The following is a 57671-nucleotide window of genomic DNA, read 5'->3' as shown; positions in this document are numbered from 1 at the left end:
CCATGAAAGATGTGGAGATAGAAGACGATGCATTCAAACATATTGAAGCAATTATTCATTCGATGACTCCAATTGAAAGAAGCAAGCCAGCTTTAATTGATGTAAAAAGAAAAGCCAGAATTGCAAAAGGTTCCGGAACCAAAATCGAGCAGGTCAATCAATTGATGAAACAGTTCGAACAAATGAGCAAGATGATGAAAATGATGCAGGGCCCAGGAGGGAAAAACCTCATGAAGATGATGGGTGGTATGAAAGGTGGAATGCCAGGAATGAAATAAAAATGAGTCAAAAGTCGAAAGTCTTAAGGTTGTAATGACTTTAAGACTTTCGACTTTAAGACATTAAACTAAATTAAAATGCAACTACTAGACGGAAAAAAAACAGCGGAAGATATTAAGAGTGAAATCGCTGCAGAAGTACAAAAAATGAAAGACAATGGGGAGAAAGTCCCTCATTTAGCAGCCTTGATTGTTGGTAACGACGGCGCTAGTTTAACTTATGTAGGAAGTAAAGTAAAAGCCTGTGAAAGAGTAGGTTTTGAGTCTACTTTAGTAAAAATGCCAAGTACAACTACTGAAGTTGAATTGTTGAAAAAGATTAAGGAATTGAATGAGAATGATGCTATTGATGGATTTATCGTTCAATTGCCGCTTCCGGAACAAATCGATGAGCAAAAAGTGTTAATGGCGGTAGATCCAAGTAAAGATGTTGATGGATTTCATCCTGAGAATTTTGGAAAAATGGCATTAGACATGACTACTTTTATTCCTGCAACACCTTTCGGAATTTTAGAATTGTTAGAAAGATATGGAGTAGAAACAAAAGGAAAACATACTGTAGTAATAGGGCGCAGTCATATTGTGGGAAGACCAATGAGTATTTTGATGGGAAGAAAAGGTTTTCCTGGAAATTCAACAGTGACCCTAACACACAGTTACACTAAAAATATTGAAGAAATTACCATTCAGGCGGATATTATTATTACGGCTCTTGGCGTACCTAATTACCTGAAAGCGAATATGGTAAAAGAGGGTGTTGTGGTTATTGATGTTGGTATTACTCGTGTTCCTGACGAAACAAACGAAAAAGGATATGTAATCACCGGTGATGTTGATTTTGAGCAGGTGAGTAAGAAATCATCGTTTATTACTCCGGTTCCAGGTGGAGTAGGGCCTATGACAATTGCAATGTTGTTGAAAAATACGCTTTTGGCAAGAGAAATGAAAAGAAATAAATAAAGAGAAAAATAGTTTTGATGAAAGCCTTAAATGTAAGTTTAAGGTTTTTTTTATCTTAAAAAACGCATAAAATTCTGATAATTGATATTAAAACGGAATTTAAAGAATACTTTTGCACCACTTAAAAAAAAGACCTTTAAAATGGACGATTATTATTCGGAAATGTTGAACTAATGTAGCTCTTGAACTATTTTCAAGATGCTGTAAATAAACCTATAGAATTTTGAAATGAGAACTTTTTACAAAAACAATAACGGATTAATTGCCATTGCTGAATGGACTCCAAACTGCTGGATAAATATTGAATGTCCTACCGAAGCAGAAAAAAAATATTTACTCGAAGACTTACAAATTCCCGAAGCATTTTATAATGACATTGAAGATATTGACGAAAGACCAAGGATAGAAATTGAAAATGGTTGGACTTTGATTATCATGCGAATACCTGTAAAGAGTAACGACGTGAAGTTGCCTTTCCATACAATTCCTGTCGGGGTTGTTTTTAAGGGAGAAGTTTGTATCACCATCAGTTTTCATAAAACGGAAATGCTTACGGATTTTGTAACTTATACCAAACGCAAGAATATCAACATTAAAGACAACTTCGATTTAGTGCTGAAATTATTGCTTTCCTCCAGTGTTTGGTTTTTGAAATACTTAAAGCAAGTCAATCAAAAAATAAAATTAGCCGAAGACAATTTAGAAAAGTCAATTAAGAATGAAGAATTACAGGCGTTGCTTCAAATTGAAAAATGTTTGGTATTCTTTATGACTTCCTTGAAAGGGAATGATATTTTGTTGCATCGAATCAAGAATATAAAGTCCCAAAAAGAACATTTTGATTTGGAGTTACTGGAAGATGTTGAAATTGAATTGCGTCAGGCGCAAGAAACTACTAATATTTACAGCGACATCTTAACGGGAACTATGGATGCGTATGCTTCTGTGATTTCTAATAATATGAATACGATTATGAAGCAGATGACTTCGATTTCGATTATTTTGATGATTCCAACATTGATTGCGAGTTTGTATGGAATGAATGTTCCTAATGATTTAGAAGATAACCGCTATGGAATATGGATTGTTATTTCGGTATCCGTATTGTTATCTGCTTTTGGAGTATTCTTGTTCAAAAGAAAAAGATGGTTTTGATAATTCTCACTTTGGATAAATAATATTTTTGACTCATAGGGTGCAATTGATTTTTACCATATAGAAATTATAGTATTTAAAAAGAGTTTGATAGATGTTTTACTTTTCATGTAGTCAAGCTATGCAAAAAATAATGCTGTTTTCTATTATTTCTTTAATCAGAAGTTTTATTTTTCTAGGGGGTAAAAAAAATGTCTTTTTAATTACACCAACAGGTTATTTTATAATATTTATTGAAATTAAATCGTTTTCTATTTTGAAATCAAAAAATAATAAATAACTTTGTACTTCAAAGTACTTTATTTATGAGTCAAAAGCTTCAAGAAGATTTATCACATATTCGTTCCATGATGGAACGCTCTTCAAGATTTATTTCGTTAAGTGGCCTTTCAGGAGTATTTGCCGGGTTATTTGCATTAGCTGGGTCAATTTATGCGTATCAATTGTTTAAAAATAATGATATTGAATATTTTGATGGTAGGCAAAAGATGTATAGCTATGATTTAATAATAGAATTAGCATTCATTGCTTTGGCAATTTTGATTTTGGCTTTGGGATCCGGTATATTTTTTACTTTGAGAAAAAGTAAAAAGTTTGATTTGCCTATTTGGACTAATACTACTAAAAAAATGTTGCTGAATTTAGCGATTCCTCTATTTGTTGGAGGCGTATTTTGTATGGCACTTTTATACCATCAGTTATTTGCACTGATTGCTCCCGTTACTTTATTGTTTTATGGCTTAGCACTTATTAATGCTGGAAAATATACTTTTTCGGATATCAGATATTTGGGTGCATGTGAAATTATTTTAGGATGTATTTCCCTTTTTTATCTTGGTTTTGGGCTTGTTTTTTGGGCAATAGGATTTGGAATTTTGCACATCCTTTACGGAATAATTGTGTTCAAAAAATACAAATAGAAATGAGTATTATTGATAAATTAAATAAAGATTTCGAAAGCCGAGTCAGATTAGGCATTATGTCTGTTTTGATGGTAAACGATTGGATTGATTTTACCGAAATGAAATCTTTATTGAATATTACTGATGGGAATTTAGCAAGTCATACTTCGGCATTGGAAAAATCGGAATACATAGAAGTAAAAAAAGAGTTTGTTGGTAAAAAACCGAAAACTTCATATCGAGTTACTAATATGGGTAGGGCAGCTTTTGTTTCCCACTTAAATAGCCTTGAAAAACTAATCAAATCTAATAGCTGAAAATTTTTTATTTAATTACTTTGAAATGCAAAGTACTTTAAAATATATGATTATGAAATCACCACTAATAAAAAGAATGTGTAACAAATACCGATAATAAATAAATTCAACAAATATGAAAAAACTACATTTTATTTTAGTCAGCAGTTTGGTTTTTACACTGCTTTTTTACAACGAGGATTTAGGTCTCAATTGGGCCATTTTCGGGATGATGCAAACCGCCTTAATATGTTATTTCTTTCAAGAGAAATTCACCAGTAGGTTACATTTGATTTTAGTGGTAACATCGGTTTTGTCTTGTTTTGCGTTTGCCTGGTACAGAGATTTTCCATCATTTTTTGCCATGGCTTTGTCGATTATCTTTTTACAATTCAAAACCCAGGAACCAAAACTTAAATTGTTGCAGGCTTTTCCTTTGGTGTTAATCAACGGAATCGCTTCGTTAGGTCGCATATTTATGTTCAGTCAATATCTTCCTAAGCGAAAAGTTAATAACGGTTTTGCTAAAAAACTGATTGCTTATTTTGTTATTCCAATCCTATTTCTTGGGTTGTTTTTAATCGTATATTCTTTTGGAAGCGATCATTTTTCGTCTTTGTTTACCGGTTATTACTTAGATATTGATGCTTGGCAAGTATTTGTACTTACCGCTTTAGGATTTTTTATTTCGTTCACTTTCTGGAATTATTGGATTCCTGAGGTTTGTTATGAAAAGAATGATTTATTGGACAATGATTTTAAGGAAGAAGCCAAAACGCAAAATCAAAATTCATTTTCGTTTCTGGATATTGATTTTGAAAGAAGAAGCGGCGAGATTACGTTGTTTCTTTTAAATGTGCTTCTTTTGGTTTTCATTGCGACTTATAATTACGAACAATTTTTTGAAGTGGTCAAAAAATCTAACTTAAGTTCTGATACACACGAAAGAGTAAATGCCGTTATTTTTTCAATCATAATGGCAGTTGGCGTTATTTTATTCTATTTTAAAGGAGGGTTTAATTTTGATGGAAAAGCTAAAAAGCTAAAAAAACTAGCTAAGATTTGGATTCTTTTAAACGGAATTTTAATAGTATGTGCCATTATCAAAAACTCAGAATACGTTTCGTTTTTCGGATTGACTTATAAAAGGTTAGGTGTATATGCTTTCTTGATTCTAGCCATAATTGGATTGGTTATTTCTTTTATAAAAATCACCAAGCAAAAAACAAATGCTTTTCTTTTCAATCAAATGATTTGGTATTTCTACGGAACTATTTTGCTATGCAGTTTTGTCAACTGGGGAAATCTGATTACCAATTATAATATTTCGGTAAACAAAGGTGTTGAACAACGTTTTCTGAGAAGTTTGAATTTTAATCATAAAGCTTATTATGATTATTTTAAACTTCATCCTGAAGAGATGGAAGACAAATATGATTATAAAGAGGGTAATGTAGCGCGTGTTCAAAATGAAACTATTTTGTCTAAATCGCTCTATTTCGAATTTTTAGATACTAATAAATAAAAAAAAATCCCATCGGCCGTAGACTGCCCCCAAAAAGTTAGACACTATTTGGGGGTATTTTTTTAGGTTTAATAATCGTTTTTTCCTTTAAACCTGGGATCATCTCTTTTGATGAATTCGGTTCTTCTTTTTGGCGCTTCCGTTTTGGGTAAACTGGCTTCTTCGGTTTTACTTGAAGGTTCAATCAATTCGTTTAATTCTTTGATTTCGGCATCTGTCAAATCACGGTAACGTCCTACAGGAATATCCAGCGAAATATTGATGATTCGAATGCGTTTTAGCGCCGTAACATCATATCCTAAATATTCTGTCATTCTACGGATCTGACGGTTTAAGCCTTGTGTCAAGATGATTTTGAAAGTGAACTTACTGATTTGTTCCACTTTACATTTTCGGGTAACAGTGTCCAAAATAGGAACTCCATTGCCCATTCTTTCGATGAAACGATCAGTGATGGGTTTATTTACTGTTACCGTATATTCTTTTTCGTGATTGTTTCGGGCGCGTAATATTTTATTGACGATGTCACCGTCATTGGTCATGAAAATCAAGCCTTCACTGGCTTTGTCCAATCGTCCGATAGGGAAGATACGTTTGGGATAATTGATGTAATCTACAATATTATTGCGAACATCAAGGTTTGTGGTACATTCGATTCCTACGGGTTTGTAGAAAGCAAGATAAACAGGTTTTTCATTTTTCTCACGGATTAATTTACCGTCAATACGCACTTCGTCATTTGGGGAAACTTTTGTCCCTAATTCTGGAACGACTCCATTGATGGTCACACGACCTTCTTCAATGATTTTATCAGCTTCGCGGCGGGAGCAATACCCAGTTTCTCCTATGAATTTATTGAGGCGTTTTAGATTTTCTTCCATACTGCAAAAGTAGTCAATTTGTTTGTTAGATTTTTAGACTTCTTAGATTTTTGGATTGTTTGAAAGTTTAGTTTCGATGGATTGTGCTAAGTCTTCTTAGATTTAATACACAGGTTCTTATCATCTAAGATGTCTAAGAATCTAATAAGTCTATTTTTGTTCTTCAAATAAAAAGCGGGACACTTTTTCATACAATTCGGCGTCGTGCATACTGTGTCCTAAACCTTTGGTTTCGATAAAAATTGCATTTTCCCATGCTCCGGCAATTTTCTTTCCCTCTTCGAATAAAACTACCGTGTCGTCAATATCATGGGCGATTAGTCCTTTTATGCTCAGTTTTGAGGCGAATAATTTTCCTGAAAATTGTTCCAGATTGAGTTTGAAATGATTTAAATAATGATCTTCTAAAGCTTTAGAAATTTTAGCATTCAAGCTCAATAATGTAATATAATTGTGGAGTATAATGTTGAAATCACTTGGTGCTCCCAGAATCACCATTTTTTTTAGCGCGTCATTTTGATAAACGGATTGATAATACAAACAGGTTTTCCCGCCAATGGAATGCCCAATCAGGTATTGAGGCTTGAATTTTTCAACAGCAATATGAATAAATTCGGCATATTTAGGAATGCTAAATTCTTTCCCGCTGGATAATCCATGAGCCGGACCGTCAATCGCAATAATAGTGCTTCCTGATTTTTTTAAATAGGGTAGTAAGTTTTCCCAGCGAGAAGCGTTGCTTTCCCAGCCATGAACCAAAAGAATAATGGTGTCATTTCCTTTCCATGTATAGGTGTTAAAGGAATGTTTCCCATGTTGAAATGTCTCGGATTGTGCTTCTTGTAGAATTCTGGGAAGATTTGTTTTTGATAATTTACCTTCTCGAGGTTCACTAAAAAAGGCATACGCCAGCTGTGATGCTTTTTTTGGAAATACAAAACTCAAAAGATTAATGTATACCCCAATAGATTTAGTGAATATAAAAAATAGTGTTTTTTTCATAAAAAAAAAGTCCCGATGTGTATCGGGACTTAAATGTAATTAGAATTTAGAAAACAACTGTTCCATTTTCTCTTTTTCTTCGTCAGCCAATACACTGTCGACTAATATTCTTCCTGAATGTTCATCAGTAATGATTTTTTTTCTAGAAGCAATTTCTACTTGTGTCTGTGGTGGAATCGTAAAGAACGATCCTGCAGATGCACCTCTTTCAATAGAAACAACAGCCAAACCATTACGAACACTAGTTCTGATTCTAGTGTAAGCTTTCAATAATCTTTCTTCGATTAAAGCTTGGTATTCTCCTGATTTTTCAGATAAGAATGCTTCTTCTTTAGCAGTTTCAGCCATGATAGCGTCTAACTCTGATTTTTTGTGCTTCAAGTGATTAGATTTTGCTTCTAATCTTTCTTTAGAACTTGAAATTACTTCTTTCTTATGTTCTATTGAAGCTTTCATTTCTTTAATTTGTTTTTCAGACAATTGAATTTCTAATTCTTGAAATTCAACTTCTTTAGTCAACGAATTAAATTCTCTGTTGTTACGAACAGTTTCTTGTTGCTTCGTATATTTTTTGATAGCCTCTTTGTGCTCATCAATTGCATTCTTTTTTACCTTGATAAGATCTTCGATAACTTCAAGTTCACTTTTCAATTTTTCTGAACGTGTGCTTAAACCAGCCACTTCATCTTCTAAATCTTCAACTTCTAAAGGAAGTTCTCCTCTTACGTTTCTGATTTCGTCAATTCTAGAGTCAATAAGTTGTAAATCGTAAATTGCTCTTAACTTGTCCTCAACACTTAATTCTTTCGTATTCGCCATATTCTATAAGTACTTAACTGGATTTGAATTTTCTTCTGATAAAATAACTGCAAAATTAAGGATTTTTTTCCGAAGATACTCAACAATATAATTTTTTGTATAGCGTTCGCTTTCAAAATGTCCGATATCTGCCAATAAAAGTTTATTTTCGGCTTCATAAAACTGATGATACTTCAAATCGGCAGTTAAATAGGCATCAGCTCCTGCTTGAATCGCATTTTTTATCGCAAAACTTCCTGCTCCGCCAAGAACCGCTACTTTTTTTATTTCCTTTCCTATAAAGTTGGAATGTCGAATCCCACCGCACTGCATTTTTTCTTTTGCAAAAAGAAGAAACTCTTTTTCACTCATGGGATTTTTCAATTCGCCAATCATTCCCAAGCCAATATTTTGATGCTTGTTTTGTAAATCATAAATCTCATATGCGACTTCTTCATAGGCGTGGCTTTTGAATAACGCTTTTAGAATTTTGTTTTCTAAATGTTTTTCGAAAGTCATTTCGATTTTGATTTCGTCGCCTTGCACAAACTCAAATCGCTCTCCAACTTGTGGGTTGCTGTGCTCATTCCCCATATAGGTTCCAATTCCTTTAGAATTAAAACTGCAATTTTCATAATTTCCAATCGTTCCGGCTCCTGCATCAAATAGTGCATTTCGCACTTCTTCCGCATTTTCAGGAATCGTATAGGTTACTAATTTACGAATGAAATTTTCCTTCGGAATCAGGATTTTAGTATTTACCAATCCTAATGCGTCACTGAATATTTTATTTACGCCTTCTTGATGATTGTCTAAAGCGGTGTGGACTGCATAAATGGCAATATCATTCTTTATGGCTTTAATTACGGCTCGTTCCACGTAGTTTTTTCCTGTAATTTTTTTTAAACCTGAAAATAAGATGGGATGAAAACAAACCACCAGATTACAATTTTTTGCAATCGCTTCGTCAATTATATTTTCTAAGGCATCATGGCAAACTAAAATTCCTGTTGCTTCGGATTCTTGATTTCCAACCAATAATCCCACATTGTCAAAATCTTCAGCATAGGCGAGTGGCGCCATTTCTTCAAGTACGGAAATGATTTCTTTGATTTTACTCATCGTTTAGTTTTTTTGGTATTCGTGAATCTTTGATTTCATAACATCAGATTTTTGATTGTTTAATTCTGGATTTTCGAATAAACAAATTAACGAATAAACAAATCAACTTTAAAATAAAATATTCTACTTTCGTATAATGAATTTACTGCGAAAAATACTGTTCCCATTTGCCATTTTGTATGGTCTGATAACGAGTATTCGGAATTTTCTTTTCGACAAAGGCATTTTAAAATCCTATTCTTTTGATTTGCCTATTATTGCTGTTGGAAATTTAAGTGTTGGCGGAACCGGTAAAACGCCCCAAGTCGAATATCTGATTCGGTTGCTTTCTCAAAATTATAAAATTGCGACGTTAAGCCGTGGCTATAAAAGAGAATCTAAAGGCTTTATTTTGGCGGAAGCCAGCTCAAATGCTGCTATTCTGGGAGACGAGCCTTTTCAGTTTTATAAAAAATTTGCAGCTATCCAAGTTGCCGTTGATGCCGACAGGAAAAATGGAATTGAACAATTGCTTTCGCAACAAGAAAAACCAGAAGTGATTCTGCTTGATGATGCTTTTCAACATCGAAAAGTAATAGCGGGATTTTATATTCTACTCACTTCTTATGGTGATTTGTATTCGGATGATTTTATGTTGCCAACAGGGAATTTGCGTGAAGGTAGAACTGGAGCAAAAAGAGCCAATGTGATTATTGTGACCAAATGTCCTTTTAATCTTTTGCCTGACGAACAAAATGATATTAAAAACAGGTTAAAAGTTTCTGAAAATCAGGAATTGTACTTTACTTTTATAGCATACGAAGAATTTATTTATGCAGAGAACCGAAAGATAAATGTAAATGAAATTCAATCGGCTTCTAAATTACTGGTGGCAGGAATTGCAAAACCGGAACCGTTTTTTGCTTATTTGCAGGATACCAATGATGTCTGTTTGTCTTTTCCGGATCATCATAATTTTACTGATAAAGACATTTTGGAAATTAAAAATTTAGCTCAAAATAACATTATTATCACTACCGAAAAAGATTATGTACGATTAAGAGGAAGTTTACCAAGCGAACAACTTTTCTATTTACCTATACAAAGTTCTTTCGTTTCGGGAAGTGAAAATTTTGATAAAACAATTATAGATTATGTGGGAAAAAGTACAAGAAACGGTAAGTCAGATTAAAGGAAAAATCAATTTCACACCGGAATATGGCGTAATTTTAGGTTCAGGATTAGGGAGTTTTACGGATGAAATGAAAGTAGAATATACGTTGCCATACAATGAAATTCTAAATTTTCCTGTTTCGACAGTTCAAGGTCATAAAGGTGCATTAGTTTTTGGAACAATAGGAGATAAGAAAGTCGTTGCCATGCAGGGAAGATTTCATTTCTATGAAGGCTATTCGATGACAGAAGTTACTTTTCCGGTGCGAGTGATGAAATTTTTAGGCGTTGAGAAATTAATAGTTTCGAATGCTTCCGGTGGGGTAAATCCAAGTTACAAAGTAGGTTCTGTTGTGATGATTACAGATCATATTAATATGACACCGGAACATCCTTTGCGTGGGAAAAATGACGAACGTTTCGGACCTCGTTTTGTAAATATGAGTGAGCCGTATTCGAGAAAAATGATTGCGAAAGCTACTGAACTGGCAAAGAAACTAAATATTGAAGTTCATGAAGGAATTTATCTGGGTTTGCAAGGGCCAACTTTTGAAACCTTGGCTGAATACAAAATGGTAAAAATTCTTGGTGCAGATTGTGTAGGAATGTCAACCGTTCCCGAAGTAATTGTGGCACGTCATATGGATTTGGAAACATTTGGCATTTCAGTAATTACCGACATGGGAAATGAAGAAAGTATTGGAACTATTTCACATGACGAAGTATTGGAAGCTGCAAAAAATGCAGAACCAAAAGTGAGAAGTCTTATTAAAGAATTGATTTTAAACTATTAGGAATCTAAATATATTCAGCGATTATACTATAAAATTCCTCTGGGACAAATGGTTTGGTGATTACTTCATTCATTCCAAACGATAAAAGCATTTCGCGGTTTTCATGCAATGAAATTGCGGTAAGAGCAATGATAGGTGTAGTGGTATCAAATGTTCGTATCGTTTCTGTTGCAATTGTTCCGTTTATGCCGGGTAAGTGAACATCCATAAGAACTAAGTCAAATGTATTCGTTTTTAATAAATCGATTGCCTCCTCACCGTTGTCAATTATTTCGCAGATTATTCCTTTATTATCCAGCATTTTTTTGGTAATCATTTGATTGATTTTATTATCCTCAACCAATAGTATTTTTTTGTTTACTAATTTAGAATCGTAGTTTATTTTTGGTTTTTTCTCCATTTGTGTTTCCTGCTGTGCACTTATTTTGAATTCTAGGTTAAATGAAAATGAGGAGCCTTCTCCCACGACACTTTTAAGCTTTATATGTCCGCCAAGAATTTTAATTAGTTTTTTTACAATAGTCAATCCTAACCCGGTTCCGCCATATTTGCGATTCACTTCTATGGAGCCTTGGGAGAAACTATCAAAAATGGTTTTTAATTTGTCTTCAGGAATTCCAATCCCTGTATCGGTTACTTCAAAATATAAAGTAGCTTTTTCATCCGTAATTGAAGCTAGTTTAGTGATTACATTTACAGAACCATTTTTTGTGAACTTTAGCGCATTGTTAATTAAATTCAACATTATCTGCGACAATTTTGTAGGATCACCAAGCAAATAATCAGGAATACCAGCATCAATTTCAAGTTCAAAGGTGTTGTTGTTTACTGAAGCCAATTCTTTTAAAGAGTTCTGTATGTTCTCTAATAATTGTTTAAGGTTGAAATTAATGTATTCGATTTCAACTTTATTTGAATCAATTTTATTTATTTCCAGAATTTCATTTATAAATTTTGTCAGATAATCTCCTGAAAATTTCAATGACGACAAATAGTTCATTTGCGATTTTTTTGGTTTTTCTTCCAATAATAAATGAGTGATGCCATTGATGGCATTCAAAGGTGTGCGAAGCTCATGGCTTACGGTTGATAAAAATTCGGATCTTGCATTAGAAGCTTTTTCTGCTTTATTTTTGGCAATTTCTAATTCTTTATTTTTTTCTTTTAACAGTAAATTAGATTGATTTCTAATGATATTGTTTTTGTACAAGGATAGACTTAATAAAGATAAAATTGAAATTAAGGCAATTGCAAAAATACTGATCAGTTTCGAAAATTTATTAGCTTTTTCCTGCTCTTTGTTTTCATAATTGGTTTGTGCAATTTCTTTTAATTTTTCAGATTCTTTGAATTTATCATAATCATCAATTCCTAGCCTTTCGTTGTTAAAAATTGCTATCCGCTCTTCCAAATTAAGATGTTGTTTCAAATAGGAATAGGCGTTATTTTTGTCTAATGTTTTTTCATGAACATCACTTAAGGCAAGTAAAATATCTGATCTTTGTTCTAGATTTTCGGTTTTACTGTTTAATTCTAATGCTTTATTGAGATAGTTTAACGCCAGATTATTTCTATTTCTGCTGGCTTCAATTCCACCTATTTGATACAAGGCTTCTGCTTTAGTATTTAACAAAGCTGGACTGTCAGGTTTTGCAATTATAATTTTAAAAACGGATAATGCTAAATCTAATTTATTCTTTGATTTGTAAATTTGCCCTCTTTGGAGGTTAAACAATTCAGCAGAATCAGGAATTCTTAATTTATCATTAATGGATTTGGCTCTCTCGAAATATATTGAAGCTCTATTATAATTTTCCTTTTGCATGTAGCATAAGCCAATATAATAGTACGTTGTAGAACGTTCTGAGTTTAGCTCAAAATTCGAAAATAATGCAGCACTTTTCAATAAAGTTTCTATGGCATCATCGTATTTTTTTAAGTCAAAATAAATTTTACCAAGGTTGAAAGTCTGTTGCGCCTGGTCTTTAGTGTTTTTGTTTTTTGTAGCATAACGTATTGCTTTTTGACTATACAATAACGCTTCTTTATAATTATTAGTTTGAATATTGGAGTTACTCAAACGGCTGTAATAGGCAGTGCTATCTATATCCTCATTAGGTTGAGAATAGAGTGAGGAGTAAAAAAAAACAATAAAAACAAAAAAATATTTCATTTGTAACTGAATTTTTTCTGTGGGTTATTTTTATTTTTTTGTTAAATTAATCAAATCAATTATTCTAGAGGAATAACCAATTTCATTGTCATACCATCCTACCACTTTTACCATTTTATCAATAACAGAAGTGAGTTGAGCATCAAATATACATGAATTTTTATTGCCAATCACATCTACAGATACAATCGGGTCTTCGGTATAATCCAAAATGCCTTTCAAAGTAGTTTGTGCGGCAACTTTGAAGGCAGCGTTGATCTCATTTATGGTAACCGCACGTTTTACATTGAAAGTAATATCAGTCAAAGAGCCATCAGGAACGGGTACTCGTATGCCACAACCGCCAATTTTACCTTCAAACTCAGGGAATATTTTTGTCAATGCTTTTGCCGCTCCAGTTGTTGTAGGTACAATAGATTGACTCGCCCCGCGAGCGCGACGTAAATCTTTATGGGGTTGATCGTGTAAACTTTGGTCCGTCGTATAGGAGTGAATGGTGGTGATGTAGGCTTGCTCTATGCCACAAAGGTCATTGATTACTTTAATCATCGGTGCAGCATTATTTGTAGTGCAGCTAGCATTCGAAATAATGGTTTCTGTACCATCAAGAATAAAATCATTTACACCCAAAACTACCGTTTTTATAGTGTCAACTTCTGATGGTGCAGAAAGAATCACTTTTTTGGCGCCAGCAATAATATGGGAATTTAGTTCTTCAAAAGTCTTGTACTTGCCAGTTGATTCCACAACGTAATCAATGTCTATACTTTTCCAATCCAGGTTTGAAATGCTTTTTTCGTGAAAAAATAAAAAATGCTTTCCATCTACCAGAATTCCTTTTTCATCATCACTGACCACAAATGGTAAAACACCGTGAATACTGTCGTATTTCACTAAATGTGCCATTGTTTTTTTATCAGCAATATCATTTATGGCTACAACTTCTATTGAAGGATGGTTCAAAAGTAATCGGAATAAATTCCTGCCGATTCTTCCAAAACCATTTATGGCAATTCTGATCATAAGTCTTAAAGTCTTAAAGTCTTAAAGTCTTAAAGTCTTAAAGTCAAGATATCAAGCCTTTCGGCTTTCTGACTTTACGACATTCGACTATAATATATGTTTTTGTGCTTTGTAAGAGGAACGAACCAACGGTCCGCTTTCTACGTGACGAAACCCTAATTCCAAACCAAACTGCTCGTATTTTGCAAATTGTTCCGGCGTTATAAATTCCTTCACTGGCAAGTGTTTTTTACTCGGTTGCAAGTATTGACCTATCGTAACAATATCAACATTGGCTTCACGCAAATCTCGCATCGTTTGATACACTTCCTCTTCTTGCTCGCCAAGACCCAACATAATTCCCGACTTTGTTCTGTTAATTCCTTTTTCTTTCAAGTAGCGTAATACTTCCAGACTTCGGTCGTATTTTGCCTGAATACGTACTTCACGTGTCAATCTGCGAACCGTTTCCACATTATGCGAAACCACTTCAGGATTCGCTTCCACGATACGGTCAATATTTCTTTCGATACCTTGAAAATCCGGAATCAACGTTTCCAGTGTTGTGTTTGGGTTCATTCTGCGAATGGCTTTCACGGTTTCAATCCAAATAATTGACCCACCATCTTTCAAATCATCTCTGTCAACACTAGTCACAACGGCATGTTTGATTTTCATAATTTTGATAGAACGCGCGACTTTTTCCGGCTCATCCCAATCTACAGTTTCTGGTCTTCCAGTTTTTACACCACAAAAACCACAAGAACGCGTACACACATTTCCTAAAATCATAAATGTAGCCGTCCCTTCGCCCCAGCATTCACCCATATTTGGGCAACTTCCCGAAGTACAAATCGTGTTCAAACTATATTTGTCTACTAAGCTGCGAAGCTCCGTATATTTTTGGCCTATTGGGAGTTTTACCTTCAACCATTTCGGTTTTCCTGTAGGTAAAGTATTTTCTAAAACAGTTTCCATATATCAATTTTCAAAGCACAAAGATAAGGAATGTAGTTTATTTGTGGATTTCTTTATTTGTTTATTTGAAGAAAGTGAAACGGATGCTTTAGGAGCACAATATTTATTTGTTTTTAGGGAATAGTCGTCCTGCTTTTCGTTATATCCACGCAAAAAAATGCGTGAGATACCACTGCAATCAGGGCTAGGTTAGCGCTTTTTGTTGGTTTGAAATAAAAAAGCTTCAAAATTAATTGAAGCTTTTCTTTTTATATTTAATTCATCTGTACTGTAATGGGAAGATTATAAGCGGTTCGCACTGCTTTTCCGTTAATCATTCCCGGAGACCATTTTGTTTTCAAGGATTTCAATACTCGAACGGCTTCTTTCCCCAAGCCATAGCCAGGATCTCTTTTTACCTGAATGTCAGTCATGCTTCCGTCTCTTTCAATTACAAAAGAAACATATACGCGAATCGAACCGTTACCTTCTATTTCTTGTTTTTCAAAATTATTTCCCACATAATTATAGAACTTATTGATTCCACCGGGGAATTCAGGAAGTTTATCCAGAGCAACGCTATTTACAATAGTGTTTCCCAGATCAACAGGTGTTACGGTTTCAGTTCCAGTTCCTGAAGTAGAAGTTGGGTTTATACCAACAGTTCCGGTTCCTTCTGAAGAGGTATTTGTAATATTTGTATTGTCGGTGTTTTTTGCAATGTCCTGATTTGCTTGTGAAGCCTGAACAATTATAGGATTAACAAGTTGAGCGCTTTTGATGGGGACATCAACATCTTTGGTTTTTATCTGAGGAAGAGTCTTTTTTTCTTCAAGCTGATTCGGAATTATGTCTGTAAGTTGGACGACAGTATTTGTAAGTTCAGGAATATCTATTGTGATACTTTTATTGGGATTAAAATAGTTAATGATTACCGGAATACTTAAAGCTGCGGATAAAAATAATACACCCATAAAAAGTGCCATTAATGAAGTTTTAGTACTTTCCTTGCGCAATTGATACGCTCCATATTCTTTATTTCGGTCTTGGAAAACAAGGTTAATCCAGCCGGTATCGTAAATGCTTAGTTTTGACATAATTTATGGATTTAATGGTTAAGTAGTAATTAAATCATAAGCAGAGTTGTTTTTATTTTATAACGTGTAAAATAAGAATTTTAGTATATAAATTTAATAATTATTTTTGATTTTATTAGTTTTATGTTTATTTATTTAACTATAACGTTAATTAATTTACGCTGTTAATTCTTAAATTTGAATTAATACAATAGCAAAGCGCATTCAAATCAATGAATGCGCTTTGCTATTGTATTAAATGATTTATTTAATAGGATTTAAAAAGCATATTTAAATCCTATTTGTATTTGAAACGGATTTCCTGAAAGCGAAGGAAGTCCGGCATTGTTTACTCTGTAATTAAATTGTTGTCTAGTACTGTCAAATCCCGGAACTGCAGCTGTTGTTCCTGATGCGGGTGTGCCTAAAGCATACAATGATTGACTACCAAGGGATTTGTTTACACCCCATTCTTTATTTAATAAATTGGCAACATTAAATATGTCAGCCGTAAATTCTAGGAATTGTTTTTTGTCTATTGCAATTTTTTTACTGATTCTAACATCAACAAGACCATAAAACTCATTTATTCCCCCGTTTCTTTCGGCTAATTTGCCAGAGTATTTATTGATATAATCCTTCAAACTTTGGCTGGCAGCAGGGTTATTAAGTATGGTTTGTAATCCCGTTTTTATATTTTGAGCAACAGCAGGGTTATTGATGTCAAAAATATAAGCTAAGTCATTTGAAGCTGAGACAAAATCGGCATTTGTATTTCCTCCTGAAAGCAAGCTGTAGCGTGTACCACCGATGCCAGAATAACGAACACCAACACTGATACCATAAAAAGTAGGCAATGTTCCATAAAACACCACTTTATGACGGAAATGATTGTCAGAATAACTCATTTTGCTCAAGTCTCTCGGGTCATCTTCTACCGGTAAAACTAAAGTTGCTGTGTTGGCAACGTTTCCATTAAATGAAGTATTGTCCTTTGTGTCATTCAAGGTATAGCTGGCAGATATTTCACCATCTTTAAAATAACGATACGTAACATCTACCACCATTGCAAATTGATTGACTTTTCCCTCACTATTTAATTCTAATACACGTCCTAATTTATTGCTAATACGTCCTTGCATCCAATCTCCAGCGCCATTTGCAGGCATTGAACTAGCGGGAACATACACTCCACGATTTCCTTCATTGGCCAAAGTAAAAAATGGATTAGCTACCATATTTCGATCTACATAAACATAGTTGTTACGTCCTAGAGTTGCATAACCCGCTATTCCTGCTTTCAATTTATCAGTGAAGAAATGGGAGTAAGATAGGTTGGCTTTATAGACTACCGGTACTTTAGCATCTGTTCCTGTGAAATTAATAGTAGGTAATTGAAACGCATCCAAAGTTGGAATACTGGCATAATTATTTCGATAATCAATGAAATTTGGCATAGGAACATTTGGTGATCTTACATCCACTGTAGCCGTATGATTTCCATCAAAATATAAATTATTGATAACCGCATAGTTATTTAAATCGGATGCAAAAATTCCAGCACCTAAGCGAATATAATCTTTGTGGTCTTCATTTACATCCCAAGACAATTGTACTCTCGGTTGAAGAATAGCTGACTGAAGTTTATTGTCCGTACGAATGGCTAATTCATCAAAAACTAATTGATTGAATGTTGCTGTCGGATATTTAGCATAATCAAATCGTAACCCTAAAGTCAGGTCTAATCCCAATGCAATTTTGGTTTGTAACTGACCATAAATTCCAGCGTTTAATATATTTGAAGTTACGGTAGGATCCGCTACCAAAGGTACTTCCCTGTAATAACGATAAGGCGTTAAGTTGTCAAAATTAGCAACATTATTGAAATGGAAACGACCATTTACTTCGCTGCCATATAAAGATTTTGAATTGGTTTGCATTAAATCAAAACCAAAAGTATATTTAACTTTATCCGTGTTAAAGTATAAATTATCTACAATTTGAAAAACATTATTGGTGAATTTTTCTTGTGCAAATCGATGTCCGCCAATTTGGATATTCGTAGTTCTTACTGCCCCATTAATAGTTGAAGCAACATTTTCTACAATAGCGCGTGGAATATTATAGGAAGGCAATTGGTCTCCCGGATTACTGTCCTGAAAGGTATATAAATGCTGTACTTTCAATTCATTCGTAACTCTTGCATTTACTTTAGTTCGTAAAGAAGCCAAAATACTGTTGTCAACATTTAAATCGTCACCAAATGATTCATATAAATTGATGGTCGTGTTATCCTGTAGCCCTAATTTATTATTGTCATAAGTAAAATTATTACGAACAGTCAATAAATTATTACTGTTAATTTGCCAATCGATACGAGCGAAAGCGGCATCCGAATTACGCTTTTTATCAAAAGTTCCGTATTGTGGAGAATTGGAAACTCCATATTTATTTCGGGCTATAGTCACAAAATTGTCTAATGTAGCTCTTGTAACATTAAAACGTAATTCGTCTTCCGCCGATTGAACATCAGCGATGATTAATGGACGCGAATCTTGTTGGTGATCCCAAGCTACAAAAAAATGTAATTTATCTTTAATGATTGGTCCACCAAAAGTGAAACCATATTGGGACGTAGAAAAATCATTTTGACGTCTATTTCCTCTAATATCGTAAGGGCTGGATAACCAGTCTGCTCGATTATAGGCAAACATACTTCCTGTAAAATCATTTGTTCCTGATTTAGTCACGGCACTTACTGTTCCGCCACCACTTCGACCGTAGCCTACATCATATTGATTGGTAACAACTTTAAACTCTCTTACTGCTTCTATAGATATCGAGTATGGAGCTCCGCTTCGGCTGGTTGTTGATCCTGCCGAAGTTGGATTTTTGGCATTCATTCCGTCCAGTGTGTAATTAGTGGATGAGGCTAATTGTCCTGAAATATTTCCTCCTCTGCTCAAAGGCGATAAATCCATTAAGCTGGTAAAATTTCTTCCGTTTACCGGCAACGCATTGATAAGTTTTGCAGTCACAGCTGTTGCAGCTCCTAAGTTCCCTGTTTTGTTCTTTAAACCTCGACCTACTACTTCGACAACTTCTAAATTTTGAATGTCGTCCTGCATTAGTATTTCGATATTTATTAAATCACCTTGATTTAAAGTGTAGCCGGAGCGCTGTTGTTCTCCGAAACCTGAAGCCTTAACGCTAATGGTGTAAGGTCCGCCTAACGGGAGTTCTTTGAAAGTAAAAACACCTTTAAAATTAGACAATGAATTGGTTTTAAATCCAGTTGATTCATTTCGAATTTGAACCATCGCATCTTTAATAGGTTCTGAATTATTGCCTAAAACGATACCTGAGATGGATGCTTGAGTAGTTTGGGCAAAATTTTTATTGCCGACAAAAACAGTCAGTACAATCGTAAATAAAAATAATTTGAGTCGTTTCATGAATACTTTTTTTTGTTTTTTAGTGTCGACAAAGGAATTGACTAATTAAAAAATGGCTGTTATTTTAATAATAACACTAGAATACTTTTGTGTTAATGAAAGCCTAAAAAGGAAGACTGAAACAAACATTTTTTTAAGAGATTGTTAACCGATTCATCATAAAATCATCTCATTTAGATAGGTGAAATGTTCTTAATTTAATCCTTACTTAATCTTTGAGCCTGTCAGATAATCTATTTTTACCTCAAAAACTTAAATGAAAATTATGAAATTCACTACACTATTACTGGCTTCATCATTAGCCTTATTATTTTCAAATTGTACTTCAAATAAATTTGTGGTTTGTGGGCACAGAGGAGCAATGGGGCATGCCACAGAAAATACTCTAGCATCAATAGAAAAAGGACTCGAATTAAAAGCAGATATGTTAGAAATAGATGTTTTTAAAATCAAAACGGGTGAAATGGTTGTTTTTCATGATGATGATTTGGATCGAATCACAAACGCAAAAGGGAAAATTGAAGAATATACTTTTGAAGAATTGAGAAAAGTTCTGGTTGCCGGGAAACATCAAATCCCAACTTTGCAAGAAGTTATTGAGACTATAGATAAAAAAGTAGTACTTAATATTGAATTGAAAGGCGCAAACACAGCAACGGATACGTATAGAATAATAGAAGAATACAAGAAAAAAGGATGGAGAAATAAAGATTTCTTTATTTCTAGTTTTCGAATAGGAGAATTGCAAAAAATGAGGTCTTTGAGTAATGAAATAACTATTGGGTTGCTTACCTATAAAGATCCTATTGAGACTATTATTAAAACTGGAAAAGAGCTTAATGCGCAGGCAATAAACCCGTATTATAAAACCTTAACTGCTGAAAATGTTGCAGTAATGAAAGCTAATAATTTCAGAATCTATCCTTGGACTGTGAATGAACCTGTGGATATTAAGAATATACAAGAACTTAAAGTTAGCGGAATTATTACTGATTATCCGGAAAGAATAATACGATAATTTTTAGGTATCAGGAATTACTTTTGATATAGGAAAGTGGTCTAAAATTAATTTAGATCACTTTTTTGTTTTTAGATGATTAAGAATGTAAGCTGATTTATTAAAATGAAAGTTACCTTTTATTCTGAATGATTTCTGCCAATAATTTCTTGGCGCGAAGCAATTTAATTTTCACATTACTCAAAGGTTCATCTATTTTATTGGCAATTTCCTGGTAACTCATTTCCTGAAAATAGCGTAATTGGATGACTTCTTGGTAATGTGGTTTTAATTCTTTGATGAATTGTAGTAATCGAGAAAGGTTTTGTTCGGTAATCAATTCATCTTCCGCAGATGGAGTAGTGTCGGCAATATTGTAGGCTTGCTGGTCTTGTTCATCGGTAATTTCAACAAAAAGACTTGATTTTTTTTTTCGTAATAAATCGATGTGTACATTTTTTGCAATTGCAATAAGCCACGTGTTAAACTGGAATTCCGAGTTGTAAGTGGCTATTTTATCGAACGCTTTCGAGAACGTTTCGATGGTAATATCCTCTGCATTGGTTTCGTTTTCGGTACGTTTTAGCATAAAACCATACACTTCATTCCAATAATAATTCAATAGAAAAGTAAAGGCAACCTGATCGCCTTGTTTTGCTTTTTCTATTTGTTTGTTTATTTCCAATGTACCGGTTTTGAGAATATATTTGTTATAAAGATATTGATTTGTGTGAAGATAAGTACTATCTCAACGATAGGGAACCAGAATTTAATATCATTTTCTTTAAGTTTTGCTGCCGAAAATCCTACCACAATCCATGCCACAAGATAGCGTAATGCTATTAAACTTAAAACTAATATCCATTGGAATTGAAAAGCTAATAACAGAATGGGCAATAAAATAAACAGAAATTGTGAACAATAGAACGCGCCTAATTGTAATTTATCGAGAGATTTATAATAGTTTGCCGTAGCAACATGCCTTCTTTTTTGTATCAGCCAGTCTTTATATGTCGTTTTTGGTTTAGAAAGTGTAAAACTTTCCGGTGTGTAGGCGATAGTTGTATTTTTAGCTTTTGCAGCTTGGTTTACAAATAAATCATCGTCTCCAGAACGAATTTGCATGTGCTCGATGAAACCATTTACATTAAAAAATTCTTCCTTTTTATACGCTAGATTTCTTCCTACACCCATATACGGATGTCCAATTTTTGCCCATGAAAAATATTGAATTGCCGTCAGTAAAGTTTCAAAACGGATTATTTTATTCAGAAATGAATTAGCAATTTTTTCATACTTACCATAACCCAAAACAATTGTTTTTTGCATCGTAAATTGAGAGCTCATAGCCGTTATCCATTCTTTTGAAGTTGGGTAACAATCCGCATCCGTGAATAATAAATACTCTTTTTTAGCGGCTTTTATTCCTAAAGTCAATGCATATTTTTTGTTTCCCCAAAAAGCTTCGTTGTTCTCCACTTTTACCAAGCGAACATTTGGATATTGCTTTTCAAAACCTTCAAAAATAGCCAGAGTAGTATCACTTGAAGCATCGTCAATCAGAACAATTTCAAAATCAGGATAGTTTTGTTCCGCAAGTAGAGGAATAAAATTAACAACATTTTCTTCTTCGTTTTTGGCACAAACAATAACCGAAATTGGAATTCTTTTCGGGGTTATTTTCTGCGCTTTAGCGAAAGCAAATTTTCCAAAAACACCTAGATAATACGAAATTTGAACTACAACAATAAAAATAAAAAAGTAAAGAATTAGTATAAGCATCTGAGTTTAATGAGTTTTTAAATCGAGTGCAAAGGTATGAATAGAATTATGAATTGTTAAACACAATCTGTGAATTTTGAAAGAATTTATATTGGACATTTCTTCATCTCATTTGCAATAGCAATGGACTGATTTGAATTGGTTTTTTCTAACTCGGAAATGATGTTTAGATAATTTTTTTCGTCCCTGTTTTGAGATATTTTTTTCGTGGCTTGGATTTCGGTTATTTCAATTTCAAATGCTACAATACCACGAGATTGCATCATAGTTTTTTTAGATAAATCTTCTATGCGAACAGGATTTTCAGAGTTTTGTTCGTACTTATCGACTAGTTTTCTTAACGATTCGATGACGGCTTCTCCTTCGATAATTTTTATTTTTCCGTACACATGAACAGCAATATAGTTCCATGTTGGGACATTTTCATGGTCGTACCAAGAGGAAGAAATATAACTGTGAGGTCCTGAAAACACTGCTAAAATTTGGTCGTCATCTATAAAACCATTCCATTGTGGGTTTTCTTTTGAAATGTGCCCGTATAAAATGTCTTTGCCTTCTTCATTGGTTTCCAGTTCCAAAGGAATATGTGTTGCGCACAATTTTCCTTTGGTTTGATTGATTAGAATACCAAAACTATTCTCTTGCAGAAATTTTTTGATTTCTTCTTTATTTTCGTTTTTGTAGATTTCTGGAGTATACATGTTTTGCTGTTTATTATTTCCAAATAGTGTAACCTGATTATATCACATTTACTTCGGCTTCAATATGAATACCAAACGTTTTAAAAATTGTCTCCTGAATATCCTTTGAAACATTCAAAATTTCCTGACCGGTTGCGTTACCATAATTCACTAAAACCAAAGCTTGATTTTTATGAATTCCGGCATCACCAAAACGTTTTCCTTTAAAACCAGCCTGTTCAATTAACCAGCCTGCAGGAACTTTTACTTCGGTTTCAGAAATATTGAAATATTTCATTTCAGGAAATTGCTGATGAATTTTTTCGAAATCCGATTTCAGTAGAATTGGATTTTTAAAGAAACTACCACTGTTTCCCAGTTCTTTGGGATCGGGCAATTTGCTTTGTCGAATGGCAATAACGGCATTACTAACGTCCTTTAAAGTAGGATTAGTGATGTTATTTTTGGCTAATTCAGCCGAAATATCTCCGTATGAAGTGTTGATTTTATGATTCGTTTTTGTCAATTTAAAAACCACCGATGTAATAATGTATTGATTTTTCACTTCGTTTTTGAAAACGCTTTCTCGGTATCCAAAATGACATTCTTCCTTTGTAAAGGTTTTTACTTCCTGACTTTCTATCGTCATTGCTTCACAAGAAATAAAAGTGTCTTTGATTTCGGTTCCATAAGCACCAATATTTTGAACCGGCGTAGTTCCTACATTTCCCGGAATAAGGGACATGTTTTCTAAACCACCAAAATCTTGGTCGATGGTCCAAAGCACAAATTCATGCCAGTTTTCACCAGCCTGACTTTCGACCCAAACAAAATCATTATTTTCTTTAATAATTTTCTTGCCTTTCAAATCGATATGAATAACGAGGGCGTCAATATCTTTTGTCAAAAGCATATTACTTCCGCCACCCAAAATAAATTTTTTCTGTGCTTTATTCTCTTGTAAAATAGTTGACAAATCCTGTACAGAATGCACGGCAACGAACTGTTTTGCTTTAGCTTCAATGCCAAAAGTATTGTGTTTTTTTAAAGAGAAATTAGGTACTATTTCCATAAAAGAAAGTGCTTTTTGAATTGTTTTATTCCGCACCAAAAGTAAGGATTAAAATTTAGTTGCATACGTTTTCATCCAGATATGCATCATAAACAATGGCATAATATAAGGAGTCATTCTGGTGTCGCCTTTTTGTAAATTCTGAACGAGTTTTTGAATGTTTATATGTTGAAAATAAGACATTTGAAATAAATCACTTTTCGAAAATGATTCTAATTCATCTTTAAAAGCGGGACTCTTTGTGATGTAATCACCCCAAGGCGCACTCAGTCCTACTTTTCTGAATTTTAGAATTTCATCTGGTAAACGATTTTCCATAGCCTTTTTTAGAATGAATTTCCATTTTTTACCTGCAAATAACCATTTGTCTTCCAATGATCCTAATCCAACAATTAATCTTGGATCTAAAAATGGTTCCCTGCATTCAATGGATGCGCCCATTGTGCAACGGTCGTTTCTGTCAAGAAGCGAGCATAAATAGGTATGTTGATCAAAATAAAGTGCTTGTCTGCGTAAATTATTCGGATACAATGACTTTGCTTCTTTATAGATTTGTTTCCTGTATTCGTTTTTTGGGGGCGTATTAATTCCAAAAATTTCCGCAATATCATTGGGATAAATATTGGAGCCGTTGAAAATAACCAAATTAGATTTTTTATTGATTTGGGCATAACGCGTTAACTTTTCATATCGCGGTTGTTTTGTAAAAACATCCAGATTTCCAATGGTGGCAATAGAATTCAATAAAGACGGATATTGTAAGGCTTTGTATCGTACATAACCACCCATTAATTCATCTGCCCCTTCACCGGAAAGGAACACTTTTACGGATGGTTTTGCCATTTGTGAAACAGCTAAAAGGTGAGGCTCACTTAAATGCATGATCGGTTCGTCCTGAAAGTATGTAGAACTGATTAATTTATCATAAAGGTTTTTGTGCTCTAATTGCATGGTTTGAAAACCATAATCGAACTTCTCTGCCATCATTTTAGCCAAATGTGCTTCGTTATGTTCTTTCTCTTTGAAACCAATATTAAAGGTTTGTATGTCTTTGTAAGTTTGGTGGTGTAATGAAGCCAAAATCGAGGAAGAATCCAGTCCGCCGCTCAATAGAACACCCACTGGAACGTCACTTACCATCCTCAGTTTTACAGAGTCATCAAAAGTTTCCCGAAACCATTCTACAGGGTTTTTGATTTTTGGCTGGTTTTGAATTTCCTTTTTTAAGTCCCACCACTTTTCAATGGTTACTTTTCCACTTTCATGAATGGTCATGATATGTCCGGGTAATACTTTTTTTATGTTTTGATATAAGGTGTTTTCACCGGCAACAAATCGGTTAAAAATGTATTCTTCCAGTCCGTCTTGTGCAATTTTGAGAGGGACTCCAGCCGTGAAAAGCGCTTTTTGCTCGGATGCGAAATAAAAAGTTTCATTGTAAAAAGAATAATATAAAGGCTTAACGCCCATTCTATCCCGAACAACGGTTAGCTTTTTTTCTAATTTATCCCAAATAGCAAATGCAAACATTCCGTTGAGGCGATTGAGCATTTTTAAGCCATGCAATTGGAATAGTTTCATCAAAACCTCGGTATCTGAAGTAGTTCTGATGTCAAATCCATTGTTTTTTAACTCTGGATAAAATTCTTTGAAATTGTAGATTTCACCATTATAAACCAGCACATATCTTCCGTCTTCAGACAGGAAAGGTTGGTGTCCGGACATGGAAACATCCAGAATTGAAAGTCTTCTGTGTCCAAAACCAATATTGTTTTCTATGAACAATCCTTTATCATCAGGACCGCGATGCTCGAGCGAATCGCGCATCTTAGTAAGAACGCGTTCGTCAACTTTTTTTTGTAATTGTAAATGCAAGATTCCATTAATTCCACACATAGTTAATTGGGGCTATTTGTGTTGATTAATTCGTGGTATTTATTGGCAATGATTTTCATATTTATGTTGTAATCTGCATTTTTTTCTACAAATATTCTATTTTTTAAAACGGCTTCGTTTCGAAGTTTATTGTTTTCAAATGCCCAGATTAATTCGTCTGCAAGCATTTCAAAATCATCAGCAGTAATCAATTGTCCGTTTTTGCGGTGTTTAATCCAACTTTTATTTCCTGCAATATCGGTTACAATTGGATAACAATTAGTAGCCATTGCTTCAAATAATGAGGCCGAAACACCTTCGGTTATTGGCATACTAATGTAAATGTTAGATTCTTGCAATAGTTTTGGTAATGCTGTATTTGGAATTCTTCCGGTAAAGTTGACTTTGTTTTCAATGCCTAATTCTTTTGCTAAATCTTTCAGTTTAGAAAGTTGAATTCCGTCTCCTATAATGGTAAGTACGAAATCTAGTCCTTTTTGGTTTAAAACGGAAAATGCTTTTAAAATAACATTATGACGGTATTCCGGTAATAAAGAACGAGTGACTATGGCGCAAATTTTTTCAGGATTGGCGTTGTTTTTATTTTCAAATTTTGCCAAATCAATTCCTTTTGGTAAAACCAAAACTTTATTCATATCAACATTAGCTTCCATCATAGAAAGAGTCATCACTGGTCCCCAAGAATGAATTAAATCTGCTTTTTTGAAAGCATAACTCTGAATGATTTTTTTTAATGGTAATGAAATCGATTTTTCTGGCCATAAATCAGTTCTACCCTGTTGTGCAATTGCAATAGGTTTTGCACCGGATAATGCAGCAAGAAAACCGTAACTTGTTGTTCTCTCTGCAATTACCATGTCTGGTTGTTGGGCTTTTATTATTTTTCGGATTTTAAAAATGGCCAATTCAAATTCGAAAATCCTTAGAATTCGGTTATAAATACCAGTACTGGGTGTTTTTAATTCCCAAGTAATAATTTCAAAATCACCAAATTCCTTTAGGCCGTTCATCCAAGTGATGGCGTCGGCTCTGTAAGACTCCCCTAGAAATAGAATTTTCTTTTTTTTCATCAACGTAAATTATAATTACTCAGAAGTTAAAGCGCGATTTATAAAATCGTTCAATGGTTTTAGTGCAATCAGTTTTTTACTCATTGTAGCAACAAAATCTTTTTTTGTCACTTCTGAAATATCAATTCTTTGAGAAGATTCAAAGCTTTTCAGTTTGAGAAATTCAATAGCCGGATGTTCTTTTTCGTACCCTCTTGGTGGGTTTTTCAACATGCTTTTTTCATTACGATCAAAATCTTTAAATTCCCTTTTGAAATCTTTTTCGTTAAGAATGGCTTCTAAATCATCATGGAAGTAGGCAATTTCTTTGCGCATTTTTTTCAAATCTTCCGCTTCGGGGCAATACAATCCTCCGGCAATAAAACTGGCTCCTTTTTCTAAATGAATGTAATAACCGGAACGATTCAAACCTTTTGCTCCAGACGAAAGCCAAACACCTAAATGCGATTTATAAGGAGTCTTGTCTTTAGAAAACCGAATGTCACGATTGATTCTAAAGGTGCAATTTTTGACTTCCAGCATTTCCAGCGATGGATCAAGCGGTTTCATGGCGTCAAGTAAATCGGCAACTAATTGTTGGTAGTTTTTCTTGAAAGCTTCGTAGCGTTTTTTATTTTCCAAAAACCAATCTCGATTGTTGTTGGCTTTTAAATCATCCAGAAATTGCAGTGTGTCTTTTGAAAGCATCTTGAATTATTGTATTTGTTTTCTTAATTCCTCTTCACTTATAAAACCAGAATGTTTCCATTTTACTACTGCATTGTCATACAATAATACCGTAGGAAGTTCACTTATTTTCATTTCGGCCATTAAGGTTTTATTTTTATCGGCATCCAATCGGATGATAACCACTTTGTCCGCCAATTCTTTTTCCATTTGCAAAAGATACGGTTTCATTTTTTTGCATGGAGCGCACCATTCTGCATAAAAATCAATCAATACTTTTTTATCCGAATTTAATAATTTATTGTATTGCTGAATTGACAAGCCAATTATTTTATTGCTTGGTTTAGATAATCCGGTGGCATCCCATTTTAGAATTCCTCCTTCTAATTGATAAATAGTTTTAAAACCTAATTCGTTTAGTTTTTCAGCAGCTTTTTGGCTTCTTCCACCACTTTTACAATACACAAAAACGGGTTTTGATTTGTCAAGCTTTTCGGCATTTATAACAAAGTCATTACTAAGCCAATTTATATTTTTAGCATTGTCAATACGTTCTGATGCAAACTCTTCAGGAGTTCTTACGTCGAGAATTTGTGGATTTGGAGTTGCTGCAATTTTTTCTGCAAAGATTTTGGCTTCAATAGTCTTTACATTTTTTGAAGTTTGACCGGTGCAGGATAATACTACGAAGCCTATGATAGCCAAGAATATGGAATGAAATTTCATGTAATCGAGTTTAAAATTGAATATGCTAAAATAGGTAATTTTTCAATTTTCAAACGGTATAAATTACTAAATAAAAGTTATAAGTTGAAAATTTTATACGTCTGATGTGTCGATTTTACAATGGCTTCGGTACGTTCCGGATGTGTATCTGATATAAAAAGCTGCCCAAAAGTATCGCTGTTGACCATTTCTATGATTTTGGCTACGCGACTTTCGTCTAATTTATCAAAGATGTCATCAAAAAGTAAAATTGGTTTTACACCGCTTTGCTTTTTTAGGAACTCAAATTGAGCTAGTTTCAAGGCGATTAGAAACGATTTTTGTTGGCCTTGTGAGCCAAATTTTTTAATTGGATGTTGGTCTATTTCAAACGCTAAATCGTCTTTGTGAATTCCTACACTTGTATAGTGTAAAGCTCTGTCTTTATTGATGTTTTCCTGTAATAAAGTCAATAAGTCTTTTTCGAATAAATGACTTTCATACACCAGTTGAACCGTTTCTTGAGAACCGGTTATGGCTTGGTGATGTGTGTTGAAAATAGGAATAAACTGGTCGATAAATTCTTTTCTTTTTTCGAAAATATAATCTCCAAAACTAGTAAGTTGCTCATTATATATAGAGAGCGTATCGGTGTCAAAAACATGATTTAATGCAAAATATTTCAATAAAGCATTGCGCTGACTCATTACTTTTTGATATTGAATGAGTTGCTGTAAATAATAGGAATCCAGTTGCGAAATCACGCTGTCCATGAATTTTCTTCTGGTTTCGCTGCCTTCTACAATCAAATCCCTGTCGGCAGGAGAAATGATAACCAAAGGAATAAAGCCAATATGATCTGAGAATTTATCGTATGCTTTTCCGTTGCGTTTCAATATCTTTTTTTGTCCTTTTTTTAAACTACAAAGAATTTGTTCATTTCTTTCGTTTTTTTCAAATTCAGCATCAATCACAAAGAATTCTTCTCCATGTTTAATATTCTGAACGGCTAATGGATTGAAATAGCTTTTTCCATACGATAAATGATAGATTGCATCAAGCACATTTGTCTTTCCAATACCATTCTTACCTACAAAACAATTTATTTTGTTGTCAAAATCGAAATTTGCTTCCGAAAAATTCTTATAATTGAATAATGAAATCTTTTTTAAATACATTTTTGTGTGAGGTACAAAGTTACGAAGTGGCAAAGGTACTAAGTTTTTAAGTTAGCAAAGTGGCAAAGTTTTAGTTCAAGGCTTTCAATCTTTTTAAGGCTTTCAGTCTTTGAGAAACTTCCGAGTTTTAATGTTTGCGGCTAGATTTCCCTTGGAGCTAAGGGGTTAATTCTTTGCGACTTTGAGCCTTTGTAGCTTTTCTTCTTAATTTTGAAATATAAAAGCATATTTTTTATGTCGGTTTGAATAAAAATTTTATTTTTGCGACTCACTAAATTAAAAATAAATGGCTACTTACAGTAAAAGAGGATATAAAGCACCAAAAGAAAAAGAAGTAAATGACGCGGTTGAAGCAGTGCAAATTGATGAAAAAGACAGCACTACAGCTGGTGTTTTTTCAACATTAGACGAAACAGCTTCGAAAACTGAGGATTGGGTAGCTAAAAACCAAAAAGTTATTATTGGTTTAGTTGCCGCTGCTGCTATTTTTACAATTGGTTATTTAGGATACCAAAGATTCGTTGCTGCGCCACAACAAAATGAAGCGGCTAACGAAATGTTTGTAGCACAACAAAATTTCCAAAAAGCAACTGATGGAGTAGCAAGTGACTCATTATATAAATTATCTTTGAATGGTTCAGAAGGTAAATTTGGATTCTTAAAAATTGCTGATGAATATTCTGGAACTGATGCAGGAAATTTAGCTAATTATTATGCTGGAATTGCTTATTTAAACACAGGAAAATATACTGAAGCGATTGATTATTTAAGTAAATTTAAATCGGATGATATTGTTCTGGGAGCTTTAGCAAAAGGAGCAATTGGAGATGCTTATTCTCAAAAAAATCAACCGAAAGAAGCTTTAGAAAATTACGTAAAAGCGGCTGAGTCAAATAAAAATGATTTCACTACGCCACGCTTCTTGTTGAAAGCTGGAAAAACAGCTTTAACATTAGGAAATAAAGCAGACGCTTTGAAATATTTTACAGACATTAAAGACAATTTTGAAGGAGCTCCAGAGGCTGCTTCAGTTGACGTTTTGATAGGATTAGCACAATAGTAAAAAATGATATAAGATTGGTGATTTAAGATTAGAGAATTTTGATTTCAAAATGCTATCTTTAATATCTGAAATCAAAATTCTAAAATCAAAATTCTAAAATCAAATGGCTACCGTAAATAAAAACTTATCCGAGTACGATAAAAATGCAGTCCCAAACGCGAAAGATTTTCGCTTTGGGATTGTTGTTTCAGAATGGAATGATTCTATAACTGAAGGACTTTATAGAGGCGCTATTGAAGCCCTTTTGGAAAACCAAGTTCCAGCCCAGCATATTATTCGCTGGAATGTTCCTGGTAGTTTCGAGCTTATTTATGGATCAAAGAAAATGTTGCAAACACAGAATGTTGATGCTGTTATTGCTATTGGATGTGTAATTCAAGGGCAAACCAAGCATTTTGATTTTGTATGTGAAGGAGTAACGCAAGGCATTAAAGACCTGAATGTTCAAACGGATATTCCTGTTATTTTTTGTGTTTTGACTGATAATACCATGCAACAATCCATTGATAGAAGTGGAGGAATTCACGGTAATAAAGGTACAGAAGCGGCTATTGCAGCTATCAAAATGGCCTATATCCGTCAACAGGCTTCGTTGTCACATCAAATAGATAATCAACATTTATTGTCTTCCGGAGCTATTCAACTGGAAGAAGGAACGCCTTTAGAGTTGAAGGAATAAATAATAAAAAGCACTAATTATTAAACCTATACTGTCTCATAAATAGTATAGGTTTTTTTGTTTTTTTTATGATTAAATAAGCTGCCATTCCCAATAGAATTTCATTAAATTTGTGCATCCTGGTTTTATAATAAACTATTGTCACCCTGAGCGCAGTCGAAGGGTTAAACTTTAAACCTAAATTTTTTAATGTCGAGTATAATTCAATTACTTCCTGATCATGTTGCCAATCAAATTGCTGCTGGAGAAGTCGTTCAAAGACCAGCTTCAGTTGTCAAAGAATTGCTTGAAAACGCTGTTGATGCCAGAGCAACGGACATTAAACTAATTATTAAAGATGCGGGAAAAGCTTTGGTGCAAGTTATCGATAATGGTTTAGGAATGAGTGTTACCGATGCGCGTTTGTGTTTTGAACGTCACGCCACTTCCAAAATTCGTCAAGCAGAAGATTTATTTTCGTTACATACTAAAGGGTTTCGTGGGGAAGCATTAGCTTCTATTGCGGCTATAGCCCATGTAGAAATGAAAACCAAACAAGATCAAGAAGAACTTGGCACGCACATCATTATTGAAGGCAGTAAATTTGTTTCGCAAGATGTTGCAGTTTTGCCAAAAGGCACTTCATTTGCAGTCAAAAATTTATTTTTTAATATTCCAGCGCGACGTAATTTCTTAAAATCGGATACGGTGGAATACCGTCATATTATTGATGAGTTTCAACGTGTGGCTTTGGCTCATCCAAAAATACATTTTACGTTTTATCACAACGGTAGTGAAATGTTCAATTTACCGCCATCTACTTTGCGACAGCGAATTGTCAATATTTTTTCGGGGAAAACCAATGAAAAATTAGTGCCGGTTCAGGAAGAAACTGAAATAGTGGCCATTCAAGGATTTGTGAGCAAACCAGAATTTGCCAAAAAAAATCGTGGGGAACAGTTTTTCTTTGTCAATGATCGTTTTATAAAAAGCGGTTATTTGCACCATGCGGTTATGGCTGCCTATGACGGAATCCTAAAAGACGGTGCACAGCCTAGTTATTTTTTATATTTATCGGTGCCACCAAACACAATTGATATCAATATTCATCCTACTAAAACGGAGATTAAGTTTGACGATGAACATGCGTTATATGCTATTTTAAGAGCTTCCATAAAACATAGTTTGGGTCAGTTTAATGTAGCGCCAGTTTTGGATTTTGACAGGGATTCTAATTTAGATACGCCGTATCATTACAAAGATTTAGAAGGTGCAACGCCGACGATTCAGGTGGATGGCAACTTCAATCCGTTTTCTGATGATAAGCCCAATAAGCATTTTTCTAATTATAAGAAACCGGAACCAACGGCTAATTGGGAAAGTTTGTACGTAGGTTTAAAACAAGATACGGATGAAATAGGACACATGACTTTCGAAAATGAAGAAGTGACTTCTTCCTTATTTAATGATGAAGAAGTAGAGCATTCTGTTCATAAAACCTATCAAATTCATAAAAAATACATTGTTTCATCGATCAAATCAGGAATGGTAATTGTCGATCAGCAACGGGCACATCAACGTGTTTTGTATGAGCAGTTTTTAGTAAATATGACAGTGAATCAGGCATCAAGCCAGCAGTTATTATTTCCTTTGAACTTGTTTTTTTCGTCGAGCGAAATGAATCTTATCGCTGAGTTGCAACTTTCGTTGATGAATACGGGATTTGTTTTTGAAGAAAATAATAGTGACCATATAGTCATTTCAGGAATTCCGGTAAATGTAACAGAGAGTGAAGTTTCACTGGTTTTGGAACAATTATTAAGTGATTTGCAGGACGGAATTCCAGAAAGTAGTTTCAGTCAGAACGATACGATTGCCAAATCCATGGCCAAAAGTTTAGCGGTGAAAACTGGAACGCACCTTACAGAAAAAGAGCAGGAAAATTTGGTAAACGGACTTTTTGCCTGTAAAGACCCAAATGTTTCCCCATTTCATAAACCCACTTTCATCACGATGCGTGTGGAAGATTTAGATAAAAAATTTGCATTATGAGAAACGTAACTGAGACAGTAAAACAATTAATAATTATTAATGTATTGTTTTTTGTAGGGACTCTGGTAATAGGTGATGCTGCCTATAAAATATTGGCTTTGTATTTTCCAGAAAACCCAAGTTTTCAATTGTGGCAACCGTTGACGCACATGTTTATGCATGGAGGTTTTATGCATATTTTTTTCAATATGTTTGCGTTGTATTCTTTTGGATCTGCTTTAGAGCAAATGTGGGGAAGTAAGAAATTCCTATTTTTCTATATTTCCTGTGGATTAGGTGCTGCGTTGTTGCATACCGGAGTCAATTATTACTATTTTCAAGAGAGTTTGAATACGTTAATCGCTAACGGATTTCCCAAACAAGAAATTTTACAACTTTTAAATGAGGGTAAAATCGATACAAGATGGCAACAATTTATATCCGTTTCTGATTTTCAAAATTTTACAAGTGCTTATATTGGTACTGCAGTGGGTGCATCCGGAGCTATTTATGGAACGATAGTGGCATTTGCTTTTATGTTTCCTAATGCTGAATTGGCTTTGATGTTTATTCCTGTGCCAATAAAAGCAAAATATTTTGTTCCAGGTTTAGTATTAGTCGATTTGTATTTAGGTATTTCTGGAAAATCTATTTTTGGAGGTGGAGGAATTGCCCATTTTGCACACGTTGGTGGCGCTTTATTTGGTTTTATTATTATGTGGTATTGGAAAAAAAATCAGTTCAATAAAAACCGTTGGAATTAAAATTGTAACACCTTTTAAAGTAGTAAGACCTAAATATCAGATCTTAAATCCCAATTAAATTATGAATATTATTGACGACCTGAAATTACAATACAAAATGGGAGGAATAGTGACTAAGCTAATCTTTTGGAATGCAGCTTTGTTTGTTCTTCCGTGGTTGTTTTTTGCTCTTTTATCTTTGTTGGGTGTCAATATTGATTATATTCATTATGTGAGTTTATCTTCTAATCCGGCACATTTGCTTTGGAAACCTTGGTCGTTGCTTTCGTATGCTTTTTTTCACAGTGGAATCATGCATATTATTTTTAACATGATTGTTTTGAACTTTTCGGGCAACTTATTTATGACGTATTTTACGTCTAAACAATTGCTGGGATTGTATGTGTTAGGTTCCGTTTTTGCTGGAATTAGTTATATTCTTGTATTCTATGTTTTAAATATTAGCGCTCCAATTGTAGGTGCCTCTGCCGCTATTATGGCTATTTTAGTCGCAACTACTACGTATTATCCTTTGATGGATCTTCGATTATTGATTATTGGAAATGTCAAGTTATGGCATATAACCGCCGTAATTATTATTATTGATTTGATGCAACTGCGCTCAGAAAATATGGGTGGACATATTTCTCATCTTTCCGGAGCATTTTTTGGTTTTATTTTTATTAAATTGCTCCAAAATGGAACGGATTTAAGTACTGTTGTTTCTCGTTTTTTAGATTTTTTTGCAAATTTATTCAAAAAAAATACGGCGACACCATTCAAGAAAGTGCATAAAAACTACAGTAAGCCTCTGGAAAAAAGTGTTTCAAAAATAGTAGCGAAAGATAAATCGCAGCAACAGATAGATGAAATTTTAGATAAAATTAGTCAGTCAGGTTATGATAGTTTGACAAAAGAAGAGAAAGAATTCTTGTTCAAAGTAGGGAAATAAGTAGCAATGAGATTTTAGCTATTGTCTTAATAAAAAATGTAGAAAATGAAAAATCTTTCATGGTTTAATAAAGGAATGTTTTTTTTGAATATAGTCCTTACTATTGTGACTTTTATTGCCTATGTTTTGCCCTTTTTGGCGCCAAAATCATTTCCTCTTTTGTCTGTTTTGACACTTTTTATGCCACTCTTTTTTATCTTGAATGGCTTGTTTTTTGTGTATTGGGCATTGCAATTCAAAAAACAAGTGATAGTTTCAGGTTTGGTTTTGTTGATAGGAATTACTTTTATAAATAAATTTTATAAATTTTCTTCTCCTGAATTTTCTAAAGAAGAAAAGGATTTTACCGTAATGAGTTATAATGTTCGTCTGTTTAATGTTTTTAAATGGATTGACAGAGACGATGTTCCTTCTGATATTCTCACCTTTATAAATGATAAAAACCCTGATATATTGTGTGTTCAGGAATACTCTTCATCTGCTGACATTGATTTGAAAGTGTATCCGCACCGATATATTTTTACTGATGGAAACCAAATTAAAACGGGGCAGGCTATTTTTTCTAAATTCCCGATTATTGACCAAGGAAATATTATTTTTCCAAATTCCAGTAATAACGTTGTTTTTGCGGATATAAAAAAAGGGAAAGATATTATCAGAGTGTATAATATGCACATACAGTCCATTAAAATTTCTCCTGATGTTAATGAAATTGATGAAAATATCGACGCTATTAATCAGCAAAAATCACAAATGCTATTTATTAGGATAAGTAAAGCGTTCAAGCAACAGCAACAGCAAGCGGAGATTTTCAAGGAGCATAAAATGAAATGTACGTATCCAATTATCATTTGCGGAGACATGAACAATAGTGCGTTTTCGTATGTGTACCGAAGTATCAAAGGAAAGTTGAAAGACAGCTTTGAAGAAGCAGGAAAAGGTTTTGGAGAGACGTATAAATTCAGGTATTATCCCGCCAGAATTGATTATATTTTTGCTGACGAAAAAATGAAAGTAAAGAAGTTTGAAAATTTCCCGAAATTTATAAACTCAGATCATTTTCCTATTATGGCAAGATTGTCTTTTGAATAAAAATCTAATTAAGAATTTTATTTTAAAATCAGTTCTTGTTTTTTTAGATAATCCATCGCATATTTCCCTTCATTAAACAGCAAATCCAGAACGCTAAGATTGTTGATAAAACCATGTTTATCATCAAAAACCTGTGTGTAACTCTCGAATAGAGAAAGATCTTTTTTCCCGTTTACCAAAGCCCTGAAATCTGTGATTGTTGTTGTATCAACATCATGAAAGTATTCAGTTGTTGTTGTGTAATCTAATTTTAGACGGAAACATTTTGATAGAATGGCTAAAACCTCAAAATTTAAATCCAATAAAAAAGTATATTTTTTTTCGAAAATTGGTCTGATATCATCTTCGAAAAATTCAAAAAAAGGAGAACTTCGGTATCCTGCTTCTAATGATTTGAAGTGTTGTTTTTGCCAGTCAAAATCAGTTTCAATTTTGATGTCTTTTGTTTTTTGATGATTTTCTTTCGAATGTTTTACCGGGATATTCAATAACTGAATTCCGTTTGGACTATAAATATAAGCGCGGTTGCGGTTGGTTTGTTTCTGAAAATTATCTTCTATTTCAAAAGTGATATTTTCCGATTGTACCATGGCTGCAAAATGGCTAATTGATGGAAAATAGGTAGGATGGATGAGAGTGTTCATATTTGTCTAAAGTTTTTAAAGTTATAAAGTCAAAAGTCATAAAGCTAGATTAAATAGAAACTTTATGACTTTAGACCTTGAAGCTTTTGACTAATTTTTTGTCTCTTTTCTTTTTTTCCAAAAATAATCTCCAATAAAAAATGCTGCTAAAGCGATTAGGAAATATTTAAAATAAGATTGAGGTTGACCTTCACCGCTAACAGTTGTAAAAACTCTGTCCCAACGTATTTTATTCAAACCTTTACCGTTAGTATCCCAGCTTAACCAGATAAAAATAGGTTTCCCTACAATGTGATTTTCAGGAACAAATCCCCAAAAACGACTGTCTTCAGAGTTATGACGGTTGTCACCCATCATCCAGTAATAATTTTGTTGGAAAGTATAATCTTTAACCACTTTTCCGTTTAGTCTTATTTCGTTTCCTGTTACTTTAAGGTCGTTTTTATCTCCATTTTCATTTGTTTCATAATCAGTAATTATGGTTTTGTAAAATGGTAATGATTCTGTTGTTAAAGCGACAGTTTTTCCTTTTTCAGGGACATAGATGGGACCATAGTTATCACTGTTCCATTTATTGATGTGAGGAAAAACACCTTTCCCATGATTAGATTCATCAACAACTCTGGATATTTGTCTTGTAACAGCTGTTATACCGGGTACATTTTTCAATCTTTCCGCCCCTGCTGCTGTCAATGCACTAAAGAATAATGTATCTCTTCGAGTTTCATCAGTAACCATCACAGGGTCAGTTACGTCCATCTCTTTAAGTAAATATTCAAAATCGATTGGCGTTTTTCCGTCTAATGCTACTTTGTATGAGAATTGTGGTTTTGCTCTTTCGGGCATTTCCAATAGTTTGCCATCAATATAAATCATACCGTCTTTTATAGACAAGTTGTCTCCAGGAATTCCAACACATCTTTTTACATAATTGGATTTTTTGTCTACCGGTTTGAAAGCGCGTCTTTTTGAAGTGTCAAAAAATCTATAAACAGTATCAACCGGCCAGTTAAATACAACGATGTCTGTTCTATTAATATTTTGTATTCCTGGTAATCTTAAATAAGGCAATTGTGGCCAAGTTAAGTATGATTTTTTTTGAACTAAAGGTATCGAATCGTGAACCATTGGCAATGCCACAGTTGTCATTGGAATTCGGGCACCATAATTCATTTTGCTTACAAATAAAAAATCACCTACCAATAAGGATTTTTCTAATGAAGAGGTAGGAATTGTGTACGGTTGAATTAAATAGGTATGAACCAAAGTAGCTACGATAACTGCAAAAAGTAAAGAGCTAACCGTATCAGCGGTTTTGTTTTCGGGACTTAAACTTCTATCAGCTATGTAATTTAATTTTTGAGTATAATTGACATAATAGATGTAAAATCCAAGAGTTATAAGCCCTAAAAAAGTATCTAATCCAGATCGTTTTCCAAAACTTCTCAATGTTTCTATCCAGATTACAGGAAACATAATCAAATTAATAATTGGAATAAAAAGTAAAATGGTCCACCAAGTTGGGCGGCCTATTATTTTCATCAAAACAATAGCATTATATACTGGAATGGCTGCTTCCCAGCGTTTTCTTCCTGCACTTTCGTATAATTTCCATGTTCCTAAAAAGTGTACTATTTGTACAAGCAGAAAAAATATAAACCATTGATATGCTGACATAATATGTTTGTTTGGTTAATCGGTTATTTGTTTATTAAAAAATTAGAAAGTTTTATAATTTCTAAAAATCTATTTATCTAATTCTAATACATCCTTCATTGTGAAAATCCCTTTTTTTCCCACAATCCATTCTGCTGCAATTACAGCACCTAAAGCAAAACCTTCACGATTGTGTGCTGTATGTTTTATTTCGATAGCATCAACAACAGAATTATAGGTTACGGTATGTGTTCCCGGAACAGTTCCTATTCTTTTTGCTTCGATATGAATTTGGCTAGCTTCTGGTTTTTCTAATGTCCAATTGGTGTAAGAACTATTTTCAATTACTCCTTTGGCTAATGAAATTGCAGTGCCACTTGGTGCGTCTAGTTTCTGGGTATGATGGATTTCTTCCATGTCAACCGAGTAATTGTCAAATTTTGACATGATTTTTGACAAATATTCATTGAGTTCAAAGAAAATATTTACACCTAAACTAAAGTTAGAACTAGAGATAAAACCACCGTTCTTTGCAGCACAAAGTGCCACCATTTCATCATAATGCTCTAGCCAGCCTGTTGTTCCTGAAATCACAGGGATATTAGCATGGAAACAACTGGAAATATTAGGGACTGCAGCTGTTGGAACACTGAAATCTATAGCCACATCAGCACTTGAAAGACCGTCAAAAGTATTGTTTTCATCTTTTTTCAAAACGATTTCATGACCTCTTTCCAGTGCAATTCTTTCAATTACCTGACCCATTTTTCCATACCCTAAAAGCGCAATTTTCATTTGTTTATTTTTTAAATTTTGAATAATTTACGATTCCTGCAAACAAGAGCCCTATTAAAATTCCAGCGATAAATCCAGAAAAGAAATTATTCATTCGAATAGCCTCAAGCTCTTTAATTTCTGAATAATTTATTAAAGTGATTAATAACAAAACTGTAGTTATAATAAAAAAATATTTCTTCCCTATTTTATTAATTAATGACATAATGAGCTGTTATTTTTCTTTATGTAAGCTTTTGGTTTCTAAAAATTATAATTAAATGTTAGTCCTACATTAGTCTTTAATGTTACATCATTCGGATAAAGAACTGGTCTTATTGATAAGTTCTCATCTACATTGAATTGTATTAAAGCGGCATCCACATTAGCATCAATAATATTTAAAGCATAAAAAGCCACAACAAATAATGCAGATAAGTCACGATTTCTCTGATAAAATTTTTGTCCGGCAATCAATCGGTTATTATCTAAGAAAGCCAAATCATCGGTTACATATCCTTCCAATCGGCTTTTATAAGCGTCTCTGTATTGATGGTATTTTTTATTGCTATCGATATAAAAATAGAGACTGGTTCCGATAGCTCCATAAACCAGTGGTATTTTCCAGTATTTTTTGTTGTAAGCTTGCCCCAACCCTGGTAAAACGGCTGAATAAAAAGCTGCTTTTGCAGGAGTTAACGGGTCAATGTCATTCGATTTCAAAGTATCTTTTGCTACAAGCACAGCATTAGTTTCCGTTTGGGCAAAAACAGTAGTGTTTCCTATAATAAAAAGGAATAGACCTATGAAAATGATTTTATGCACTACTCGTTTATTAGTTTAATAATTCTATTGAAGTCTTCTTCAGAATGAAATGGAATAGTGATTTTTCCTTTGCCGTTTCCTGCTACTTTTACATCGACTTTGGTTCCGAAATAATTTGTAAAAGTACTTTTGTGAGCATCTGCAATTTCAAATGAAGCTGCTTTTGGTTTGCCGGCAGGTTTAGGTTTTAAGCTTTCCTGATAGTTTTTTACCAAAGCTTCCGTATCTCGAACGGATAGATTTTGACTCACAATTTTTTGATAAATATCAGTTTGAATATCTTGATCTTCAATGTTGATTATCGCACGACCGTGCCCCATACTAATGAAACCATCACGAATTCCGGTTTGGATTATCGGGTCTAATTTTAGAAGTCTCAAATAATTAGCGATTGTAGAACGTTTTTTTCCTACACGCTCACTCATTTGTTCCTGAGTCAATTGAATTTCATCAATCAAACGTTGGTACGAAAGTGCAATTTCAATTGGATCTAAATCATGACGTTGGATGTTTTCCACCAAAGCCATAACCAATGATTCGTTGTCATTTGCAATACGAATGTATGCAGGGACAGTTTTTAACCCCACAAGAGTCGACGCTCGAAGACGGCGCTCACCCGAAATTAATTGGTATTTATTGAAGTCTAATTTACGTACGGTAATCGGCTGAATAACACCTAATTCTTTGATAGAAGTTGCTAGTTCTCTCAGAGATTCTTCATTGAAATTACTTCTGGGCTGAAACGGATTTATTTCGATCGCATCAATTTCAAGCTCAATAATATTCCCTACAACTTTATCGGCATTTTTATCGTTTACGGATTTTATATCGTTTTCCGGATCTTTCAATAATGCAGATAATCCTCTTCCTAATGCTTGTTTTTTTACTGCTTTTGCCATAAAACTATTTACTGTTTTTCTTTATAACTTCTTGAGCAAGATGTAAGTAGTTAGTAGCTCCTTTGCTTGTGGCATCGTAGTTTATTATACTTTCTCCAAAGCTTGGCGCTTCGCTCAGTTTTACATTTCTTTGAATAATGGTATCAAAAACCATGTCGTTAAAATGTTTTTGAACCTCTTCAACTACTTGGTTTGATAAACGCAATCTCGAGTCAAACATGGTCAATAATAACCCTTCGATATCTAAATCCGGATTGTGAATTTTTTGGATGCTTTTTATTGTATTCAATAATTTGCCCAAACCTTCTAATGCAAAATACTCACATTGAATAGGAATAATTACAGAATCTGCAGCAGTCAAAGCATTCAAGGTAAGTAATCCAAGAGAGGGTGCGCAATCTATAATGATATAATCGTAGTCATCTTTGACACTTTCCAATGCTTTTTTAAGCATATACTCCCTGTTTTCTTTATCGACTAATTCGATTTCAATAGCAACGAGATCAATATGGGATGGAATCACATCTACATTTGGAGCGGAACATTTTATAATGGCCTCTTTGGGCGTATGACTATGTTCCAGAATTTGGTACGTGCCAATTTCGACAGATTCAACATCAATACCCAATCCTGATGAGGCATTTGCCTGGGGGTCAGCATCAATAAGTAACACTTTCTTTTCTAAAACACCCAGTGAAGCAGCCAGATTTACAGACGTTGTAGTCTTTCCAACTCCACCTTTTTGATTAGCAATCGCGATGATTTTGCCCATTTATTTTTCTAAATTTTGAACCGTAAAAATACAATTATTTATGGTTTCTAAAAATCTATTTTGTTAACATTTGTTAAAGGTTGATTAGTCGCTATTTGACAGATTCGAATTTTTAAAACGGATATGATTTTCGGGAGCTATTCCAGCGGTTCGTTTCAATCCCGATGTTTTTTACCACCATATGTGCAAGAGACAAGATTTTAATATTTATTTATCTGAAAAATGAAGAATATCAAATAATCAAATTAATTGGTATAATAAAAGATATCCTGTGGCTGTACCTAGATTGAAATGTCTATGTTTACATTAACAGGTATAAATAGTGTTATGAGCTTATTTTTTAGATTTCTATGCCTCGATTTATTTTCTTTTAATAGGGGGTTTGTTGCTGAACCTTTTATCGGTTTTATTTGAAATTTGAATACTTATTAATCTTCACAATTAGATTTTTATAAAAAAAGCAGTCAGCGCCATTTCGAAAAAACAATGTTTCAAAAACATCTGATAAGGGTAAAAATAGAAATAAAATTATTTCAGAAGTAATTTAATTATTCAAATTAATACATGCTTCTATATTTTAATAAAAAATAAAAACAATAACATGAAAATTGGACTAATAGGATTTGGAAAAACAGGTAAAGCCGTAGCTTCAGTAATTCTTCAAAATAAAGAATTTTGTTTGGAATGGGTGTTAAGGCAAAGTACACTTTTAGAACATAGATCAGTTCCTGAATTCTTAGGGGTACATTCTGATGAGCCTGGATTAATATATTCCAGTTCTAAAATTTCAATGGAAGAACTTTTAGATAAACATCCGGTGGATATTATTATTGATTTTTCTTCAGATCAAGGAATTTACACTTATGGATTAATAGCTGCTGAGCGGGAAATTAAAATTATTTCGGCTATATCTCATTATACAGAAAAGGAAATAGAATTACTGAAAGAATTAGCACTACAAACCACTGTGTTTTGGTCTCCAAATATTACTTTAGGGGTTAATTATTTATTATTTGCAGCTAAATTTTTAAAAAAAATTGCGCCATGGGTAGATGTTGAAATCAATGAAGAGCATTTTAAATTAAAAGAGGGAACCTCAGGTACTGCAATTAAAATTGCGGAAGCATTGGATGTTGAAAAAGAGAATATAAATTCGGTTAGGGCAGGGGGTATTGTTGGGAAACATGAAATAATTTTTGGATTTCCATTTCAAACGGTTCGACTGATTCACGAATCCATTTCAAGGGAAGCATTTGGTAGCGGTGTGATTTTTGTTGCCGAAAATTTAAAAAACAAAAGTAAAGGTTTGTATAATTTTGAAGATATTTTACAACCTTATTTTACGAATTAGGTTGTAAAGGTCCATTCTTAGGACCTTTCGGTTTCATCTTTTCGGGATGCCATGATGATTTTATCATACAAAAAAGTCGAACATTTCTGTTCGACTTTTGTCGGGGTGGCAGGATTCGAACCTGCGGCCTCCTGCTCCCAAAGCAGGCGCGATAACCGAGCTACGCTACACCCCGTAATTCTGGTGCAAAGATAGAATTATTTTTTATTTGACCAAACCAAAAAACAAAATAGGGGAATATTATTTCGGAATAGGTAAAAATGATCTTTTTATCGCCATATTTTTTTATTAAAAAACTACATTTGCAACTTCATAAATGTAATAAAAAACAACATGTCTGATACAATCGAAAAAATTAAATGTCTTATTATAGGTTCTGGTCCAGCTGGTTATACTGCAGCTATTTATGCCGCCAGAGCTAATATGAACCCTGTTTTATACCAAGGAATCCAACCTGGAGGTCAACTGACAACAACCAATGAAGTAGAGAACTTTCCGGGTTATGTTGATGGTGTTACGGGTCCTGAAATGATGGTTCAATTGCAATCTCAATCACAACGTTTTGGTACTGATGTTCGTGATGGTTGGGCAACAAAAGTAGATTTTTCAGAAGATATTCATAAAGTTTGGATCAATGGCACAAAAGAATTGCATTGTGAAACTGTAATTATTTCGACAGGAGCATCGGCTAAATATTTAGGTTTACCATCAGAACAACACTATTTAAAAATGGGTGGAGGAGTTTCTGCATGTGCTGTTTGTGACGGTTTTTTCTATAGAAATCAAGAAGTAGTAATTGTAGGAGCAGGAGATTCAGCTTGTGAAGAAGCACACTATTTGTCCAAATTGTGTAAAAAAGTAACAATGTTAGTGCGCAGCGAAAAATTCAGAGCTTCTAAAATCATGGAAGAACGCGTTCGAAAAACAGAAAACATTACTATATTAATGAATCACGATACTGTAGAAGTATTAGGTGATGAGCAAGTAGTTACTGCTGTGAAGGCTTTAAATAAAACTACAAATGAAGTTTTTGATATTTCTGCAACAGGTTTCTTCGTAGCTATTGGTCACAAACCAAATACAGATATTTTCAAAGATTATATCACATTAGACGAAACAGGATATATTATCAATACTCCAGGAACTTCAAAAACAAATGTTGATGGCGTTTTCGTAGCGGGCGATGCTGCGGATCATGTATATCGTCAAGCGATTACAGCAGCCGGAACGGGCTGTATGGCAGCTCTTGATGCTGAAAGATATTTGGCTTCTAAAGAATAATCAGAATCTGATTTTTTAAGATAAAAAAAGTCCCATTTGCCTTTGCAAGTGGGACTTTTTGTTGGTTAGGATATATAGGATCAATCCAGTTTTTACTCCCTCTCCTTTGGAAAGGGTTGGGGAGAGGGTTTCCTATTTCAATTTTTTTATCAATTTAGCTTCATCGGCAAATTTTCGGATTTCAATTTTTGGAGCGCCCACAAGTTGAATTTCTGATTTATTTGCAGCGTCTATAATAACTGATGTTACCGCATTTACGGTGCAATTGGAATAACTTTCTGTGGTTACATCAACATTTTTTATAGTTAACTTATTTCCGGTTAAGCTCGAGTTATTATCCAACCGAATGATGGCATTAGTTGCGTCTCCTTCGATAGTTGCATTTGATTTTTGGTACATATCCACTTTCAAATCAGTTGTGGTAACTAAGGCTTTTAGAGATGCATTTTTACTTAATTCGATAGTAGTATTTTCTGATTTTAAATTGAGTTCTGTTTTTGATTTATCATCAGATTGTAATACGAAGTTTTTAGCATTCACATTCAAAAATAGTTTGGATGTATCGTATGTTTTAAGGGTAAGGTCGTTTAATAAAATTTCTTGAATTGCATTTATTGTCGTTTCGTTTTTTGAAGTAATCAGTTTTAAATCATTGGTATACGTTATTCTAACAATCAGTTTCTTATAATTGGTGGCTTGTTTTGAGGTATAAATACGAAGCATATTGTCTATTAAATCCAGCGAAATAATATCGTGTAAATTTTCATCGGCTTCAATTTTTAGTTCGGTTTTTTCACCTCTTTCCAAGTATACTTCGAGATTGTCTTCAACAGTTAGCGACTCGAAATTCCCAACTTCTCTTTGTTCCACAGTTACTGTTTTTGAGCCTTTTATTTTTTCCTTTTTCTGTGCAAATGTCAATGTAGTTGATAAAAGGAGTAGGAGTATAGCAGTATATTTTTTCATAGTTATTTATATTAGAGTCTACACAAATATAAAAAAATCATCCACTTGTGATGGATGATTTTTTGATTTTTGTAAAATGATTTTATTTATCGATAAATAGCTTTTTTCTTAACGAATTTATTTTAAGCCTTTGTAAACAAGAATTCTTGACCATTTACTTTAAATTTAAATTCATTTTTAGTTTCGTTAAAATGAATTTCAATTCCTGCTTGTTCAAAACCAAATTTGTCTTTACCTATTGAGTCTAAAGTAAGCGTCGGTTGACCTGTCGCATTTGCAGTAAGATTGCCATTGTTTTCTGTTAAAATAATTTCTACCGGAATTTGTTTACTTGAAAAACTACCAACATAACTATCTAAAATAACTGCTTTTTCTAACTCACTTTTGTCCGAACTCCACACATTATTTTTTGTGTTTACATCAGGTAAAGCGTAATCTGGATCTATGGTAATGGTTTCAATTTCTTCCGTAGAAGCATTTCTAAATACCCAATTCGTGTTGCGTTGCCAGATTTCTACTGGAAGTTGCACACGGTTAGTTGCGCCACTTTTGGTTTTAATTTCTAATACTACAGGCATAGCCATTTTTTCCAGATTTTCAATGTAAATAAGAGCTCCCAATTTTGGATCATTTTTCAAATACTTAATCTTTGAAATGCCTTGGTCTAAACTCCAATTGTTTACAAACCAAGCTCTCCAAAACCAGTTTAAATCCTCTCCGGAAACATTTTCTATAGTTCTGAAAAAATCATCTGGCGTTGGATGTTTAAAAGCCCAGCGTTCCGTATAAACTCTAAAAGCCTTATCAAATCGTTCCTTGCCTAACACTTGTTCACGCAACATAACTAACCCGGAAGATGGTTTTTCATAAGCCAGCAACCCTAGATTTGATTCTTTCATCCCGTCAGGAGCAGTCATAATAGGTTCTAATTCCGGATTGGTTAATCTTTTAGACATTCTGTGCATGTCTTTTGGTTTCGATTTGTACTCTCCGTTGTTAAAATCCTCGGAACTCAGTGAGTTGATAAAGGTATTTAAGCCTTCGTCCATCCAAGCAAATAAACGTTCGTTAGAGCCCACAATCATTGGGAACCATCCGTGTCCAAATTCATGGTCCGTAACTCTCCATAGCTCACTGCCTTTTGATTGCCAATCACAAAAAACAATTGCAGGATACTCCATTCCACCTTCGTTTCCTGCTACATTTGTTGCTGCGTGATAAGGATACTCGAACCATCGTTTTGAATAATTCTCAACCGATGATTTTGTGTATTCAGTGGCGCGGCTCCAAGCATCTTGACCAGAACTCTCAACAGGATAGGCTGAAATGGCTAACGATTTTTTACCGCTTGGCAAATTGATTTTTGCGGCATCAATAATAAATGCTGCCGAAGATGCCCAGGAAACATCACGTGCATTTTTTATTTTAAAATGCCAGTTCAAAGTAGCTTTTCCTGAAGGTCTTGAAGCAGTATTTGTCACTTCTTCTGCAGAACGAATTGCAATTGTTTTGTCGCTTTGGGAAGCTGTTGCCCAACGTTTTTGTTGTTCAGCGGTGTATACTTCAGATGGATTCATTAATTCACCGGAGCTAACTACGATATGATTTGCAGGAGCTGTAATGGTTACATCAAAGTCACCAAATTCCAGATAAAATTCTCCAGCGCCTAAATAAGGTAAGCTATTCCAACCTTTGACATCGTCATAAACACACATTCTTGGATACCATTGCGCCATGGTAAATACTTTGCCGTTTTTGGTTTCTAAAACTCCCATTCTATCTGACCCAAAGTCTGGCGAAATAAATGAAAAGTCAATTTTAAGTTTGATGCTTGCTCCATTTGGATTCAAATCTTGAGGAAGGAAAACTTGCATTCGTGTATCGATTATTTCAAATTTAGCTTCTGTTTCGACAGTCTTTCCATTTTTTCCAGAAACTATTTTTATCGATTTTATTTTATGACCACCGTCAAAAACTTGCCCTTTATCTCCGTTGCGACTTCCGGTTATTGGAATAACAGTTTCTCCAAGGGAATTGTTTTTAAATAAATTCTGATCCACGTTCATCCATAAAAAAGAAATCTTATCTGGGCTATTGTTCGTGTAAGTCAAAATTTCAGAACCAATAATCTCATTGTTTTTCTCATTCAAGACAGCAGTCAATTGATAATCGGCTCTGTTTTGCCAGTACTTTGCTCCGGGTTGACCGCTTGCTGAGTGGGAATCTGTACCGTTTTTAGTATAAAAATTTGGGCCAAAAGTATCATGATAATCATACTTTGATATTGCTTTATTGTTTACAGGGGCTACTGTTTTACCTTCTTGCGCCTGAAGAGTTGTAACTCCCAAAAATAAAGCTAAATAGGGTGTAGCCTTAAAGAAATTGTTTTTCATAATTTGATTGATTTTGATTGATGATTTGTTGAAGTAATTAATTGTTTATAGGACTGCCATGATTTCAGATAGTTATTTATTGTAATAAATAGATGGTTAATTATTTGATTTTCGATAAATGAAGTTCAAAAAAAACATCCATGATTGGTGGATGTTTTTTTAGACTAAGAAAGATTTGTTATTCTTGATGAATACTTCCTCCGGAATTGGTTTCTTTTCGAATTGATTTCGGAACTTTATTATAGCTTATACTTCCTCCGCTAGAAGCTTCGGCATCCAAACTTACAATAGGGTGAATACTTATGGTGGCCCCACTGGAAGCTTCAGCATTAACTTCATTTGCTAATAAGTTTTTGGAGTCAATTTCGCTTCCACTTGATGCATTTGCTTTCATTTTTAATGCTATTCCATTAATGGTGATACTGCTTCCACTACTGGAATCACAAGTAATATTATCTGATTCTATATTCAGGTCCATAGTTCCGGCACTAGAAGTATTTAGTGTGATGTTTTCTCCTTTTATAGTATTGATGCTTGTTATTGATGCACTGCTATTGGCTTCTAATTGATCAATAACAGGCATTTTTACGGTTACTTTTTTTGATTTCGTATTGATAAAAGAATTTTTATCGCAAGAAATAACGAGTGTGCCATTTTCAACTTTGGTAAAGATGTGTTTTTGTAAATTATCATCAGCTTCAACTACTATTTCAGTTACGTCTGATTGTTCAATGACAAGATCGATGGCATTACTGACTTCTACGTTTTTGAAATCACCTTGGACAATTCTTTTTTCAGTGGTAACATTCCCACTTCCTTCAATTGAGTGTAAATTTATGGAATGGTTACAGGATGCAAATAGTAAGGCAGTTAAGGCAACCAGAATAAATTTTGTAATTAATGTGATGATTTTTAACATAGCTTTAATTTTTTATGATTATACCGTTTTTACTTATGGATAAGCCTTTTTTGGTTCCAGCTTCATTTACTGTTACCGTTTCACCGTTTACTTTTACTGTAGTTGTAGTAATACTGTCATTTTCTGTTACTTTTCCAGTAATGTTTACTTCAACACTATCTTTATCTGCTTCAACATCATTATACTCGTTTTCTTCAGCAGGACAATTTAAACATTTTATTTGAGAATTTTCTACTTTGTAAATGTAATTGTCTGAACTGTAGTGTAAGTTGAAGAAAGAATCGTCAGATCTGTCAAAATTTTGTACTGAAGAATCTGGTTTTAATAAAATTCCTTCCGGTAAGTATAAAAATATTTCCACTTCCTGATCACGAAATTTATTAGCTACTTCGGTCAATAAATAATTATCTAGAATCAGCTGGTTTCCTACAATTTTGATAGCGTATTTTATTTTTTCAGCTCTTCGTTTTGCATCTTGAAATGATTTACCTCTAGCTATTTTTTCAATTTGAATGAAAGGTAATTTTTCATCGGTACGTAAAATTTCTAAACTTACATTATTGGAATAAATCAATTGGGTGTTAGCTGAATCCTGAACAAACTTGAAGCTTTCTCTCTCATCGATGTCTTTAGTGTAATACTCATTGTATCTGAATTTTACAAACAAAGTGTCATTTGGCATTACATTAATCGTTTCTTTCTGAACTGTTTTTCCTTCGTAAGCCACTTCTGATGCTTGTTTTATTCCTATCGAAATTAGTATCGCTATAGCAATTATCCAAAGTGCCAATAACGTGTATTTAGCAATGTTTCCAATTGATTTCATGGTTGGAGACAATAATTTGAAACCTAAAAGTGTCAAGAAAAAGAACGGAATTCCAACAGCAAAGAACATTAACAATCCAAAAGACCATATTGGATAATCCGTAAAATTTCCTGCTTCAATAAAACTTTGCCATGGTACATTAATAAAATCAGATGAACCTAAAGTGAAAACAGCAATTAGTAAAGAAACTAATGTTGCAATTCCAGTGATGATTAGAATCACACCCAAAAACTTAGCGAAAATTTTGAAAACTGTCATGATAAAATCACCAAGAGAGCTTCCTAGTTTCCCGGCACCAGTTTTTATTTGATTGCCATATTTGTCGTAATCAGCATTTTTTATTTTTTCCGATACGTTTTCAAATTCTTCACGTACTTTTTTTTCGATATTCGAAATATTTACTGGTTCTCCAGTCATTTCCAGTTTTTCAGATGTGGTAACTGCTTCAGGAGTAACAATCCAAAGAATGATATACACCAAAATTCCAGTTCCAAATCCAGCAAAAACTAATAGTATAAGAGCGATTCGGATCCATACGGCATCAATTCCAAAATAATGACCTAATCCTGAAGAAACACCACCAACCATGCCTTTTTCTTTATCACGGTATAATTTTTTTGTTCTTCTGTTAGAGTGGTCGCTAAAAGTTAGAGAACCTTTCAACTCATCTTCAATAATGTAATCTTCCGGTTGTCCCATTACGGCAATAACCTCATCTACATCTTTTAAACCCACAACATGTTTGTCGCTTATTTGTTTCTCATTTAATAATTCTGAAACACGCATTTCAATATCTTTTATAATTTCATCATGTCCTGATGAATTAGATAAAGAACGTTTTATGGCATCAAAATATCGAGTTAATTTTTGGTATGCATCTTCATCTATATGAAAGAACATTCCGCCTAGATTTATATTTACAGTTTTGTTCATGACTATTGTTTTTGGTTGGTTATAAGGTTTACGGCATCGGATAATTCAGTCCAAGTGCCACTAAGTTCTTTTAAAAATGTTTGTCCTATTTCGGTTAGACCATAATATTTTCTTGGTGGTCCTGATGTGGATTCTTCCCAACGATAGTTGAGCAATCCATCATTTTTCAATCGGGTTAGCAGCGGGTAAATAGTTCCCTCCACGACTAATAATTTTGCGTTTTTTAATGTGTCCAATATTTCCGATGTGTATGCATCTTTTTCTTTTAATACGGATAAGATGCAAAACTCGAGAACACCTTTACGCATCTGGGCTTTTGTGTTTTCAATATTCATAATTTCTTTTTTTTGATTTTGTGTTGATTAAACGGTTCATTTTCTGATTGATGATTGATTTTTTTTTTTGGAGCTAATTCCTGCTTTCCATTTCAATCTTTTTTATTTTTAAAGGAAAAATAAAAAAGGATTTCCATTTCAATCAGGGCTATTTGGTTCGTTTTATTTATTACGTCTATTCTCTTTTAATCCATTTTATTTTCCTACTTAATAAACGGAATCGTTATTGGATATTTGTATTTTTCACCATTTGATGTTTTGATTGAAGCATAAATGATTAAAAAGAATTCAGCCACTTTTAAAAGGGCAAAAATTAAAACAGCAACTAAGCCTACTGTTAACATTCCAATGTTTCCTTCAAAGCTGAAATTTCTAAAGACAAAATCGTGATCATTTACTACAGCTTCTAAAGGAACATTTCTAAACAGTGTAATTAAAAATGTTGGAACTGCAATTAGTATCAGCACTAAAGAATACAATAATAAACTTAACTGAAAATTAAGTACTTGTTTTCCGTGGTGATCCACAAATTCTGAACTTTCCTTTTTCGAGGTCCAAAGTATTATTGGAAAAATATAATTTCCAAAAGGAATAAAATATTGAGTTAATGCACTCAAATGAGTAAAAGTTGCGGTGTTTTTTTCGGTAGTTGTTTCCATGATTAAAAGTATATAGTAATTTCTTATGCAAATATATATCTAAAAGACAGTATCTTGTTTCACATAGTACCAAATATTAACATAAAATTAACAAATTAATTTAATATGTATGCATACTATTTTTTTGTATTTTAGCAAAAAACCTAGCAATAATGAACCCGCCATGATTCAAAATTCCAAAAATAATGAAGAATGGCGATACCATATTCCTATAAAAACAAATATTAGCTACATATGAAACTTACAGCGTCAAAACTTAATAAATTTCTCTTATTTAAATTACCGTCGGCATTTATCTGTGGTGTGCGTGTAAAAGAGATTGATGAAAACAAATGTGTGGTATCAGTAAAACACCGTTGGATTAATCAAAATCCGTTTAACTCCATGTATTTTGCTGTGCAGGCAATGGCTGCAGAGCTTTCTACAGGAGCTTTAGTAATGTTCCAAATTCAAAAAAGCGGGAGAAAAATATCTATGCTCGTCGCTAATAATAAAGGGAATTTTACCAAAAAAGCCACAGGAAGAATCACTTTTACCTGTAAAGATGGCTATCTAATCGAACAAGCGATTCAAAAAACAATTGCTACTGGAGAAGGGCAAACCTTCTGGATGAAGTCTATTGGAACGGATGAAAAAGGAGTTCAAGTATCCGAAATGGATTTTGAATGGAGTGTAAGAGTCAAATAAAAAATGCTGAGCTATTTATTAAAATGGAAAAACGCCTCTAAATCTAGAGGCGTTTTTTATAGGAAATTAAAATTTATATTTTTTAGATTAGCATTTTTTTCCACTTGCTTTTGCCGTTGAGACATCGCACTTTTTTCCTTCGGCCTTGCATTTTGCTTGGCATTTTTCTATTTCATCAGCACTCATTGCTTTTGATTTGGAATCTTTTTTAGCACAACAGGATTCTTTTTTTGCTTTTTCTTTTGTGGCAGTTTTACTTTCTTGCGCACTAAGATTTACAGTCAGAAATGCGATTGCTATACAGGTTATTATCTTTTTCATTTTTTGTAAAGTTAAAATTGGTTTTATTTTTTGCTTTGGATGTAAATCCAAAATTATAATTCAAATATAAATAATAATTTAAATCAATTGTTAAAATTCAGGTTAATGTTTACTTAATTGAATCGGATTTTATTACTGGAAATATCCCTTTTATTTGATAATGATTTTTTTGCCGTAATCCCCTTTTGAAGTTTTTAGTTTTACTATGTATACTCCTGAACTTAAATTTTTGATTGGAATTTGAATTTTGGTTTGATTCTCATCTTTCACATCCCAATTTGCCATAGCTTGTCCTAATAAATTAAAGAGATGAACTTCGTTTACAGTTGCGTCAAGAATTTTATTTTGAATAATTAAGACTTTATAATTGTTGGAATATAAAACTATAAGTCCATCATTCAAATTATTCTCTTCAACATCAAGTGTTTTATTTGTGAATTGTAAGGAGAAACGGTTTTTGTATTCACCAATGGCTAACGAAATTGTAAAATTACTATTCCGGATGTCATGATAAATGCCAGTAATGTTATCATGTAAATAGATTTTGGTAGTCTCAGGTATGTTTTCTAATGCATCAATCTTGATAGTTGCTTTACCTTCATTTGCTATAGCAAGACCTATAGGGATTATTTGATTCACATTAAAATCGGGAATTGCTTGAATCACAAACTGACTGTTACTCAATTCCCAATACATATCATTCTCATTCATGTCGAACATTTGTGCATCATAACCAATATCAAAAAGAGGGGTTGTATTACTGTCTGCTCCAACTAATAGTTGTCGGTGCATACCCACAGGAGAGTCAAAACCAAGTCTTATTTTTGATCTTGTATCTATATCAGTATCTGTTTTTTTTGTGTTTTTAGTTCCCGCAGTTTTCATGAAAATGGAACTCGACGAAGTTTCTCTCACGAATACCCTTTGACTATTTTTAAAATTAATATAACCACCATCAACGGTTGTTGTTGTCCCATTTATGGTAGGGTCTAAATAGGCATCCACAAAAAATCCTTGTCCTACGGGTATGTAACGTCCAGGTACTTTTGATCCCCATGAACCATCATTTACATTTAAAGGGCTGTCATTAATAGCTTTAACACCTCCGGTTAAAGTATAAGTTGCATAACCACCCTGATATTCAGCCAATATATGATTGTCTGACTTACCAAAATGATCCCAGAAATAGAGCGCGCCATTAAATACATTTTTGCCCTCAGCATTTCTGCCCGCTAAATTATCTAAAATAAATTCGTTGGCATCGAGTGCGGATGGATAGGGATTTCCTACTAAATAGGTTTGAATTGGAGGTAAGGGCAGTGTAATGGTTCCGGAATTGGGTTTCCCGACAAATACATGATTTTGTGTTACATCAAGATCTGCTGCTCCACCTGTTCCTTTCATCGTAAATCCTTCTCCTGCTTTTAATGACCCAGTATTTCCAATATAGTTCCATTGGAAATAATCATCCCAATCTGTATTAGAATCGGGTGTTGCTGAATTGTATGACCATATCCAACGGTTACTTATATTTATAAAAGTTGTATTGGGCCCGTCGGCAAAAAAGGCACCGTCACCAAAAGTTATAGTTTTCGGATCAGCAGAATTTGTACCATCTCTTAAAATACCTGGAACGTTATGCGGCGTATTATTAATGAGCCCTTGAATAGTACTTACGGGTGATGACCAATAATTGTAATTGAAACTATTTTTTTTGCCTTGTTGATCCCGTTCAATATATCCTAAACTGGTTGCATCAAAAATACTTTCGCTGAATTGAGTCGTAATAAATAATTGGTCCGTTGGATTATAAGTACCATATCTCTTTTGTACCAATTGTGATTCTCCTACCAGATCAATAGTACCATTCAATTTTAAATAAAGAGTTATCCATACCCCTTGACCGTCATTTTTTTCAATTGGAGTGGTTGGCGTAGGATCTGCAATTGTTAATTTACCTGCAGTTGAAATCAATCCTAATACGGTAATGTCTTTATTCCCAGAACTAATGTTGTGTGCCGTTTGTACAATATTCCAATCGATTAGAGTTCCATTATAACCAGTACTATTTGGATAATCCCAAACAGAATGACCGTATTTCCACGGAGTTGTACCGGCACCTCTATCGGTCCAATTACCATCTCTTATTGAAACATAGGGTAAAGGAGCAGTCTCTTCTTGAGAACTCGTAATATTTCTTAATTTGCCATCAACACCTTTTCCTCCAAAAGGTTTAAGATAACCACAGTCAATTAGATTCATACGGTAATAGCCTTTTAAATTTGCCCAATTTAAAGGTTGGTCATCAGTTCCGTCTTTATTGGCATCTGGCCCATTAATATCAATAGGTATTATTTCTCCTCTAACAGCAGCGCCATTATTGATAATTTGTTGATTCATCATTTGTCGTACATGGTCAGAACTTAAACCTATATCCCAAATTCTTAATTCATCCATCCATCCTGAAAAATGATTTACAGGTTTGTTTGGAGGGTTTCCTGTTTGGTCCATAGCTCCCGCAATGCACTCAAAGCTATTAATTGTTGGTGCAGAACCAGCAGAACGAATAACTTCAATTCCGTCAACATACAATATATAGATTCCACCACTATAGGTAACAGCAACATGATACCATCTATTGGTCGTTAATGGGAAGGGTGAAGTTATTTTACTTCCATTATTCCAATTAAAGGTTAGTGTACTGCCTACAAGTCTTAAGTCATAACCATCAACAAGACTGTTTGCATTTCGTTTAGATAGAATGGTTTGGATGGTACTTAATGGGTTTGCTGGTTGTGGATCTGGTTTTACCCAAACTTCTATACTAAATGCAGTACCAAATGTACTATCTAATCCATAATTATTTTTAAAAGCTACATAATCATCAACGCCATCAAAATCAATAACATCACAACTGGTTAATGTTACTTGGACATCGCTAAAACAACCTGAAACATCTAATTTCCATCTCAAAGTATAAACTCCCGCATCACCTGAAAAGGATGAAGTTGGACTTTTGACATCAGAAAAACTATAGGTTCCACATGTATTTGTAGTGTTAAAGACTGACCATGTTCCTGTTGCTCCTGTGCCTGGATCATCACTAAAAGTATTAAGTGCTAATGGGTAGGCACCTTTAGCCTTATTTTGTTCTGCAGTTTTAGTATTATCAAACGCATTAAGATTAACCGTTCTTTCTCCACACTCGGCATTGGTATATCCCATAGCTTCACCGGCATAGGCATAATTTACTACTACAGTCGCTATTGCCGTTCCGTCTGGATCATATGCTCTACATCCGTTAATTAGACTTGTTGCTCCGTATTTATGGACGCCAGGCGATGTAGGCGGAAAAGTATATGCCACCTCTAATTTACCTTTTACAATATACACCCCAGGTTCTCCAATTCCATCGGTCCATTCTAACTCATCACTATAAGGTTTAACAGGAATTGTAATATTGTCTATTGCCCATACACTTTCATCAGTTGTTCCAAAAAATGTCCACTTCACTCTAAGATTAGTAAGGCCGCCAGCAGGAATTTCTTTAATGTATTCATATAAATCAAAACAGGAGTTATCGTTTGCAAACATATAATAACTAGCAGTTGAAGGAGAATGATTCTGCCAATCCCAAGTTAATGGAGGGTTTGTTCCAATTAGTTCTTGTAAGGGAATGTCATAAGTTGCTCCGCCATCTAATGATAACTCTAACTTAGCATAATCTCCCGCATGTAGATTATACGCTTGATCGAAACAGATAGACGCTTCTGCTAAACCTTCCAAACTAAATATCGGAGTTTCTAAAGTTGTTGGTCCTACACCAAACTTAGAAATATAAGCGGCACTATTATAATTACCATGAGCCATTCCAAATTTCTTCCCCGCTGTGCCATTATCATATTTTATTATATAGGATGTACCTACATTTTTAGCATCATTGGTTCCTGTCCAGTTGTTGACTTTTGTGTTATTTGCTGCTGCTGTCCATGCCGTTCCTGCTACTTCTCCATCAATTTTCCATTGCGTTGGATCCCACTTTTCTGGAAATTGTCCCTCATTAAAATCTCCACCATCTCCTACTGCTACTGTCGAAGCATATCCGCTACGAGCTACTAAACTAACTTGATCACCAAGACAGATATTGAATAAATTTTGATCTAAAATTGGTGGTACATCAGGAGGAATTGCATGTACGTTTACCATATTTGAATATTTCGTACAGTTTCCTACTTGAATTAGCGCTCTAAATAAAGTGGATTTAGTGTTGCTAAAATTAAAGATAGTATTATAGGTGTGGGTGTCAGCAGTATTTGGAATAGCACTCCATGTAGTACCTCCAGCTTCGAATTTTTCCCAACGAACAATTGTACCTGTTTCACCTGATAAATTTATTCTAATTGGGTTTGAATCATTTGGACAAGAAGTTATGGCTATATTGTCAGTAGCAGCAGGGGTCGGAACTATGTCACTAATATAGCCTGACAATGATCCTCCAGAAATTGATGGTGCTGTCAGTATTACATTTTGTGTTTGAGTTGTTGTGTTTCCGTTACCATCATTGTATGTCCAAGTTACTACTGTAGTTCCTTCTGTTGTAATTGGGAATGGAGTTGTTGTTGTACCAGTAATTGTTCCTTTACAAGTATCAGTTGCTGTTGGTGCAGGTAAAGTGGTTAACTCACATCCTGCTTTGTTAACATCTGGTAAGTTTGGTGTTGTGTCTGGTACTGGTGCTATTGTGTCATCGATAATTACATTATGACTTGCTGCGATTACAATACCATTGCCAAAATCAAAAGACCAATTAACAGGATATGTTCCTTGGGTATTATAAATTGATGGATCTCCTGTAGTTCCGGTTACTGTGACTCCACAGTTATCCGTTGCCGTTGGTGCCGTTAATGTAGCTGTACATTGTGCCGTTACATTAGTTAAAGTTACTACTGGTTTTGGATTCACAGTTACATCTACGGTAAACGTCGTACCTGGACATCCGGCAGCAGTTGGTGTTACGGTATAGCGAACCACACCTGTTGTAGTGCCTGAATTGGTTAATGTCTGGGCAATTGTAGATCCACAAGCGGCCGCACAATTACTAAATCCAGTTATCGTTCCGCCAGGCGGTGTTATTTGTATAGCTGTCCAAGTAAATGTTGTGCCGCTTACTGTTGAGTTTAGTGTAACACTAGTAGTTCCTTTACTGCAAATGGTCTGAGCTGAAGCAGAACCAATAGGCTTTGGATTTACCATTATAGAACCTGTAGCGGTTACAGTTCCACAGCCTCCAGTTAAAGTTATGGTATAATTATATGGC

General features: G+C 33.9%; 51 protein-coding genes and 1 tRNA gene (1 of these 52 running past the window's edge). 18 read left to right on the top strand and 34 right to left on the bottom strand.

Features of this window, described 5'->3' with window-relative positions; translation table 11 throughout:
- From ffh to E0I61_RS12715, 6 genes are all read left to right on the top strand, one after another.
- On the top strand, positions 1-278 hold the final stretch of the coding sequence (gene ffh, locus E0I61_RS12740) for a signal recognition particle protein (RefSeq protein WP_131993265.1). The gene continues 1072 nt to the left of window position 1, outside the view; 278 of the gene's 1350 nt are visible here — the last part of the coding sequence; its start codon lies beyond the left edge, outside the window; its stop codon occupies positions 276-278.
- Positions 279-356: 78 nt separating this feature from the next.
- The gene (locus E0I61_RS12735) at positions 357-1238 is read left to right on the top strand and encodes a bifunctional 5,10-methylenetetrahydrofolate dehydrogenase/5,10-methenyltetrahydrofolate cyclohydrolase (protein ID WP_091205932.1); all 882 of its coding nucleotides are present in this window, start codon (positions 357-359) and stop codon (positions 1236-1238) included.
- 228 nt (positions 1239-1466) lie between these two features.
- Complete coding sequence (locus E0I61_RS12730; protein WP_131993262.1) at positions 1467-2393, top strand: magnesium transporter CorA family protein; 927 nt, start codon at positions 1467-1469, stop codon at positions 2391-2393.
- A gap of 305 nt (positions 2394-2698) precedes the next feature.
- Positions 2699-3313: a hypothetical protein gene (locus tag E0I61_RS12725; RefSeq protein ID WP_132071841.1), complete on the top strand. Its 615-nt coding sequence runs from the start codon at positions 2699-2701 to the stop codon at positions 3311-3313.
- A 2-nt stretch (positions 3314-3315) separates the two neighbouring features.
- Positions 3316-3612: a winged helix-turn-helix domain-containing protein gene (locus E0I61_RS12720; protein ID WP_131993256.1), complete on the top strand. Its 297-nt coding sequence runs from the start codon at positions 3316-3318 to the stop codon at positions 3610-3612.
- A gap of 115 nt (positions 3613-3727) precedes the next feature.
- Complete coding sequence (locus E0I61_RS12715) at positions 3728-5116, top strand: DUF4153 domain-containing protein (protein WP_132071839.1); 1389 nt, start codon at positions 3728-3730, stop codon at positions 5114-5116.
- Positions 5117-5184: 68 nt separating this feature from the next.
- Here the strand turns inward: E0I61_RS12715 and rluF are convergent, their stop codons facing one another.
- The 4 genes from rluF to E0I61_RS12695 all read right to left on the bottom strand — a co-directional run bounded on the left by rluF (position 5185) and on the right by E0I61_RS12695 (position 8919).
- On the bottom strand, positions 5185-5997 hold the full coding sequence (gene rluF, locus E0I61_RS12710; RefSeq protein ID WP_131993253.1) for a 23S rRNA pseudouridine(2604) synthase RluF: 813 nt from the start codon (positions 5995-5997) through the stop codon (positions 5185-5187).
- 150 nt (positions 5998-6147) lie between these two features.
- Positions 6148-6999, bottom strand: a complete 852-nt coding sequence (locus E0I61_RS12705) for an alpha/beta fold hydrolase (RefSeq protein WP_132071837.1) — start codon at positions 6997-6999, stop codon at positions 6148-6150.
- 39 nt (positions 7000-7038) lie between these two features.
- Positions 7039-7818: a zinc ribbon domain-containing protein gene (locus tag E0I61_RS12700; protein WP_131993247.1), complete on the bottom strand. Its 780-nt coding sequence runs from the start codon at positions 7816-7818 to the stop codon at positions 7039-7041.
- A 3-nt stretch (positions 7819-7821) separates the two neighbouring features.
- Positions 7822-8919: a Nif3-like dinuclear metal center hexameric protein gene (locus E0I61_RS12695; protein WP_131993244.1), complete on the bottom strand. Its 1098-nt coding sequence runs from the start codon at positions 8917-8919 to the stop codon at positions 7822-7824.
- Positions 8920-9055: 136 nt separating this feature from the next.
- Between E0I61_RS12695 and lpxK the strand changes: the two genes are divergently transcribed.
- Positions 9056-10090 (top strand): tetraacyldisaccharide 4'-kinase, encoded by a 1035-nt coding sequence (lpxK, locus tag E0I61_RS12690; protein ID WP_132071835.1) that lies wholly within the window; start codon positions 9056-9058, stop codon positions 10088-10090.
- A complete protein-coding gene (locus E0I61_RS12685) occupies positions 10053-10865 on the top strand; it encodes a purine-nucleoside phosphorylase (RefSeq protein ID WP_131993238.1) in 813 nt (270 codons plus the stop codon). The genes lpxK and E0I61_RS12685 overlap by 38 nt, the downstream gene beginning before the upstream one ends.
- Before the next feature lie 4 nt (positions 10866-10869).
- On the opposite strand, the gene E0I61_RS12680 is transcribed toward E0I61_RS12685, so the two are convergent.
- The 5 genes from E0I61_RS12680 to E0I61_RS12660 form a co-directional block, all read right to left on the bottom strand.
- Positions 10870-13038 carry a tetratricopeptide repeat-containing hybrid sensor histidine kinase/response regulator gene (locus E0I61_RS12680; protein WP_132071833.1) on the bottom strand — a complete coding sequence of 723 codons (2169 nt, stop codon included), beginning with the start codon at positions 13036-13038 and terminating at the stop codon, positions 10870-10872.
- Between the two features lie 30 nt (positions 13039-13068).
- Entirely contained in the window at positions 13069-14061 is a 993-nt protein-coding gene (gene gap / locus E0I61_RS12675; protein ID WP_132071831.1) for a type I glyceraldehyde-3-phosphate dehydrogenase, read from the bottom strand.
- An 87-nt stretch (positions 14062-14148) separates the two neighbouring features.
- The gene (gene lipA / locus E0I61_RS12670; protein WP_131993229.1) at positions 14149-15018 is read right to left on the bottom strand and encodes a lipoyl synthase; all 870 of its coding nucleotides are present in this window, start codon (positions 15016-15018) and stop codon (positions 14149-14151) included.
- A 254-nt stretch (positions 15019-15272) separates the two neighbouring features.
- Entirely contained in the window at positions 15273-16094 is an 822-nt protein-coding gene (locus E0I61_RS12665) for an energy transducer TonB (RefSeq protein WP_132071829.1), read from the bottom strand.
- 257 nt (positions 16095-16351) lie between these two features.
- The gene (locus E0I61_RS12660; RefSeq protein WP_132071827.1) at positions 16352-19528 is read right to left on the bottom strand and encodes a TonB-dependent receptor; all 3177 of its coding nucleotides are present in this window, start codon (positions 19526-19528) and stop codon (positions 16352-16354) included.
- A gap of 265 nt (positions 19529-19793) precedes the next feature.
- Here E0I61_RS12660 and E0I61_RS12655 point away from each other — a divergent pair, with 265 nt between their 5' ends.
- Positions 19794-20546 (top strand): glycerophosphodiester phosphodiesterase, encoded by a 753-nt coding sequence (locus E0I61_RS12655; protein WP_132071825.1) that lies wholly within the window; start codon positions 19794-19796, stop codon positions 20544-20546.
- Positions 20547-20658: 112 nt separating this feature from the next.
- On the opposite strand, the gene E0I61_RS12650 is transcribed toward E0I61_RS12655, so the two are convergent.
- The 9 genes from E0I61_RS12650 to recF all read right to left on the bottom strand — a co-directional run bounded on the left by E0I61_RS12650 (position 20659) and on the right by recF (position 29574).
- Positions 20659-21210 (bottom strand): RNA polymerase sigma factor, encoded by a 552-nt coding sequence (locus E0I61_RS12650; protein WP_131993220.1) that lies wholly within the window; start codon positions 21208-21210, stop codon positions 20659-20661.
- Positions 21201-22307 carry a glycosyltransferase gene (locus E0I61_RS12645; RefSeq protein ID WP_132071823.1) on the bottom strand — a complete coding sequence of 369 codons (1107 nt, stop codon included), beginning with the start codon at positions 22305-22307 and terminating at the stop codon, positions 21201-21203. Before E0I61_RS12645 ends, E0I61_RS12650 begins: the two co-directional genes overlap by 10 nt.
- An 86-nt stretch (positions 22308-22393) precedes the next feature.
- Positions 22394-23008: an FMN-binding negative transcriptional regulator gene (locus tag E0I61_RS12640; RefSeq protein WP_131993214.1), complete on the bottom strand. Its 615-nt coding sequence runs from the start codon at positions 23006-23008 to the stop codon at positions 22394-22396.
- A 37-nt stretch (positions 23009-23045) separates the two neighbouring features.
- Positions 23046-24059 (bottom strand): UDP-N-acetylmuramate dehydrogenase, encoded by a 1014-nt coding sequence (gene murB / locus E0I61_RS12635; protein WP_132071821.1) that lies wholly within the window; start codon positions 24057-24059, stop codon positions 23046-23048.
- A gap of 48 nt (positions 24060-24107) precedes the next feature.
- Positions 24108-25955: an asparagine synthase (glutamine-hydrolyzing) gene (gene asnB / locus E0I61_RS12630; protein WP_132071819.1), complete on the bottom strand. Its 1848-nt coding sequence runs from the start codon at positions 25953-25955 to the stop codon at positions 24108-24110.
- A gap of 2 nt (positions 25956-25957) precedes the next feature.
- Positions 25958-27025: a glycosyltransferase gene (locus E0I61_RS12625; RefSeq protein WP_132071817.1), complete on the bottom strand. Its 1068-nt coding sequence runs from the start codon at positions 27023-27025 to the stop codon at positions 25958-25960.
- A 15-nt stretch (positions 27026-27040) separates the two neighbouring features.
- Positions 27041-27712, bottom strand: coding sequence for a DUF2461 domain-containing protein (locus tag E0I61_RS12620; RefSeq protein ID WP_131993202.1), 672 nt, complete (start codon positions 27710-27712; stop codon positions 27041-27043).
- A 6-nt stretch (positions 27713-27718) separates the two neighbouring features.
- Positions 27719-28417 (bottom strand): thioredoxin domain-containing protein, encoded by a 699-nt coding sequence (locus tag E0I61_RS12615; protein ID WP_132071815.1) that lies wholly within the window; start codon positions 28415-28417, stop codon positions 27719-27721.
- 77 nt (positions 28418-28494) lie between these two features.
- Positions 28495-29574: a DNA replication/repair protein RecF gene (gene recF, locus E0I61_RS12610; protein ID WP_132071813.1), complete on the bottom strand. Its 1080-nt coding sequence runs from the start codon at positions 29572-29574 to the stop codon at positions 28495-28497.
- Positions 29575-29860: 286 nt separating this feature from the next.
- Between recF and E0I61_RS12605 the strand changes: the two genes are divergently transcribed.
- The 6 genes from E0I61_RS12605 (at position 29861) to E0I61_RS12580 (ending at position 36113) form a co-directional block, all read left to right on the top strand.
- Positions 29861-30634, top strand: a complete 774-nt coding sequence (locus E0I61_RS12605) for a tetratricopeptide repeat protein (RefSeq protein ID WP_131993194.1) — start codon at positions 29861-29863, stop codon at positions 30632-30634.
- A gap of 106 nt (positions 30635-30740) precedes the next feature.
- Positions 30741-31316, top strand: coding sequence for a 6,7-dimethyl-8-ribityllumazine synthase (ribH, locus tag E0I61_RS12600; protein ID WP_131993191.1), 576 nt, complete (start codon positions 30741-30743; stop codon positions 31314-31316).
- Between the two features lie 189 nt (positions 31317-31505).
- Positions 31506-33347 (top strand): DNA mismatch repair endonuclease MutL, encoded by a 1842-nt coding sequence (mutL, locus tag E0I61_RS12595; protein ID WP_131993188.1) that lies wholly within the window; start codon positions 31506-31508, stop codon positions 33345-33347.
- Positions 33344-34090 carry a rhomboid family intramembrane serine protease gene (locus E0I61_RS12590; protein WP_132071811.1) on the top strand — a complete coding sequence of 249 codons (747 nt, stop codon included), beginning with the start codon at positions 33344-33346 and terminating at the stop codon, positions 34088-34090. The genes mutL and E0I61_RS12590 overlap by 4 nt, the downstream gene beginning before the upstream one ends.
- 61 nt (positions 34091-34151) lie before the next feature.
- The gene (locus E0I61_RS12585; RefSeq protein WP_132071809.1) at positions 34152-35021 is read left to right on the top strand and encodes a rhomboid family intramembrane serine protease; all 870 of its coding nucleotides are present in this window, start codon (positions 34152-34154) and stop codon (positions 35019-35021) included.
- 45 nt (positions 35022-35066) lie between these two features.
- A complete protein-coding gene (locus E0I61_RS12580) occupies positions 35067-36113 on the top strand; it encodes an endonuclease/exonuclease/phosphatase family protein (RefSeq protein ID WP_132071807.1) in 1047 nt (348 codons plus the stop codon).
- Positions 36114-36130: 17 nt separating this feature from the next.
- Here the strand turns inward: E0I61_RS12580 and E0I61_RS12575 are convergent, their stop codons facing one another.
- The 7 genes from E0I61_RS12575 to E0I61_RS12545 all read right to left on the bottom strand — a co-directional run bounded on the left by E0I61_RS12575 (position 36131) and on the right by E0I61_RS12545 (position 41683).
- Positions 36131-36757 (bottom strand): WbqC family protein, encoded by a 627-nt coding sequence (locus E0I61_RS12575; RefSeq protein WP_132071805.1) that lies wholly within the window; start codon positions 36755-36757, stop codon positions 36131-36133.
- Positions 36758-36847: 90 nt separating this feature from the next.
- Positions 36848-38434 carry a signal peptidase I gene (gene lepB, locus E0I61_RS12570; RefSeq protein WP_132071803.1) on the bottom strand — a complete coding sequence of 529 codons (1587 nt, stop codon included), beginning with the start codon at positions 38432-38434 and terminating at the stop codon, positions 36848-36850.
- Between the two features lie 69 nt (positions 38435-38503).
- A complete protein-coding gene (gene dapB / locus E0I61_RS12565; protein ID WP_131993167.1) occupies positions 38504-39208 on the bottom strand; it encodes a 4-hydroxy-tetrahydrodipicolinate reductase in 705 nt (234 codons plus the stop codon).
- 4 nt (positions 39209-39212) lie between these two features.
- On the bottom strand, positions 39213-39413 hold the full coding sequence (locus tag E0I61_RS12560; RefSeq protein WP_131993164.1) for a hypothetical protein: 201 nt from the start codon (positions 39411-39413) through the stop codon (positions 39213-39215).
- 38 nt (positions 39414-39451) lie between these two features.
- The gene (locus E0I61_RS12555) at positions 39452-40012 is read right to left on the bottom strand and encodes a DUF5683 domain-containing protein (RefSeq protein WP_131993161.1); all 561 of its coding nucleotides are present in this window, start codon (positions 40010-40012) and stop codon (positions 39452-39454) included.
- Complete coding sequence (locus tag E0I61_RS12550) at positions 40012-40911, bottom strand: ParB/RepB/Spo0J family partition protein (protein WP_131993158.1); 900 nt, start codon at positions 40909-40911, stop codon at positions 40012-40014. The genes E0I61_RS12555 and E0I61_RS12550 overlap by 1 nt, the downstream gene beginning before the upstream one ends.
- A gap of 4 nt (positions 40912-40915) precedes the next feature.
- The gene (locus tag E0I61_RS12545) at positions 40916-41683 is read right to left on the bottom strand and encodes a ParA family protein (RefSeq protein WP_132071801.1); all 768 of its coding nucleotides are present in this window, start codon (positions 41681-41683) and stop codon (positions 40916-40918) included.
- Positions 41684-42284: 601 nt separating this feature from the next.
- Between E0I61_RS12545 and E0I61_RS12540 the strand changes: the two genes are divergently transcribed.
- Entirely contained in the window at positions 42285-43034 is a 750-nt protein-coding gene (locus E0I61_RS12540; protein WP_131993152.1) for a 4-hydroxy-tetrahydrodipicolinate reductase, read from the top strand.
- Between the two features lie 100 nt (positions 43035-43134).
- On the opposite strand, the gene E0I61_RS12535 is transcribed toward E0I61_RS12540, so the two are convergent.
- Positions 43135-43209, bottom strand: a tRNA-Pro gene (locus E0I61_RS12535).
- Between the two features lie 158 nt (positions 43210-43367).
- On the opposite strand from E0I61_RS12535, the gene trxB reads away from it, so the two are divergent.
- Positions 43368-44315: a thioredoxin-disulfide reductase gene (gene trxB / locus E0I61_RS12530; RefSeq protein WP_132071799.1), complete on the top strand. Its 948-nt coding sequence runs from the start codon at positions 43368-43370 to the stop codon at positions 44313-44315.
- Positions 44316-44447: 132 nt separating this feature from the next.
- Here the strand turns inward: trxB and E0I61_RS12525 are convergent, their stop codons facing one another.
- The 6 genes from E0I61_RS12525 to E0I61_RS12500 form a co-directional block, all read right to left on the bottom strand.
- The gene (locus tag E0I61_RS12525; protein ID WP_132071797.1) at positions 44448-45281 is read right to left on the bottom strand and encodes a GIN domain-containing protein; all 834 of its coding nucleotides are present in this window, start codon (positions 45279-45281) and stop codon (positions 44448-44450) included.
- 122 nt (positions 45282-45403) lie between these two features.
- The gene (locus tag E0I61_RS12520) at positions 45404-47674 is read right to left on the bottom strand and encodes a M1 family metallopeptidase (protein WP_132071795.1); all 2271 of its coding nucleotides are present in this window, start codon (positions 47672-47674) and stop codon (positions 45404-45406) included.
- A gap of 178 nt (positions 47675-47852) precedes the next feature.
- Positions 47853-48593: a head GIN domain-containing protein gene (locus tag E0I61_RS12515; RefSeq protein WP_132071793.1), complete on the bottom strand. Its 741-nt coding sequence runs from the start codon at positions 48591-48593 to the stop codon at positions 47853-47855.
- Positions 48594-48597: 4 nt separating this feature from the next.
- The gene (locus E0I61_RS12510; RefSeq protein ID WP_132071791.1) at positions 48598-50352 is read right to left on the bottom strand and encodes a PspC domain-containing protein; all 1755 of its coding nucleotides are present in this window, start codon (positions 50350-50352) and stop codon (positions 48598-48600) included.
- A gap of 2 nt (positions 50353-50354) precedes the next feature.
- Positions 50355-50687 carry a PadR family transcriptional regulator gene (locus E0I61_RS12505; protein ID WP_099713267.1) on the bottom strand — a complete coding sequence of 111 codons (333 nt, stop codon included), beginning with the start codon at positions 50685-50687 and terminating at the stop codon, positions 50355-50357.
- 203 nt (positions 50688-50890) lie between these two features.
- A complete protein-coding gene (locus tag E0I61_RS12500) occupies positions 50891-51346 on the bottom strand; it encodes a DUF4870 domain-containing protein (RefSeq protein WP_132071789.1) in 456 nt (151 codons plus the stop codon).
- Between the two features lie 234 nt (positions 51347-51580).
- On the opposite strand from E0I61_RS12500, the gene E0I61_RS12495 reads away from it, so the two are divergent.
- Entirely contained in the window at positions 51581-52033 is a 453-nt protein-coding gene (locus E0I61_RS12495) for a DUF4442 domain-containing protein (protein ID WP_131993129.1), read from the top strand.
- 87 nt (positions 52034-52120) lie between these two features.
- On the opposite strand, the gene E0I61_RS12490 is transcribed toward E0I61_RS12495, so the two are convergent.
- Together E0I61_RS12490 and E0I61_RS12485 are read right to left on the bottom strand one after the other, a co-directional pair.
- Complete coding sequence (locus E0I61_RS12490; RefSeq protein WP_131993126.1) at positions 52121-52354, bottom strand: hypothetical protein; 234 nt, start codon at positions 52352-52354, stop codon at positions 52121-52123.
- Positions 52355-52504: 150 nt separating this feature from the next.
- Positions 52505-57671: LamG-like jellyroll fold domain-containing protein (locus tag E0I61_RS12485; protein ID WP_132071787.1), on the bottom strand; the 5167-nt coding region annotated here is incomplete at its 5' end.

The organism is Flavobacterium ranwuense, assembly GCF_004349315.1.
GTDB lineage: Bacteria > Bacteroidota > Bacteroidia > Flavobacteriales > Flavobacteriaceae > Flavobacterium > Flavobacterium ranwuense.
This window is presented reverse-complemented; position numbering and strand designations above follow the sequence as displayed.

Coding starts and splice junctions, on each gene's coding strand:
- E0I61_RS12720 (WP_131993256.1), top strand. CDS start 3,316: ATGAGTATTATTGATAAATTAAATAAAGATTTCGAAAGCCGAGTCAGA.
- E0I61_RS12500 (WP_132071789.1), bottom strand. CDS start 51,346: ATGGAAACAACTACCGAAAAAAACACCGCAACTTTTACTCATTTGAGT.
- lepB (WP_132071803.1), bottom strand. CDS start 38,434: ATGTCAGCATATCAATGGTTTATATTTTTTCTGCTTGTACAAATAGTA.
- E0I61_RS12505 (WP_099713267.1), bottom strand. CDS start 50,687: ATGAATATTGAAAACACAAAAGCCCAGATGCGTAAAGGTGTTCTCGAG.
- E0I61_RS12545 (WP_132071801.1), bottom strand. CDS start 41,683: ATGGGCAAAATCATCGCGATTGCTAATCAAAAAGGTGGAGTTGGAAAG.
- E0I61_RS12725 (WP_132071841.1), top strand. CDS start 2,699: ATGAGTCAAAAGCTTCAAGAAGATTTATCACATATTCGTTCCATGATG.
- lipA (WP_131993229.1), bottom strand. CDS start 15,018: ATGGAAACTGTTTTAGAAAATACTTTACCTACAGGAAAACCGAAATGG.
- E0I61_RS12575 (WP_132071805.1), bottom strand. CDS start 36,757: ATGAACACTCTCATCCATCCTACCTATTTTCCATCAATTAGCCATTTT.
- E0I61_RS12680 (WP_132071833.1), bottom strand. CDS start 13,038: ATGAAATATTTTTTTGTTTTTATTGTTTTTTTTTACTCCTCACTCTAT.
- rluF (WP_131993253.1), bottom strand. CDS start 5,997: ATGGAAGAAAATCTAAAACGCCTCAATAAATTCATAGGAGAAACTGGG.
- E0I61_RS12550 (WP_131993158.1), bottom strand. CDS start 40,911: ATGGCAAAAGCAGTAAAAAAACAAGCATTAGGAAGAGGATTATCTGCA.
- ribH (WP_131993191.1), top strand. CDS start 30,741: ATGGCTACCGTAAATAAAAACTTATCCGAGTACGATAAAAATGCAGTC.
- E0I61_RS12510 (WP_132071791.1), bottom strand. CDS start 50,352: ATGAACAAAACTGTAAATATAAATCTAGGCGGAATGTTCTTTCATATA.
- trxB (WP_132071799.1), top strand. CDS start 43,368: ATGTCTGATACAATCGAAAAAATTAAATGTCTTATTATAGGTTCTGGT.
- E0I61_RS12525 (WP_132071797.1), bottom strand. CDS start 45,281: ATGAAAAAATATACTGCTATACTCCTACTCCTTTTATCAACTACATTG.
- E0I61_RS12580 (WP_132071807.1), top strand. CDS start 35,067: ATGAAAAATCTTTCATGGTTTAATAAAGGAATGTTTTTTTTGAATATA.
- E0I61_RS12705 (WP_132071837.1), bottom strand. CDS start 6,999: ATGAAAAAAACACTATTTTTTATATTCACTAAATCTATTGGGGTATAC.
- dapB (WP_131993167.1), bottom strand. CDS start 39,208: ATGAAAATTGCGCTTTTAGGGTATGGAAAAATGGGTCAGGTAATTGAA.
- E0I61_RS12495 (WP_131993129.1), top strand. CDS start 51,581: ATGAAACTTACAGCGTCAAAACTTAATAAATTTCTCTTATTTAAATTA.
- lpxK (WP_132071835.1), top strand. CDS start 9,056: ATGAATTTACTGCGAAAAATACTGTTCCCATTTGCCATTTTGTATGGT.
- murB (WP_132071821.1), bottom strand. CDS start 24,059: ATGGAAATAGTACCTAATTTCTCTTTAAAAAAACACAATACTTTTGGC.
- E0I61_RS12735 (WP_091205932.1), top strand. CDS start 357: ATGCAACTACTAGACGGAAAAAAAACAGCGGAAGATATTAAGAGTGAA.
- E0I61_RS12520 (WP_132071795.1), bottom strand. CDS start 47,674: ATGAAAAACAATTTCTTTAAGGCTACACCCTATTTAGCTTTATTTTTG.
- E0I61_RS12515 (WP_132071793.1), bottom strand. CDS start 48,593: ATGTTAAAAATCATCACATTAATTACAAAATTTATTCTGGTTGCCTTA.
- E0I61_RS12660 (WP_132071827.1), bottom strand. CDS start 19,528: ATGAAACGACTCAAATTATTTTTATTTACGATTGTACTGACTGTTTTT.
- E0I61_RS12665 (WP_132071829.1), bottom strand. CDS start 16,094: ATGTCAAAACTAAGCATTTACGATACCGGCTGGATTAACCTTGTTTTC.
- E0I61_RS12645 (WP_132071823.1), bottom strand. CDS start 22,307: ATGCTTATACTAATTCTTTACTTTTTTATTTTTATTGTTGTAGTTCAA.
- E0I61_RS12590 (WP_132071811.1), top strand. CDS start 33,344: ATGAGAAACGTAACTGAGACAGTAAAACAATTAATAATTATTAATGTA.
- mutL (WP_131993188.1), top strand. CDS start 31,506: ATGTCGAGTATAATTCAATTACTTCCTGATCATGTTGCCAATCAAATT.
- gap (WP_132071831.1), bottom strand. CDS start 14,061: ATGATCAGAATTGCCATAAATGGTTTTGGAAGAATCGGCAGGAATTTA.
- E0I61_RS12715 (WP_132071839.1), top strand. CDS start 3,728: ATGAAAAAACTACATTTTATTTTAGTCAGCAGTTTGGTTTTTACACTG.
- E0I61_RS12685 (WP_131993238.1), top strand. CDS start 10,053: ATGTGGGAAAAAGTACAAGAAACGGTAAGTCAGATTAAAGGAAAAATC.
- E0I61_RS12605 (WP_131993194.1), top strand. CDS start 29,861: ATGGCTACTTACAGTAAAAGAGGATATAAAGCACCAAAAGAAAAAGAA.
- E0I61_RS12625 (WP_132071817.1), bottom strand. CDS start 27,025: ATGAAAAAAAAGAAAATTCTATTTCTAGGGGAGTCTTACAGAGCCGAC.
- E0I61_RS12730 (WP_131993262.1), top strand. CDS start 1,467: ATGAGAACTTTTTACAAAAACAATAACGGATTAATTGCCATTGCTGAA.
- E0I61_RS12620 (WP_131993202.1), bottom strand. CDS start 27,712: ATGCTTTCAAAAGACACACTGCAATTTCTGGATGATTTAAAAGCCAAC.
- E0I61_RS12655 (WP_132071825.1), top strand. CDS start 19,794: ATGAAATTCACTACACTATTACTGGCTTCATCATTAGCCTTATTATTT.
- E0I61_RS12700 (WP_131993247.1), bottom strand. CDS start 7,818: ATGGCGAATACGAAAGAATTAAGTGTTGAGGACAAGTTAAGAGCAATT.
- E0I61_RS12560 (WP_131993164.1), bottom strand. CDS start 39,413: ATGTCATTAATTAATAAAATAGGGAAGAAATATTTTTTTATTATAACT.
- E0I61_RS12490 (WP_131993126.1), bottom strand. CDS start 52,354: ATGAAAAAGATAATAACCTGTATAGCAATCGCATTTCTGACTGTAAAT.
- recF (WP_132071813.1), bottom strand. CDS start 29,574: ATGTATTTAAAAAAGATTTCATTATTCAATTATAAGAATTTTTCGGAA.
- asnB (WP_132071819.1), bottom strand. CDS start 25,955: ATGTGTGGAATTAATGGAATCTTGCATTTACAATTACAAAAAAAAGTT.
- E0I61_RS12695 (WP_131993244.1), bottom strand. CDS start 8,919: ATGAGTAAAATCAAAGAAATCATTTCCGTACTTGAAGAAATGGCGCCA.
- E0I61_RS12640 (WP_131993214.1), bottom strand. CDS start 23,008: ATGTATACTCCAGAAATCTACAAAAACGAAAATAAAGAAGAAATCAAA.
- E0I61_RS12540 (WP_131993152.1), top strand. CDS start 42,285: ATGAAAATTGGACTAATAGGATTTGGAAAAACAGGTAAAGCCGTAGCT.
- E0I61_RS12585 (WP_132071809.1), top strand. CDS start 34,152: ATGAATATTATTGACGACCTGAAATTACAATACAAAATGGGAGGAATA.
- E0I61_RS12615 (WP_132071815.1), bottom strand. CDS start 28,417: ATGAAATTTCATTCCATATTCTTGGCTATCATAGGCTTCGTAGTATTA.